This is a genomic window from Pseudomonas nitroreducens (assembly GCF_024170165.1).
Classification (GTDB): domain Bacteria; phylum Pseudomonadota; class Gammaproteobacteria; order Pseudomonadales; family Pseudomonadaceae; genus Pseudomonas; species Pseudomonas nitroreducens_C.
In genome coordinates, this window is sequence record NZ_JALJXP010000015.1 from 1 (window position 1) to 57,671 (window position 57,671).

A 57,671-nucleotide genomic window follows, 5' to 3' on the forward strand; every position below is an offset into this window, starting at 1 on the left:
ATGGGGCAATCCTCGTGAGGTGACCCCTGCAGGTTAGAAACTGTTACCCATGTGCCTGAACAAAACTGTCACCTATGTGGGTGAGTCGTACCGGGCGAGACCTTTTGGTTCCTTTTGGGTCGTTTGCCAAAAGGGACTCGCCCGAGGGGGCGAAACCCAATACATCAGCGCACGCCGTAGCGGCGCAGAACACCCAACCCCAAGCAAGCAAAGAGCATCGCGGACAAAGTCCGCTCCTACGCGAGCCTAATGAGCTGCCGTCTGATTCCTACGCCGTTCAGGAATGGTTCAGCCAGGAATCGAAGAACTTTGAGGTATGACAGTTCCGGTGAAATCCACGCCGTCTAGTCTGGGGGCATTCCCACTTTCCCAGCAGGCAGGAGCCGGGAGTCACAGCATGACTGCACCGCAAACCACCGACGGCAAACCGCACGGCACCGAACTCAAAAGCACCGACTGGTACCGCAAGAGCGTCGACCAGACCCTGGCCGACCTGCAGACCAGCGCGGAAGGCCTTTCCCCCGACGAAGCCGAGGCGCGGCTGTTGCGCGTCGGCCCCAACGCCCTGCCAGCCAAGGAGGTCGATCCTCTCTGGCTGCGCTTCGCCCGGCACTTCAACGACGTGCTGATCTACATCCTCCTCGCCGCCGCCGTGGCCACCGCGCTGATGGGCCACTGGACCGACACCCTCGTCATCCTGCTGGTGGCGGTGATCAACGCCGGCATCGGCTTCTTCCAGGAGAACAAGGCGGAGAAATCCCTCGCCGCCCTGCGCGGCATGCTCAGCAGCACCGCGCACGTGGTGCGCAACGGCAAGAAGATCGAGATGGACGCCGCCCAGCTGGTGCCCGGCGACATCGTCATCCTGCGCCCCGGCGACAAGATTCCCGCCGACGTGCGCCTGTTCGACGTGCACCACCTGCAGGTCGAGGAATCCATGCTCACCGGGGAATCCCTCACGGTGGGCAAACACGCCGAGGCGCTGGACCAGGAAGCGCTGCTGGCCGACCGCACCAACCTCGGTTTCTCCGGCACCAACGTCAGCGCCGGCAACGCGCGCGGCGTGGTGATCGGGACCGGGCCGGCCACCGAACTGGGGCGCATCAACAAGCTGATCGCCAACGTCGACGAGGGCGAGACGCCGCTGCTGCGGCAGATCGCCGAGCTGGGCAAGCGCATCTTCGGGCTGATCATCGGCATGATGGTGGTGCTGTTCATCATCGGTTTCTTCTGGCACGACTACCCCTTCGGCGAGCTGCTGCTGTCGCTGATCAGCCTGGCGGTGGCCTCGGTGCCCGAGGGCCTGCCGGCCATCGTCTCGATCATCCTGTCGCTGGGCGTGCAGCGCATGGCGCAGAACAAGGCGATCATCCGCAAGCTGCCCACCGTGGAAACCCTGGGCGCCATGAGCGTGATCTGCTCGGACAAGACCGGCACCCTGACCATGAACGAGATGACCGTGAAGAGCGTGCTGCTCGCCAACGGCATTTACGCGGTGGAGGGCCAGAGCTACGAGCCCAAGGGCCGCATCACCTTCGGCAGCACCAGCGATGAGCTGGACTGGTCGCAGCACGCCGCGCTGGCCGACTTCATCCGCGCGGTGGACATCTGCAACGACAGCAGCCTGCAACTGGGCGACGAAGGCCGCTGGGGCGTGGTCGGCGGCCCCACCGAGGGCGCGCTGAAGGTCCTGGCGCGCAAGGCGAACCTGCCGGAGGTCGAATTCCAGAAGTTCGGCAAGATTCCCTTCGACTCCGCCTACAAGTACATGGCGCGGCGCTGCGACGTCGCCGGGCAGCACCTGGTCTACCTCAAAGGCGCACCCGACGTGCTGCTGCGCATGTGCCAGCAGCAACTCGGCGCCAATGGCGTGGAGCCGCTGGACCGCGAGTACTGGGAGCGCGAGATGAGCTTCATCGCCGGGCAGGGCCTGCGCATGCTGGCCGCCGCCTACAAGCAGGTGCAGCCCGATGACGGCGTGATCGACCACGAGGACGTGCAGGACGGCATGATCTTCCTCGGCGTCGCCGGCCTGCTCGACCCGCCGCGCCCGGAGGCCATCGAGGCCATCGCGCTGTGCAAGCGCGACGGCATCCAGGTGAAGATGATCACCGGCGACCACCCGGATACCGCCGTGGCCATCGCCGGCATGCTCGGCATGGGCAACGACCTGCGCGCCATGACCGGCCAGGAGCTGGAGCAGGCCGATGACACCCAGCTGAAAGCCCTCGCCATGCAGTACTCGGTGTTTGCCCGCACCAGCCCCGAGCACAAGCTGCGCCTGGTGCGCGCGCTGCAGGCCAATGAGGAAGTGGTCGGCATGACCGGCGACGGGGTCAACGACGCCCCGGCGCTGAAACAGGCGGACGTCGGCATCGCCATGGGCATCAAGGGCACCGAGGTGACCAAGGAAGCCGCCGACATGGTGCTCACCGACGACAACTTCTCCACCATTGCCGGCGCCGTGCGCGAGGGTCGCCGGGTCTACGACAACCTGAAGAAGACCGTGCTGTTCATCCTGCCGACCAACATGGCCCAGGGCCTGCTGATCGTCATGGCGATCCTCGCCGGCGCGGTGATCCCGCTGGCACCGCTGCAGATCCTCTGGATGAACATGGCGACCTCCACCACCCTGTCCTTCGCCCTGGCCTTCGAGCCGGGCGAGCCGGGGATGATGCGCCGGCCGCCGCGCAACGCGAAGGAATCGATCCTCAACGGTTTCGCGGTCTGGCGGGTGCTCTACGTGGGCGGCCTGCTCACCGCCGCGGCCTTCCTGCTGGAAGCCTGGATGGTCAGCAACGGCCAGGACACCGACCACATCCGCACCATGATCCTGCACACCCTGGTCACGGCGCAGTGGGCCTACCTGTTCAACTGCCGCCTGCAGGAGGAGTTCTCGCTGAACACCGCCCTGCTGCGCAACGGCGCTCTGCTCACCGTGACCCTGGCGCTGATCCTGCTGCAGTGCTTCGTGATCTACGTGCCCTTCATGCAGACCGCCTTCCACACCGTCGCCCTGCCCTTCAGCGGCTGGCTGATCTCGTTAGGGATAGGCATCGCGGTGTTCTTCGCGGTGGAACTGGAGAAGCTGGTGATCCGCCGCTGGAAGGCTTCGCGCCGGTGATCCCGAACGGCGCACGACCGCTCACATCATGCGCCGGCCCCCAGGTAACGTAGGAGCGAGCTTGCTCGCGAACAGCCCAAGCCCCTTCCCTCAACCGGAGGGGCTTGTTGTTTGTGGGAAGAGCTTCGCGAGCAAGCTCGCTCCTACAGGGTGGAGCAGGTTCTCCCTGCAGGATCGAGCCATGCCCGCGAACGGCCTCAGAACAGCGGCAAGGTGTAGCTGACGATCAGCCGGTTCTCGTCCTGGTCGCGCTGGGTCGGGGTGCCGGAGCCGCTGGCGGCCAGGCCGCTGCGCAGCATGGCGTTGCGCCAGGAGAAGCCCAGGCCCTTGAGGGTGCCTTCGGGTATCACGTAGGACAGCGTCAGGTCGCGCTCCCATTCGCCCTGGTCGCCGCTGGCGGTCCTGATGTCGTCGCCCTTGAGGTAGATCGCCGCAAAGGTCAGGCCCGGCAGGCCGGCCTGGGCGAAGTCGTAGCCGTAGCGCGCCACCCAGGTGCGCTCGCCGGCATGCAGGAACTTGCCGATCTGCACGTCGGTGATCAGGTAGGCGCTGCCGCTGGCACCGTCGCCACGGTTCAGGTAGGGGAAGTCGCTGTCGCCGTTCATGACCTGGTAGCCGGCGCCGAGGCTGTGTCCGGACAGGCTGTAGGTGAACATCCCGCTGTAAGCGCGGTTGTCCACTTCGCCCTTGGTCACCCGGTTGCCGTAGTAGCCGCTGGAGAGGTAGCCGTCGGCGCGCCCGGAGGCGCTGCCGTTCTTGCCGTCGGAGTCGCTGTCGAAGGCGCGCAGGTCGGTCTTCAGCACGCCGGGGCCGAGGTTCAGGCTGTGCTGCAGGCCGAGGAAGTGCTGCTGGTAGAACTCGCTGAGCTGGCCGTAGTAGTACTGCAGCGTCAGGTCCTTGCTCAGCTTGTAGTCGCCGCCGGCATAGTAGAACTCGTTGCTGTCGCGGGCCGTGGCGCCGCTGTTGGCGCCCTGGATCGACATGCCGCGCCAGTCGCTGGAGTTGCGCCCGCGGGTGTGCTCCAGCTTGCCGGCCACCAGGCTGAGGTTGTCGATGTCGGTGCTGGTCACCTGCCCGCCTTCGAAGGTGCCCGGCAACAGGCGACCGTCGTTGTAGGTCACCACCGGCAGCTTGGGCATCAGGGTGCCGTAGCGCAGTTCGGTGCTGGAAATCTTCGCCTTGAGGGTCGGCCCGAGGCTGCCGAAGTCGTTCACCGCCTCGCCGTTGCTCTTGGACGGGAACACCGTGCCGGCCTGCTGGCTGGCCGACTCGTAGTGGGTGCCGCCGCCGCTGTCGAGGCGGACGCCGAGCAGGCCGATGGCATCGACGCCGAGGCCCACGGTGCCCTGGGTGTAGCCCGAGGTGTAGTTGAGGATGAAGCCCTGGCCCCACTCTTCCTGGCGGCTCGGGTCGGCCGTGCCGTTGCGGTTGTCGCTGTTGATGTAGAAGTTGCGCAGGGTCAGGCTGGCCTTGCTGTCCTCGAGGAAGCCGGCAGCCTGGGCGGCAGGCACGAGGAAGCCGAGGGCGGCGCAGGCGATGGCGGCGCCCAGGGTGGAGTTTTTCATTGTTGTCTCCGGGTCGTGGATTTCAGGGTGAGCGCCACCCGTCCCAGCAGAGCGGGCAGGCGCGAGGTTTTTGTAGGAGCGAGCTTGCTCGCGAACGGGCAAGCTCAGGGTTACCCGCAGCGTCTGACAGCGCTGCGGGCGTTCAGAAGCGGATCAGGTCAGGCTTGCATCAGGTGACCGGGGCCGGGTTGAACAGCACCAGGTCGTTGTGCAGGTGGTGCCGCTCGGCCCAGGTGTGGACCTTGCCGCTGGCCACGTCGAGGTAGAGCTGGAAGATTTCCCAGCCCAGTTCGTCCAGGGTCATGCGCCCGGACGTAACGCGGCCGGCATCGACGTCGATCAGGTCCGGCCAGCGCTCGGCGAGTTCGGTGCGGGTCGCCACCTTGATCACCGGCGCCATGGCCAGCCCGTAGGGCGTGCCGCGTCCGGTGGTGAAGATGTGCAGGTTCATCCCGGCGGCCAGTTGCAGGGTGCCGCAGATGAAGTCGCTGGCCGGGGTGGCGCAGTACTGCAGGCCCCTGCCCTTCACCCGTGCGCCCGGCGGGATGACCCCGGCGATGGCGCTGCTGCCGGACTTGGCGATGGAGCCCATGGCCTTCTCGACGATGTTGTTCAGTCCGCCCTTCTTGTTGCCGGGCGTGGTGTTGGCACTGCGGTCGGCCATGCCGCGGGCGAGGTAGCGGTCGTACCAGTCCATCTCGGCGACCAGTTGCTCGGCCACTTCGCGGTTGGCAGCGCGGGCGGTGAGCAGGTGGATGCCGTCGCGCACTTCGGTGTTCTCGGAGAACATCACCGTGGCGCCGGCCCGCACCAGCAGGTCGGCGGCCACACCCAGCGCGGGGTTGGCAGTGACGCCGGAAAAGGCGTCGCTGCCGCCGCACTGCATGCCCACCACCAGTTCCGAGGCCGGCACCGTCTCGCGGCGGCGCTGGTCGAGGACCACCAGACGCTCCTCGATCAGCTCCAGTATCTGCGTAACCATGCCCTGGAAGCCGTTGCCGGACTCCTGCAGGCGGTACAGCCACTGCGCCTCGTCCTGCCCGGCGGTGAGTGCGTCGCCGTCCATCAGCTGCACCGGCTGCAACTTTTCGCAGCCCAGGCCGATGACCAGCGCCTGGCCGCCGAGGTTGGGGTTGCGCGCCAGGTTGTACAGCGTGCGGATCGGGATGATCGCGTCCGGCGCATTGATCGCCACGCCGCAGCCGTAGCTGTGGGTCAGCGACACCACGTCATCGACGTGCGGGTACTTGGGCAGCAGCTCGCGGCGGGCGCGTTCCACGCAGTGGTCCAGCACCCCGGTCACGCACTGCACCGTGGTGCTGACGCCCAGCAGGTTGCGTGTGCCGACGCTGCCGTCGGCGTTGCGGTAACCCTCGAAGCTGTAGCCGGTCAGGGGCTCGGCGGCGGGCGGCACTTCGGTGGCCAGCGGCAGTGCGTCCAGCTCCGGCGGCTCCGGCAGGCTGAGCAATTGCTCGGTCACCCAGCGGCCCTTGGCGATGGGTGCCAGGGCGTAGCCGATCACCGTGCCGTAGCGCAGCACCGGCGCGCCTTCGGCGATATCCACCAGCGCCACCTTGTGGCTCTGCGGGATCGACTCGGCGGCCACCAGCTCATCCGGGAAGCGACCGCCAGCGGCGACGCCCTGGTCGTTGACGACGATGGCGACGTTATCGTCCGCGTGCAATTTCACGTAGCGCGGCGAGTCCTGGTGCGGGATCAACTGCATGACACTCATCTCCGAAATACCCCCGGAACTGCTCAGGAATTGGCCGGGGCCAGACGTTTTTCAGGTACCTGGCGACCCTTTGGGTCCTCTTCGCGCAGCTCCACACGCTCGATGCGGCCGACGATGAACAGGTAGCTCAGCACGGCCACCAGCGCGTTGGCGCCGACGAACACCAGGGCCCACTTGAACGAGCCGGTGGCGCTGATCAGGTAGCCGATGACGATCGGCGTGGTGATCGAGGCGAGGTTGCCGAAGGTGTTGAACAGGCCGCCGGAAAGACCGGCGATCTGCTTGGGCGAGGTATCCGCCACCACCGCCCAGCCCAACGCGCCCAGGCCCTTGCCGAAGAACGCCAGGGTCATGAAGCCGACCACCATCCACTCGGCATCGACGTAGTTGCAGAACACCATGGTGGTGGACAGCAGCAGGCCGCAGACGATCGGCAGCTTGCGGGCGAAGGTCAGCGAATGGCCGCGACGCAGCAGGTAGTCGGAGATGATCCCGCCCAGCACGCCACCAAGGAAGCCCATCAGCGCGGGCAGCGAGGCGATGAAGCCGGCCTTGAGGATCGACATGCCGCGCTCCTGCACCAGGTACACCGGGAACCAGGTGAGGAAGAAGTAGGTGATGGCGTTGATGCAGTACTGGCCCAGGTACACGCCCAGCAGCATGCGGCTGCGCAGCAGCTGGCTGACGTAGTGCCATTTCGGGCCGTCGCTGGCGCGCTTCTGGTCCATGTCGACCATGCCACCGCCGGCTTCGATGGCGGCGACTTCAGCGGCGTTGGTGCGCGGGTGCTCCTTGGGGTTGTAGATGGTCTTCATCCAGATGGCGGCGAAGACCATGCCCAGCACGCCCATCACCACGAACACGTGTTCCCAGCCGAAGTGGAAGACGATCCAGCCCATGATCGGCGCGAACAGCGCGGTGGCAAAGTACTGCGCGGAGTTGAAGATGGCCGAGGCCGTGCCACGCTCGGCGGTGGGGAACCAGGCGGCGACGATGCGCGCGTTGCCCGGGAAGGACGGCGCCTCGGCGAAGCCCACCATGAAGCGCAGCAGGAACAGCGCGATCACCGCGCTGGCCACCGGCAGGTAGCCGACGAAGCCCTGCAGGAAGGTGAACAGCGACCAGATGAAGATGCCCGCGGCGTAGACCTTCTTCGAACCGAAGCGGTCGAGCAGCCAGCCGCCGGGAATCTGCCCGGCCACGTAGGCCCAGCCGAAGGCGGAGAAGATGTAGCCCAGGGTGACCGCGTCGATACCCAGGTCCTTCTGCAGGCTGGAGCCGGCGATGGAAATGGTGGCGCGGTCGGCGTAGTTGATGGTGGTTACCAGAAACAGCATCAGCAGGATCAGGTAACGCACATGCGTCGGTTTGGCGGTTGCTTGGCTCATCGATTGCGTCTCGTGTCTTGTTGTTATGGGAGCGACCGGCGCAGGCCGGCCAGATTATCAGCCGGCCCGGCGCAGCGAGCCGTTACCGCCTCCTTGCCGACGTACGGCGGGCGCGGCCGGTACGTCCGTTCCGACTCGCACGCAGGGCACAGCGGCGAGCGACACAGCAGATAGCGCGCCACGGCCGGCGGGCAGCCGGATGGCATACAGCGAGAGAGCGTGGAGCGAAGAAAAGGGCCCCGCCGGACGCCTGGCGAGCAGGCGAGACGACACGGCGCGGCCAGGCAACTGGCGCGGGGAAAGCCGGCGCACGGCGGCGCGGCGATGTGAGATCGGACGGTTCAGCATGACGACCTACCTGCGAAGTTGAGCGGAGTGGGAGTGCTCGGGGCGCGTTCAGCGCCTGGGTTCGCGGGTACGTGTCGGCTGCGGGCAGTCGATGGTCATGGTGTTTCCCCTGCTTTGTTCTTGTGTCGGGGTTCGGGTCATGTCTTGTGCGGCGGGCGGCGCTGGCAGGCGCCACCCGCTGCTGGTACTGCTGTCGGTCAGGCGCCGACGTAGGCGGTCTTCACCGTGGTGTAGAACTCCTGGGCGTAGCGACCCTGCTCGCGCGGGCCGTAGGACGAGCCTTTGCGACCGCCGAACGGCACGTGGTAATCCACGCCGGCGGTGGGCAGGTTGACCATCACCATCCCGGCCTGGGCGTGGCGCTTGAAGTGCGCGGCATGCTTGAGCGAGGTGGTGGCGATGCCGGCGGACAGGCCGAACTCGGTGGCGTTGGCCTGGGCCAGCGCTTCGTCGTAGTCCTTCACCTTGAGGATGCTGGCCACGGGGCCGAAGATTTCCTCGCGGTTGATGCGCATCTCCGGGGTGGTCTCGTCGAACAGCGCCGGGGCCATGTAGTAGCCCTCGGTGGCCAGCGCCAGGCGCTCGCCGCCGAACAGCAGGCGCGCGCCTTCGTTGCGGCCGATCTCGACGTAGTCCAGGTCCTGGCGCAGCTGCGCTTCGGAAACCACCGGGCCGATGTCGATGCCGTCCTGCAGCGCATTGCCCACCTTGATCTTGCGCATGCGCTCGACCATGGCTTCGACGAAGCGCGGGTAGATGCCTTCGGTGACGATCAGCCGGCTGGACGCCGTGCAGCGCTGGCCGGTGGAGTAGTAGGCGCTCTGCACCGACAGCTCCACGGCGCTGGCGAGGTCCGCATCATCTAGGATGATCTGCGGGTTCTTGCCGCCCATCTCCAGCTGCACCTTGGCGCCACGGGCCACGCATTGCGCGGCGATGCGGCGGCCGACGCCGACCGAACCGGTGAAGCTCACGGCGTCCACCTGCGGGTGGTTGACCAGGGCCTCGCCGATCACGCTGCCACGGCCCATCACCAGGTTGAACACGCCGTTGGGGAAGCCGGCGCGGGAGATGACTTCCGCCAGCGCCCAGGCACTGCCCGGCACCAGGTCGGCGGGCTTGAGCACCACGCAGTTGCCGTAGGCCAGGGCCGGGGCGATCTTCCACGCCGGGATGGCGATGGGGAAGTTCCACGGGGTGATCAGGCCGACCACGCCCACGGCTTCGCGGGTCACCTCGACGCTGACGCCGGGGCGCACCGAGGGCAGCAGGTCGCCGGCCAGGCGCAGGCATTCACCGGCGAAGAACTTGAAGATGTTCCCCGCGCGGCCGACTTCGCCGATCGCTTCGGGAAGGGTCTTGCCCTCCTCCCGCGCCAGCAGCGCGCCCAGCTCGGCGCGGCGGGCGAGGATCTCGCTGCCGACCTTGTCCAGTGCGTCGGCGCGGGCCTGCACGTTGCTGTTGGACCAGGCCGGGAAAGCGGCGCGGGCCGCCTCCACTGCCTGGTTGACCAGCGCGGCGTCGCCCAGCGCGTAATCGCCGACCACATCGGAGAGGTCCGACGGGTTGCGGTTCGGGGTTGCGTCGCTGACGGCCAGCCACTGGCCGTCGACGTAGTGCGAATACTGTTGTGCCACGGGAACCTCCGGCTTACTGCGGGCCGAGTTTCTTGATCAGCGCGTCGAGCATCTCGACTTCTTCGCCGGTGAGGTCGGTCAGCGGTGCGCGCACCGGGCCGGCGTCATGGCCCACCAGCTTGGCGCCAGCCTTGATGATGCTCACGCCGTAGCCTTCGCAGCGGTTGCGGATGGCCAGGTAAGGCAGGAAGAAATCGTCGATCAGGCGATTGACCGTGGCGTGGTCGTCGCTGGCGATGGCGTTGTAGAAGTCGATGGCGGTCTTCGGGATGAAGTTGAACACGGCCGAGGAATACACCGGCACGCCCAGCGCCTTGTAGGCCGCTGCGTAGACTTCGGCGGTCGGCAGGCCGCCGAGGTAGGTCAGGCGCTCGCCCAGGCGGCGGCGGATGGCGACCATCGGCTCGATCTCGCCGATGCCGTCCTTGAAGCCGATCAGGTTCGGGCAGCGGTCGGCGAGCTTTTCCAGGCTGTCGGCGTTGAGGCGGCAGACGTTGCGGTTGTACACCACCACACCGAAGTCCACCGAGCGGCAGACCTGCTCGACGTGGGCCACCAGGCCTTCCTGGCTGGCTTCGGTCAGGTAGTGCGGCAGCAGCAGGATGCCGGCAGCGCCCTGCTTCTCGGCTTCCTGGGCGTAGGCGATGGCCTGACGGGTCGGGCCGCCGGCGCCGGCGAGGATCGGTACCTGGCCACGGCAGGTATCCACCGCGGTCTTGATGATCGAGGAGAACTCGTTGGGCTCCAGCGAGAAGAACTCGCCGGTACCGCCGGCCGCAAAGAGTGCACTGGCGCCGTAGGGGGCCAGCCACTCCAGGCGGCGGGCGTAGGTGTCCGCGCGGAAGTTGCCCTGGGTATCGAAGTCCGTCACGGGGAACGACAGCAGACCGGACGAAAGGGTGGACTTCAGTTCTTGTGGATTCATTGGCGATCACCCTGCAAAGCGAATTTTTATAGGAAGAGGTGCAACGACAATCGGCTTATGGCGTCATGTTGTCGGTCATCGTACAACTACAAACAAAAGCCGACAAGTCGTCAGACAACCTTTTCTTCCGTCCGCTCGTCAGCCGAGTTTTTCTTCGGCCGATTCGTGGGCGCGGCGCAGGCGTTCGCGGGAGTTGGTCAGGTGCAGGCGCATGGCGGCGCGGGCGGCGTCGGTGTCGCCGCGGGCGATGGCATCGAAGATGTCTTCGTGCTCGCGGTTGACCCGCGCCAGGTAGTGGTTCTGGTCGTCATGGGCCAGGCGTGCGGAGTTCAGGCGGGTGCGCGGGATGATGCTCGCCCCCAGGTGGCTCATGATGTCGGTGAAGTAGCGGTTGCCCGTGGCTTCGGCGATGCGCAGGTGGAACTGGAAGTCCGAGGCCACCGCGTCGCGGCCGTTGGCCTGGCTCTCCTCCAGGGCATCCAGGGCGTCGCGCAGGCCCTGCAGCTGCTCGGGGCTGCGGCGCTGGGCGGCGAGCCCGGCGGACTCCACCTCCAGGCTGATGCGCAGCTCCAGCACCGCCAGCACGTCGCGCAGGGTGACGATGGTCGCCGGGTCGATGCGGAACGGGCCGTCCTTGGGTGTGTCCAGCACGAAGGTGCCGATGCCGTGACGGGTTTCCACCAGCCCCGCGGCCTGCAGCCGGGAGATCGCCTCGCGGACCACGGTGCGGCTGACGCCCTGCTCGGTCATGATCGCCGACTCGGTGGGCAGCTTGTCCCCGGGCTTGATGCGACCATCGCGGATACGCGCGGAAAGCTCGGCGACCACCTCATGGGCGAGGCTGCGGGAACGTTTGCGGGGAAGCGGGCTGGTCGGCATGGTGGTCGCTGGAATGGATGAAGAGGCGGTCATCGTACAACATCGGGATGGCGCCCGGCCATGGTCGGCCAGTTGTGTGATGACTCTGCCCTGCCCTCGTCAATCCCTCACCGTGCGGTTCGCGAGCAAGCTCGCTCCTGCGGGTTCAGGCATGGACATTCCCTGTAGGAGCGGGCCATGCCCGCGATCGCGCGCATGGCGCGCTCCTACAGGGGAGCACGGAGTCACCCGGAAGCCGCCGATCCCGCCTCGATCTGCAGGGCTTCACTGATGCAACCGCAGTACCGCCTCCAGCTCTTCGCGCAACCAGGGCTCGTCGATCTGCGGCAGACGCCGGGTGATCTGCCGGGCCACCCAGCTCTGGCCACGGCCGATGAAGTCGAAGCGCAGCTCCAGGTCGTCGATGGCCATGGCACTGGCATGGAAGTCGCCAACGCCTGTGTCGGGCGTGGCGCCCAGGCGTTCCAGGCAGCGGCGCAGGCGCCGGCAGCTTTCCGCCTCGCCCTGGTGCAAACGCTCCAGGCGATGACGGGCCACCGCCTCATCGGCCTGCCGCAGGCTGTCGAGCATCACCCGCGCGCCGGCACGCTCGGCGCGCATCAGGGTCTGCAACCAGTCAATCAGATCGTCGGACATGAAGCCCCCAGGTCATCGCGAAGGTCCATCCTAGACCGTCTCGCAAAGCAGTTTTAAATGAATTGAATTGCACTGACGCTGCACTTTTCCGAATGCATCCCGCCGGCGCCGTACCTCTTCATTTCCGCCGCGCCGCTCGTCGGCCTTGATCCCGGACAAGGCATGGCAGAGCGGTCGCGTGTCAGCACCTCACCTTGAAATCAAAATAACTGCACTTATGCAGCATTATTATTCGTTTGTTGCATCCATCTCGGCTGTTCAGACTGATCGGGCTCCCTGCGGCGAATTGCCTCCTACCTTGCCTCTTCGCCCATTAAGCAACGCTTAGCACGCTCGGGTGGCCAGGGAGCCGTCAGTCAACCGGAGTACGACGGAATCAAGATGGACAGCGCGATACCCCTCGATCAGCACACCCCCCGCGACGCCGAATACAACTACGACATCGTCCGCCGCTTCACCCTCACCACCCTGGGCTGGGGCATCCTCGGGATGCTCATGGGCGTGTTCATCGCCGCCCAGCTGGTGTGGCCGCAATTGAGCCTGGAGATGCCCTGGACCAGCTTCGGGCGCATCCGGCCGATCCACACCAACCTGGTGATCTTCGCCTTTGGCGGCAGCGCGCTGTTCGCCACCTCCTTCTATGTGGTGCAGCGCACCTGCCGCGTGCGGGTCATCTCCGACTCCCTGGCCAACCTGCTGTTCTGGGGCTGGCAGGCGAGCCTGGTGGCCATGCTGATCAGCTACCCGCTGGGCATCACCACGTCCAAGGAATACGCCGAGATGGAATGGCCCATCGCCGTCTGGGTGACCTTCCTCTGGCTGATCTACGCCTACCTGTTCTTCGGCACCATCGCCCGGCGCAAGGTACGCCACATCTACGTGGGCAACTGGTTCTACGGCGCTTTCATCGTGGTCACCGGGATGGTCCACGTGGTCAATCACCTGGCGATTCCGGTAACCCTGCTCAAGTCCTACCCGCTCTACTCGGGCGCCACCGACGCGATGATCCAGTGGTGGTACGGCCACAGCGTGGTGGGCTTCATCCTCTCGGTGGGCTTCCTCGGCATGATGTACTACTACGTGCCCAAGCAGGCCGAGCGGCCGATCTACTCCTACCGCCTGTCCATCGTGCACTTCTGGGCGATCATCACCCTGTACATCTGGGCCGGCCCGCACCACCTGCACTACACCGCCCTGCCCGACTGGGCGCAGAGCCTGGGCATGGTGATGTCGCTGATCCTTCTGGCACCCAGCTGGGGCGGCATGATCAACGGCATGATGACCCTCTCCGGGGCCTGGCATAAGCTGCGCACCGACCCGATCCTGCGCTTCCTCGTGGTGTCGCTGGCCTTCTACGGCATGTCCACCTTCGAGGGCCCGATGATGGCGATCAAGACGGTGAACTCGCTGTCGCACTACACCGACTGGACCATCGGCCACGTGCACGCCGGCGCCCTGGGCTGGGTGGCGATGATCTCCATCGGCGCGCTCTACCACATGATCCCCAAGCTCTACGGCCGCGAGCAGATGCACAGCGTCGGGCTGATCAACGCGCACTTCTGGCTCGCCACCATCGGCACAGTCCTCTACATCGCCTCGATGTGGGTCAACGGCATCACCCAGGGCCTGATGTGGCGCGCGGTGAACGAGGACGGCACGCTGACCTACTCCTTCGTCGAGGCGCTGGCGGCCAGCCATCCGGGCTATATCGTGCGGCTGATCGGCGGCTCCACCTTTGCCAGCGGCATGCTGCTGATGGCCTGGAACACCTGGGCCACGGTGCGCTCCGGCAAGCCGGTGTCGAACCTCGCAGCGGCTGCGGCCTGAGGACTCGACGATGCTGCTGAGTCTTATCGGCCTGATCGCCTGCGCTGCTGCCTGCTGGCGAGGCTGCCGCCGCACCGACGAACAGGCGGCGCTGCTGCCCTTCGCCGACGACCCGGACGCCGCGCGGCGCATGAGCGCGGCCACCGGCCGGCACTGCGAGCGGATCGTCCGGCCGCTGCCGGAGCCGCCACCGCCTTACCGAATGCGCGCCTGATTTCCCGCTCTATCGATTTCCCGCTCCACGGACGGAGCCTCCCCGAGTGCCGATGTTGGCACCTTGCAGGGCTCTTCCCCGCGAGAGCCCGTTTTTTTCAGACTTCGCTCCCCGGATTTCCCGATGCCCGCCCTCACCGGCTGGCGGCACCGTGCCGCCGCGTACCTGCCCGACATTCCCCACACCCGCCCGCGCGAATGGCTGCGCGCCTCCCTCGGCGCCAGCCTGGGCTTCCTGCTCAGCGCCGCCACCTGCGGCCTGCTGTTCGGCTCCTCGGTGGCGCTGCACTTTGCCGGCCCCTGGGCCGCTTCGGCGGTTTTGCTGTTCGCCGTCTCTTCCGGTGCCCTCGCCCAGCCCTGGTCGGTGATCGGCAGCTACCTGTGTGCGTCACTGGTGGCGCTGCTGATCGGCCTCTGGCTGCCCGCCGGCATCGCCAGCGCCGCTCTCGCGCTGGGGCTGAGCCTGCTGCTGATGTACCCGCTGCGCTGCCTGCATCCACCGGGCGGCGCGCTGGCCTTCTGCATGGTGTTCGCCTCACCCACACCTGGCGAGCCGGTGTGGTTGGCATCGCTATCCGCTATCAGCGGCGGTCTCGGCCTGGTGCTCCTGGCCCTGCTGTTCAACAACCTGACGCGCATGCCCTACCCGCGCCGCCGCAGCCTCGCCGCGGACAACCACCAGACCCGGGACCCGGCCCCCGGCGCGCGGCTTGGCATCCAGGCCGCCGACCTCGATCAGGCGCTGGACGAGCTTGAGGGCTTTGTCGACATCACCCGCGACGACCTCGAACGCCTGGTGCGCAGCACTGAGCGCCACGCCCTGCGCCGCAGCATGGGCGATACCCGCGCGCGGGAAGTGATGTCCCGCGACCTGATCTGTGCCTCGCCGGAAACCCCGCTCAGCCACGCCCTGCGCCTGCTGGTGAAGCACCACCTGAAGGCCCTGCCGATCCTCGACGAGGAGCGCCGTCTGGTGGGCATCGTCAGCCTGATCGACCTGCTGGTGCCCCGAGGCACCTGGTGGAAGCGCCTGCTCGGCAGTATCGGCCTGCACCGCGACCGCCTGCTGGGCGAGGTGATGACCCGCCCGGTACTGCACGTGGATGCCGGCACCCATGTGGTGGAGCTGATCCCGCTGCTCTCCGACCAGGGTCTGCACTGCCTGCCGGTGCTGGAGCGTGGCGAACTGGTGGGCGTGATCACCCAGACCGACCTGATCGCCGCCCTGCAACGCGACCTGCTCAGTCACCTGGGCTGAACGCTCTTTCCACCTGGGCCTGCAGCCCTTTCCGTTACACTGGCCGCCTGATTCGCGCAGAAGCCTTTGCATGGACATCGACCTCACCCGCACCTTCCTGGAAATCGTCCGCCACGGCAGCTTCGTGGCCGCCGCCGAACGCATGCACGTCACCCAGACCGCGATCACCGCGCGGGTGCAGAAGCTGGAGGCACACCTCAACTGCACGCTGTTCGTGCGCAACCGCGCCGGCGCCAGGTTGACCCCGGACGGCGAGGCCTTCGTCACCTACGCCAACCAGATCCTGCAGACCTGGGAGGCCGCCCAGCGCGACCTGCCATTGCCCGAGGGCATCCACAACGTGCTGCACATCGGTGGCGAGGTGAGCCTGTGCAACCCGCTGATGCTGCGCTGGGTCAGCCGTATCCGCCAGACCATCGGCGACCACGCGGTGCGCGCCGAGATCGGCGACGGCCAGAGCCTGCTGCGCCAGCTGGAGCTGGGTGTGCTCGACGCCGCCCTGGTCTACCAGCCGACCTACTGGCCGGGGATGCAGGTGGAACAGTTGCTGGAGGAGAAGCTGATCCTGGTGCGCGCGCAGAACCCCGAGCCCTATGTCTACATCGACTGGGGCGAAGGCTTCCGCCAGCAGCACGACAGCGCCCTGCCGGAACTGTCCAAGGCACCGGTGTCGTTCAACCTCGGCCCGCTGGCGTTGCAGTACATCCTGGAGAACGGCGGCTCGGGTTACTTCCGTACGCGGGTGGTGCAGAGCTATCTGGACCGCAAGGTGCTGCGCCGGGTGCCCAAGGCGCCGGAGTTCAGCTACCCGACCTATCTGGTGTATTCGCGGGACCGCGATTCGCAGGCGCTGCAGCAGGCTTTCGCGCTGCTGCGCGAGGTGGTGGCGCAGGACCCGGACTGGTCGCAGCGCTGGGACCCGATGATCTGAGCCCGTTGTGCGGATGCTGCCGGCCGCCGTAAGAGCGAGCCCGCCCGCAAGCCCCGCCCGGACAACCATGGCAGGCAGGCTCGCCCCTACAGGTGCCACGCCTTGACCTCCCCAGGTTCCCGGCCCTTCCCTGTCAGGGGAAGGAGGCGTATGCCGGGTGTTTCCGTGTTCATGAAGTCCTCGCGGACAAAGTCCGCAAACCCTCGACGCTGATACGTAGGGCGCATAACGCCCCAGGCGTTATCCGCCATTTCGGCGGATAACCCGTTCCGGGTTATGCGCCCTACGCGGCTACCTTATCAGCCGCGGTTACATCAACCGCGCCTTGAGCAACGGCCGCAGCAGGTAGTTCAGCACGCTGCGCTTGCCGCTGAGGATGTCCACCTCGGCGACCATGCCGGGGATGATCGGCAGCACCTCGCCGTTGCGCATCAGCTGGCTGCCGTCGGTCTTGATCAGCACCTGGTAGTAGTACTCCTTGCCGTGCACCGTATCTTCTTCGATCGTGTCGGCGCTGATCTGTTCCAGGGTGCCCTTCAAATCACCGTAGATGCTGTAGTCGTAGGCGGTGATCTTGACCTTGGCCGGCATGCCCGGCACCAGGAAGGCCACGTCGCGCGGCTTGACCTTGGCTTCCACCAGCAGGCGATCCTCCACCGGGATCACCTCCATGATCGGCTCGCCGGGCTGCACCACGCCGCCGCGGGTGCTGATCAGCACGGTGTTCACCCGCCCGCGTACCGGCGAGAGGATTTCCGTGCGGCGCAGCTGGTCCTTGCGCTGCTGGACGATGGGCTCGATCTGCGCCAGCTGGGCCTTCTTCTCCTGCCGCTCGGTGTAGGCATCCTGGAAATAGGTGTTCTTCAGCTCGGTGAGCTTGCCGCTCAGGGTGGCGATGTCCTGGCTCAGCTTGAGCGCTTCCATCTGGCTCACTGCGCGGCGCTCCACCAGCGGCTTGACCAGCGCCAGCTGGCTCTGCGCCAGGCGAATCTGCTGCTGCAGCGAGCGGGTGTTCTCTTCCAGCTTGTCGCGACGCGACTTGAACAGCTCGCGCTCGGAGCGTGCCACCGGGCCGTCGGCGGGCATGCCTGCTGGGAATACGATGTGGTCCTGACCCATCACTTCCGCGTCCAGCCGGGCGATGGCGGCGCCCAGCACCTCGGCCTGGTTGGCCGCCTCCTGCCAGGACGTCTCGAAATGCGTGCGGTCCAGGCGCACCAGCGGCTGGCCGACCTGCACCAGCTCGCCCTCCTGCACCAGCAGGCGGTCGAGGATGCCACCCTCCAGGCTCTGGATCTTCTGCATGCGACTGAACGGCACCACCCGGCCATCGCCGCGGGTGACTTCGTCCAGTTGCGCCCAGGCCGCCCAGGCGACGGCGGCGATCAGGCTCAGCAGCAGCGCCCACAACAAGGGTCGCGATACCGGGTGGCTGGCGGCCAGCAGCGGGTCCTGCAGCTCGCGGCGCAGGCGTTCGGCGGCGCGGGTTTCACTGGCCATGGGAGGCTCCCTCCTGTCCGGGGATGTGCACCGTGCGGTCCTTGACGATCTGGTCGAGGGTGCCGTCCATCACCACCTTGCCCTGGCTGAGCACCACGGCGCGGCTGGCCACGGCGAGCATGGTCTTCTTGTGCGTGGTCATGATCAGCGTGCGGCCTTCCAGCCAGCGCTGCAGGTAGCCGATGACGTGCAGCTCGGTGCTCTGGTCGAAGGTCGCGGTGGGCTCGTCGAGCAGCACCACGGGCGGGTCCTGCAACAGGATGCGGGCAAGTCCCACGGCCTGGCGCTGGCCGCCGGAGAGGCTGCCGTTGCCCAGCAGCGGCAGGTCGAGCCCCAGCGGGTGCGAGCGAACGAAATCGCCCAGGCCGACGCCATCCAGCGCTTCGAACATTTCCTCGTCGCTGATCGCCGCGCCCTCCAGGTTGAGGTTGTCGCGCAGGGTGCCGTAGAACAGCGCCACATCCTGCGGCAGGTAGCCAATGTGGCGGCGACGATCGGAAGGGTCGATCTGCGCGATGGCCACGTCATCCAGCAGGAGCCGGCCGGATTGCGCGTCGTAGAGCCCGGCCAGCAGGCGCAGCAGGGTCGACTTGCCGGCGCCGTTGCCACCCAGCAGCGCGATGCGCTCGCCGGGGCGGATCTCCAGTGCGGCGATGTCCACCGCCGGCGGATTCTCGCCGTGGGCCAGCTTCAGGGCCTCCAGGCGGTAGTGCCCGGCGAGGCGTTCCTTGCGCACGAAGCGCTTGTCCTGCGGGCGCTCCATGGGCGCCTTCATCAACTGGTCCAGCCCTTCCATGGCGACCCTGGTGTGCTGCCAGCGACCGAGGATACCGGCGGCCTGGGACAGCGGCGCCACGGCGCGGGCGGCGAGGATGGAACAGGCCACCAGCGCGCCGACGCTCAGTTCGCCCTCGCTGATGCGGTAAACGCCGAACACCACCACGCCGACATAGCACAGTTGCTGGACGATGCTCGCGCCGTAGGACAGCGCAGTGGTCAGCGTATGGGTACGCATGGCGTTGCCAGCCAGTTGCGCGGTGAGGTTTTCCCAGAGGTGCAGGCAGCGGCCCTCGGCGCGGGTAGCCTTGACCGATTCGAGGTTCTCGATGGACTCCAGCAGGATGCCGTTCTTCACCGCGCCCTCACGCAGGTTCTCCCGCGACAGCCGCGCCAGCAGGCCCTGGCAGAACAGCCCGGGCAGCAACATCAGCAGCGCCGCCACCGCCGGCACCCAGACCAGGTGCCCGCCGATCAGCGCAATGATCAGCAGGAACAGCAGCACGAACGGCAGGTCGCTGATCAGCGCCGCGCTGGAAGCGGTGAAGAATTCGCGCACGCCCTCGAACTCGCGCACCTGGGTGCTGAACGCGCCCACCGAGCCGGGCTTGGCCGCCAGCCGGGTGTTGAGCACGCGTTCGAACAGCAGCGTGGAAAGCTGCAGGTCGATGCGCTTGCCCATGGTGGTCAGCAGGTGCCCGCGCAACCCCCGGATCACGCCTTCCAGCACGATGGCCAGACCCACGCCGGAGGCGAGTATCCACAAGGTGTCCATGGCCGCGTTGGGTACCACGCGGTCATACACCTGCATGGCGAACAATGCCGAAGCAATCGCCAGCAGGTTGGCCATCATCGCCGCCATGGCGACTTCGAAATAGGAGCGCCAGAGTCGCTTCAGCGGGCCGAAGAACCAGTGGTCCGGCTCACGCCTGGCAAAGTCGCCGACGCGCCCGTCCGCGCGGTAGCGGCACTTGGCGAAGATCGCCACGCCGCTGTAGCGCTGCTCCAGCTCCGCCAGCGCAATCCGCTCGACACCGCCATCGCTGTGCGGCACCAGCACGCTGGCCGTCTGTGCATCCTGCTCGCAGAGCACCAAAGTACCGCCGTCTTCGAGCAGCAAAAGCGCCGGCAGCAGATAGTTGTCCATTTTTGCCAGTGCCAGACGTTCGACCCGCGCGACGATGTCCGCGCGACGCAGGGCTCGGGGCACGAATCGCAGCGGCAGGCGGCCCTGCTGCAGCGGCATGCCCTCCCCCAGTTCGGCGATGCCCAGCGGCCGGCCCAGCTGGCGGCAGAGCAGGGAAAGTCCCTGGCGCAGCGGATCGGCCTCGGCCTCGTGGTCCGCCAGCAATACGACATTCTCGGCGTTCATCAGGAGGCTCCCGGGGCCAGGTGGTTTTCCAGCAGCGGCCCGAGCAGGCCGACCTGCGCGGCGGCGCGGTACTCCACGCGCTTGCGTTCGAAGCGCAGGTTGGCCAGCTGGCGTTCGGCCTCGAAGCGCTCGCGCTGCACGTTGAGCAGGTCGATCACATCGCGCCGGCCGACTTCGAACTGGTCGCGGTAGACGCCGCTGACATCGCTCGATTCACGCACCTGAGCCACCAGCGATTCCTGGCGCCAGCGCAAGGTGTCGTCGGTGTCGAAGAGGGTCTGCAGCTTGCGCCTGATGTCGCGCTGCATGGCATCGCGGGTCCAGCGGGTGGATTCGAGGTGCTGCTGGGCGGCGGTGGGCCGGCGGAAGTTGGAGATCCCCTCGAAGGTATCCATGCGCAGGCGCAGCGACACCACCGAGTCGTTCTCCAGCTGTCCGCCGATCTCACGACGCAGGGTCGAGGCTTCCAGGTTCACCTGCGGCAGCAGCGAGGCCTTGCTCTCGCGCAGCTTGGCCTCGGCCACTTCGGCGTCTTCGGCGGCCTTGCGGTACAACGGGCTGTCGAGGATCAGGCGATTCATGTCGTTGCCCGCCAGGTAGCGTTGCATGGACAGGGGCTCCGGTTCGGCGAGGTCGGCCGGCGGCTTGCCGACCAGCACCTCGTACTGGTTGCGGGCGTCCTGCAGGCTGCCCTTCTCCAGGGCCAGCTGTTCCTGGGCGCGGGACAGCTCCAGGTTGGCGCGGTCCAGTTCGCTGCGGTCGGAATAACCGTCGCCGCCGCGCGCGCGCGTCATCTCGCGGATGTCACCCAGGCGCTGGATGTGCTCGCGCACCGTCTCGATCCGCGCCTGGGCGGCGAGCACGTCGAGGTAGGTCTCGGTGATGTCCAGCGCCGCATCCTCGCGGCTCACCAGCGCGGTCTCGTCGAGCTGGCGGTGGCTGGCCTTGGCGCTGTCCACCTTGCTCTTCATCTTGCCCCAGTCATAGAGCATCTGGGACGCGGTAAGGTCGTAGACCACCTCACCGAAGTCGAACTCGTTGGGCCCGCCAGACATACTCACCTGCGGGTAGTAGCCGCCCTTGCTGATTTCCACATCGGTCCTGCCGCGCTCCGCTTCCGCCACCGCGGCGCGGACTTCGGGATGGATGGCAAGGCCGGCGCGCACGGCTTCCTCCAGTGTCTGCCCCTGGCCTGCCGCGCTCACCAGCAGCAGGCCGTACAGCCAGGCGTTGCGTAATGTCATCCAATTGTTTTCCTTGTTCAGGACACGACGACGTGGACGGTGTTCTCCTCCACCAGCAGCGTGGTGTTGCCGAAGGTGTAGACGTCATAGCTGATGCCGCTATGGACCTGGTTGACCCCGGTGTCGACCGCCCCTCTCACGGTCAGGGTGTCGTTGCTGTCGCCGGTCACCTGCAGGACGTTGTTGGCATCGGTCACCGCATCCACCTGGGCGGCGGTGAGGGTCAGGCTGCCGCCGGTGTCGCCCTTGCCCATGTCGACGCGCTCGATGTTGGTCCAGGTGCCGGTGCCGAGCGCGCCGTAGTTCAGGCTGATGCCGTGGTCGAGCATGATCGTGTCGAAACCGGTGCCCCCGTCGATGCTCTTGAAGTTGGTCGCCTGCAGCTGGATGGTGTCGTTGCCGTCGCCGGCCTGGACTATGTCGTTGGTACCGACATGCAGGAACAGGTCCGCCCCGGCGTTGCCGTAGAAGTGCTCGGCGCCGCTCTGGCCGACGAACACGTCGGCGCCCGCCGTGCCGGTGACGCTGACCTCGCCGATCGCCAGGCTCAGACCGGAGCCGGTAAGCGACAGGCCATAGGTCGAGCTCTGGTGCCCGGCAGCGTCATAGGCAACCAGTTGCAGACTCAGCTGGCTGCCGAGGTTGAGCAGCCCCGTGACCGACAGCCCAAGCTGGGCGAGCAGGTCCGGCGCCAGCAGGTTGATGGTGAAGTGCCCGGTGGAGTCGACTATCGGATGCAGAGTCACATTGACCAGCGGCGTGATTACCTGCACCGCCAGGCTGCCGCCCGCGATCGCCGTGCCGCTGACTCCCAGTACGGGAGGCAGCAGGCCCACGGCCAGGCCGAGCCCGCCGATGGTCACGGTGTTCTGCGCGAGCACGTTCTCCAGGTTCAGCCCCAGCGCTGCTCCGCTGACGTTGCCGGCGGCATCGCGGGACGCCACCGAGATGCTGGCGTCGAGCAGTTGATCCCAGGTCAGGGCCATGCCGCTCAGCCCGGTGAGCAGGTCCAGCGAGCCCAGGCCAGTGCTGCCGGCAGACAGTTCGGTATGCGAGCTCAGCCCGGCGACATTGACGTCCACGGTCAGCGTGCTGTTCGCCTCGCCGCTGATACCCAGCAGGTTGCCGGCCAGCGACAGTACCGGCGCGGTCGGCGCGATGGTGTCGAGGGTGAAGCTGGCCGGGGTCGCCGTCAGCCCGCCGTTGACGTCGGCGGTGACGGTTGCCGCGCCCTGCGGGATCGCCGCCACGCCGGCCGCCGGGAGCATGGTCACCAGCACAACGCCAGCGGTGATTTCCGCCGCCGTGAGCACATGGGCCTGGCTGAAGGTATAGCCGCCGGGGCCGTTGTAGCGCAGGGTCAGGGTCTGCCCGGCGCGGGCGCCGGCAGTCAGGCCGACGCGCACCTGGATACCGTCGGCCAGCTCGGCCTTGTTGATGTAGCCGTCGGCGGCTTCGGCGATGGTCAGCAGCGGGCGCGTGAGGTCCGGCGCCTGGATCTGGATGGCAGCCCCGGCGTTGCCGGCGGCATCCACCGCGTTGACCGTCAGCAATTGCCCCGCCGTCAGCGCCGGGCTGAGGTTGACGGTGAAGTTGCCGCTGCCGTTGGCCTGCACGGTAATCGGATTGGCCGCGTCGCCGTTGATGATCACCTTCACCGTGCTGTTGGCCTCGGCGATGCCGGAGAGCACCGTGCCGTTGGCGGTCACGCTCAGGCCGCTGGGTGCGACCGGCGCCACGCTATCGACACCGATGGTCGTCGCTACGCTGGTGTTGCCGGCGGCGTCCTTGGCCGTGACGCTGACCTGGGTGTTGTTCGCCAGCGGGCTGCCGGGGGTGAAGCTCCAGTTGCCGGTGGCATCGGCGGTGACCTGGGCGATGATCGCGCCGCCGACCTTGAGGATCACCGTCGAACCGATCTCCGCCGTGCCGCTGAGCACGCTGCCGTTGCTGGGCGCAACCACCGGCGCGGTCGGCGCCACGGCATCCACCGTGACGCTGGCGGCGATGCTGGTGTTGCCCACGGCATCCTTGGCCACCACGCTGACCTGCACGCCATTGGCCAGCGCCACGCCGGGGGCGAAGCTCCACTGGCCCTGGGCATTGGCGGTGACCTGGCCGATGATGTTGCCGGCCACGCTGAGTACCACCGTGGCACCCGCCTCGGCAGTACCGGCCAGCAGCGCGCCGTTGCTCGGATTGACCACCGGCAACGCGGGTGGCTGGGCATCCACCGTGGTGGTGGCGGCAATCAGGCTGACGTTGCCGGCGGCATCCTTGGCCACCGCGCTGACTACCACGCCATTGCCCACCGGTGTGCTCGGGTTGAAGGTCCAGATACCGCTGGCATTGGCCGTGACCTGACCGAGCAGCGCGCCATTGGCGCCGCTGATGATCACTGTCGAATTGGCTTCGGCGGTGCCGGTGAAGGTGATGCCGTTGCTGGCGGCGATGGTCGGCGTATTGGGCGCGACGCTGTCCACCGTGACGACCGCCGCGATGCTGGTGTTGCCCGTCGCATCCTTGGCCACCACGCTGACCTGCACGCCGTTGGCCAGGGGCACACCGGGGCTGTAGGTCCAGTGCCCGGTGCCGTCGGCAACGACCTGGGCGATGGACACGCCACCCACACTGAGCACCACCGTGCTGCCGGCCTCCGCCGTGCCGAGGATCTGGCTGCCATTGCTCGGCGAGACCACCGGCACGTTCGGGGCCACCGCGTCCACCACCAGCGTCGCGACGCCACTGAGGTTGTTGCTGGCATCGCGGGCGACAGCGTTGATCACGGTGCCATCGGCCAGCGGCGTGCCGGGAGTGAAGCTCCAGTTGCCATTGACATCGGCGTTGACCTGGCCAATGGGCAGGCCGCCAGTCGTAGTCAGGATGATCGTTGCGTTGGCTTCGGCGGTGCCGCTGATGACCGTGCCGTTGCTCGGTGCGATGACCGGCACCGCCGGCAGGCTGGCATCGATGACGACGCTGGTCGTCAGGCTGACGTTGCCGACCGCGTCGCGAGCGCTGATCACCACTTCCAGGCCGTCGCCCAGCGGTGAGTCCGGCACAAAGTGCCAGTTGCCGTTGGCATCGGCCTGGACCGAACCGATCAGGTTGCCCAGGCCGTCGCGCAGGAAGACCGTCGCGTTGGCTTCGGCAGTACCCGCCAGCACCGCGCCATCGCTGGGCGTTACGGTGGGCGCCAGCGGCGCCAGGGCATCGATGGTGACGCTGACGCTCGCGCTCAGGTTGCCCGTGGCGTCCACCGTCACGGCGTCCACGACTGTGCCGTTGGCCAGCGCCGAGGGCACCGGGAACGACCAGGTGCCATCGCCCTGCACCGCCACCCGCGCCAGCTCCACGCCATCGACGCTGAGCACCACGGTGACGCCCAGTTCGGCAGTGCCGCTGAGCAGCGTGCCGTTGCTGGGGTCGATCACCGGTGGCTGCGGCGGCTGGCTATCGACCACGGTGGACGCGGAGCCGCTGGTGTTGCCGGCGGCATCCTGGGCCACGGCGGTGACCGTGGTGCCGTTGGCCAGCGTCGGGCTCGGGGTGAACTCCCAGTCGCCGCTGCCGTTGGCGACGGTGGTGCCGATGAGGTTGCCGTTGCCGTCGGTGAGGACAACGGTGGCATTGGCCTCGGCCGTGCCGGCCAGTTCGGTGCCGTTGCTGGGTTCGATGGTCGGTGGCGGCGGTGCGACGTTGTCGACCGTGGTGCTGACCGAGCCGCTGGTGTTGCCCACGGCATCGCGGCTGGCCGCCTGGATCACCACGCCATTGCCCAGCGGCGTGGACGGGTCGAAGGACCAGTTGCCGGCGCCGTCGGCGACGGTGGTGCCGATGGGGTTGCCGCCACCATCGGTGAGCACCACGGTGACGCCGGCCGTGGCAGTGCCGGTGATGTGCACACCATTGCTCGGATCGATGGTCGGGCTGGCCGGCGCCACGGCGTCCACCGTGGTGCTGGCAGAACCACTGGTGTTGCCGGCGGCGTCCTGCGCCACGACGTTGACCACGGTGCCATCGGGCAGCGCTACGCCGGGCGCGAAGGACCACTCCCCGGAGCCATTGGCCGTCACCTGGGCGATGGGGTTGCCGTTGCCATCGGTGAGGATGACCGTGGCGTCGGCCTCGGCAGTACCCGTGAGCAGCGTGCCGTTGCTGGCATTGATGGTCGGGGTGGGCGGCGCCACGCTATCCACTGTGGTGGTGGCTGCGACGCTGGTGTTGCCGGTGGCATCCCTGGCCACGGCGTTGACCACCGTGCCGTTGGCCAGCGCGGTGCCGGGAGTGAAGGTCCAGTTGCCGCTGCCGTTGGTAGTGGTCTGGCCGATCAGATTGCCGTTGCCGTCGGTGAGCAGCACGGTGGCGTTGTTCTCCGCCGTACCGTGCAGTTCGGCGCCGTTGCTCACCGCGATGGTCGGTGCGACGGGTGCCACCGAGTCCACCGTGGTGCTGACGCTGTTGCTGGTGTTGCCGGCGGCGTCCTTGGCCTGGGCGCTGACCACGGTGCCGTTGGCCAGAGCCGGGCTGACCGCCAGGCTCCAGGCGCCGTTGGCGTCGGCGCGCACCTGCCCGATGGGATTGCCGCTGCCGTCGCTCAGCAGCACCAGCGCATTGGCTTCGGCGGTGCCGGTGAGCAGTGTGCCGTTGCTGAGGTTGATGGTCGGGTCGGCCGGCGCCGTGGTGTCCACCACGGTGTTGACCGACGAGCTCTGGTTGCCGGCCGCATCCACCGAGACAGCGTTGACCGTGGTGCCGTTGGGCAGAGCTGACGCTGGCGTGTAGGTCCACTTGCCGTTGCCATCGACGCTGACCTGGGCGATGGGATTGCCGTTGCCGTCGGTGAGCACGATGCTCGATCCGGCCTCGCCGGTGCCGCTGAGCACGCTGCCGTTGCTGGGCAGGATGGTCGGTGTGGTCGGCGCAGTGGTGTCGACCACGGTGTTGGCCAGGGTACTGGTATTGCCGGCCGCGTCCTGGGCCACGGCATTCACCGTAGTGCCACCCACCAGCGGCGGGTTGGGCGTGAAGCTCCACTGCCCGGTAGTGGCATCGGCGACCACCTGGCCGAGGGGGCTGCCGTTGCCATCGGTGAGGAGGACCGTGGCGCCTGGCTCGGCGCTGCCGGTCACCACGTTGCCATTGCTGGCGTTGAGGGTCGGGGCGATGGGCGCCACCGAATCCACCGTGGTGCTGGCGCGCGCACTGACGTTGCCGGCGGCATCCTGCGCGACGACGTTGACCACCGTGCCGTTGGCCAGCGGCGCGACGGGGGAGAAGCTCCAGTGCCCGCTGCCATCGGCGACGGTCTGCCCCACGGGGTCGCCGTTGCCATCGGCGAGGATCACCGTGCTGCCGGCCTCGGCGGTGCCGCTCAGCTCGGTGCCGTTGCTCGGGACTATGGTCGGCGCGTCGGGCGCCACGGCGTCGATGGTGATGGCACTGACGCCGCTGGTGCGGCCCTCGACTACCGCCACGGCCACCACTTCGGTGCCATTGGCCAGGGGCAAGCCGGGTACATAGCTCCATTGGCCGCTGATGGGGTCCGCAATGACGCGGGTGATCTCGTTGCCGCTGCCATCGCTCAGCACGACTTCCGCGCCGGGCACGGCGGTGCCGGAGATCACACTGCCGTTGCTGGCATTGATGATCGGCGCATCCGGCAAGGTGTTGTCGACCACCACGCTCTGCGACGGGCCCTGGTTGCCGGCGGCATCCTGGGCCAGGGCGTTCACCGTGGTGCCGTCGGGCAAGGGGCTGGTTGGCGTCAGGCTCCAGTGGCCGTTGGCATCGGCGACAGCCGTTCCCAGCGGATTGCCGCTGCCGTCGCTGAGCAGCACGGTGCTGCCGGCCTCGGCGGTTCCTGACAGCAGGGCGCCGTTGGTGGCGTTGATGACGGGCTGCCCCGGCGGCACAGCGTCGATGGTAACTGCGGTCGGCTGGCTGATGTTGCCCGCTGCATCGCGCGCGGCGACCTGCAGGACATCCCCGTTGCCGACGGCGCTCGTCGGAGTGATGCTCCACTGCCCCGTCACCGGGTCGGCGGTCGCGCTGCCCAGCTCGACGCCGCCACGGCTGATGGTCACGCTGCTGCCGGGCTCGGCGGTGCCCGTGAGCACACTGCCGTTGCTCGCCGCGACCACAGGCGCCGCCGGCGGCGTGGCATCGATGATGATGCTCGCCACCGAGCTGGCGTTACCGGCGGCGTCCTGGGCGATCACGTCGATCTTCGTGCCATCGGCCAGCGGCGGATTCGGGGTGAAGGTCCAGTTGCCGTCCGGATCGGTCGTGGCCTGGCCGATCAGGACATTGTTGGCGTAGACGAGGGTGATGGTGCTGGCGATCTCGGAAGTGCCGGTGATCAGCGTGCCGTTGCTCGGGTCGATGCTCGGGGCCGCTGGCGCGGAAGAGTCCACCACCACGCTGTCGCTGCCGCTGGTGTTGCCGGCGGCGTCCTGTGCCACCGCGCTGACGGTCACGCCATTGCCTACCGGCGTGGTGGCGGTGAAGGTCCAGTGGCCTTCGCCATCGGCCAGTGCACGACCAATCTCGCCGTTCGGCCCGCTGAGTATCACCGTGCTGCCCGCCTCGGCGGTGCCGGTGAAGGTGGTGCCGTTGCTCGGGTTGATGTCCGGGGCACCGGGAGCGACGCCGTCCACGCTACCGCTGACAATCGGCGTGGTGTTGCCGGCCGCGTCGGTGCCCTGCACCGAGATGGCCGTGCCATCGGCGATCGGGCTCCCCGGCGTGTAGCTCCAGCGCCCGTCCGGGCCGACCTGCACGCGGGCCACTTCACTGCCGGCGACGCTGACGATGACCGTGCTGCCGATCTCGCCGGTGCCGCCCAGTGCCAGGCCGTTGCTCGGGTCGAGGGTTGGAGTGCCGGGGGCGCTGGAATCCACCGTCACCTGCACCGGCCCGCTCTCGTTACCGGCAGCATCGCGGGCGACGATGGTCACCACGGTGCCGTCGGCCAGGGGCTGGTCCGGGGTGAAGGTCCAGTTGCCACCCGCGCCCACCGTGACCTGCCCCAGCGCATTGCCGGCGCCATCAGTGAACACCAGCGTGCTGCCGTCTTCCCCCGTGCCGCTGAGCACGGTGCCGTTGCTCGGCGCAGCGGCGGGAGTCGTCGGCGCACTGGTGTCGATGATCACCGTGGTGCCGTTGCTGGCATTGCCGGCGGGGTCGGTGGCGACCACGGTCACGCTGCTGCCATCGGGCAACGGCGACGCCGGGGTGATGCTCCAGTTGCCCTGGCCATCGGCGGTGGTCTGGCCCACCGGGTTGTTGTTGCTGTCGGTTACCGTGACGGTGCTGCCCGGTTCGGCAGTGCCGCTGACCTGCGTGCCGTTGCCGGGGTTTACCACCGGGTCGGCCGGTGGCGTGCTGTCGATGGTCACCGTGGTGGTGCCGCTGCGGTTGCCGGAGGAGTCCACCGCGACGACGCTCAGGGTCGCGCCATCGGGCAACGGCGTGCTCGGGGTGTAACTCCAGGTGCCGCCGGGGCCGACCGGCACCTCGGCGATGACCTGGCCGTTGGCAGAGATCACCACCACCTGCGCGTTGGGCTCGGCGGTACCGCTCAGCTCGGCGCCGGTGCTGGGGGTGACCACCGGCGCGGCTGGCGGCTGTGCGTCCACGGTCACGCCAACGGTGCCGCTTTCGTTGCCCGCCGCGTCGCGGGCCATCACCGTCACCTGGGTGCCGTCGGCCAGCGCCGGCTGCGGAGCGAAGCTCCAGACACCGCCGCCATCGGCGACGGCCTCGCCGATCACGTTGCCGCCGGCGTCGCGGATGATCACCGTGGCGTTCGCCTCGGCGGTGCCGGTCAGCAACTGGCCATTGCTCGGATCCACCTGCGGCGCAGGCGGTGCGACGGAATCCACCGTAGTGTTTGCCGGCTGGCTGACATTGCCGGCCGCGTCGGTCGCAGTGACATTGACCAGCGTGCCATTAGGCAAGGCCGTACCGGGCGTGAAAGTCCACTGGCCGTTGCCGTCTGCCGTGACCACGGCGATGGGGTTGCCGTTACCGTCGCTCAGCGTGACCGTAGAGCCCGGCTCCGCCGTGCCCGTCAGGGTAGTACCCGTGCTGCCGTTGATGGTGGGCGCAGCCGGCGCCACGGAATCCACCGTGCCGACGATGGGCACGCTTTCATGGCCGCTGACCGGGTCGACGGCGACCACCTGGTAGTCGGTACCGTTGGCCAGCGGCGAAGCCGGCGTGACGCTCCAGTTGCCGTCGCCATCGGCGGTGGTGCGGCCGATCTCGTTGCCATTGGCATCGCGCACTATCACCTGCTGGCCGGCCTCGGCGGTGCCGCTGATGACACTGCCGTTGCTCGCATCCGGTGTCGGCGGCGTGGTCAGGTTACTGTCCACCGTCGTGGTGGTTTCCGCACCGACGTTACCCGCCGCATCGCGCACCGCCAGGCGCAGCACGAAGCCGGTGGGCAATGCCTGACTGAAGCGGAACAACCAGAAGCCATTGAGGCCCACCGCCGCCTCACCCAGGGGCTGGCCGGAGGCGTCCATGATCACCACGGTGCTGCCCGGCTCGGCGGTCCCGCTGATCTGCGTGCCGTTGCTCGGCCCGGCCGAGGGCGCATTGGGCGGCAGGTTGTCGACGGTGATCTGCCCGACCTGGCTGACGTTGCCCGCCGCGTCCGTCGCGGTGGCGTTCACCTGCGTACCGTTGCCCAGCGGTGTGCCCGGGGTGAACGACCAGTCCCCGGTGACCGGGTCGGCCACCACCTGGGCGATGGGATTGCCGTTGCCATCGGTGAGCGTCACCGTGCTTCCCGGCTCGGCGCTGCCATGCAGTACGTCGCCATTGCTCGCGTCGATCTGCGGTGCATCGGGCGCCTGGCGATCGACGATCAGCGGAGTCGGCTGGCCAACGTTACCGGCAGCGTCGCGGGCAACCACGGAAATCTGCGTGCCGTTGGGCAAGGCCGACGGCGGCGTGAAGCTCCACTGCCCGGTGCCGGCGTCGGCCGTAACCTGGCCGATGGGATTGCCATTGGCATCGAGGATGATCACGGTGGCGCCCTGCTCTGCGCTGCCACTGAAGCTCAGACCATTGCTGGCATTGACCTGCGGCGGTGGCGGCGCGACAGCGTCCACCACGACACTGGTGGGCGGGCTGGGGTTACCGGCGGCGTCGATGGCCCGGACCACCACCACCGCTCCGTCGGGCAGCGAGGCTCCGGGAGTGAAAGACCACGCGCCACTGACGCCGTCGGCGCGGACCTGGCCAATGGGGTTGCCCAGGTTGTCGGTGAGGGTCACCAGGCTGCCGGGCTCGGCGATACCACTGAGAACGATGCCGTTGCTGACGTCCACCTGGGGCGCATCGGGCGCCACCCCATCGACGACCAGGTTGACCACCTGGCTCTGCTGACCGCTCTGCGGGTCCACCGCGACAACCTGCAACTGGGTGCCATCGGGGAACTGCACGCCGGGGGTGAAGCTCCAGTGCCCGTCGCCATCGGCAGTGATGGCGGCGATCAGATTGCCGTTGGCGTCGCGAATCTCCACCCGGTCCCCGGCATCCGCCGACCCGCTGATGCTCAGGCCGTTGCTCGGGTCGACGGTGGGCACCGAGGGAATGCTCGAATCCACCGTGACGCTGGCGGCTGGCCCGGTGTTGCCGGCGGCATCCGTAGCGGTGACCGACACCGACGTGCCATTGCCCAGCGGCGGGTTGAAGGTGAATTGCCAGTTGCCGCTGCCATCGGCCTGGGCCTGAGCAATAACCTGACCATTCGCGTCGAGCAGCAGGACCGTGCTGCCGGCTTCCGCAACGCCGCTGAACAGCCCGCCATTGCTCGCATTGACGGTGGGCACGGCCGGCGGCTGGGTGTCCAGGGTGATCTGCGCCGGGCCGCTGAGATTGCCCGCAGCGTCCTTCGCGACGACGGTGACCTGGGTGCCGTTGGGCAGCGGCGACCCGGTCGGGAAGCTCCAGTGGCCGTTGCCATCGGCGACGACGGTCGCCAGCGGAGTACCGTTGCCAGTGGTCAACACGACGGTTGCGCCCGCCTCCGCCGTGCCTTCCAGCCCGCCGGCATTGCCCGAGGTGATGCTGGGCGTGCCGGGCGCGATGCCATCCACCGTCACACTGACGGAACTGCTTTCCCCCTGCGGCCCGCGTGCCACAGCGTTGACCACGGTGCCGTCGGCCAGCGGGGTGAGCGGAGTGAAGCTCCAGTGCCCGTCGCCACCCACCACGGCAACCCCGATCAGCGTGCCCTGGGCATTGCTCAGGTACACCGTGGTGCCCAGGCTGCCGGTGCCTTGCAGAATGTGGCCGTTGCTCGGATCGATGACCGGCGCCGGGACGCTGCCGCCGCCCGGCGCAGTGATGCTGACAACCGGGCTGGCGTTGCCGGCGGCGTCGCGGACGATGATCGAGACGATCTGCCCCACTGGCAGTGGCGAATCCAGGTTGAGACTGAAGCGGCCATCGGGCCCGACCTGCACGATCAGGTCGGGGACACCGTCATTGTTCAGGTCGATGGACAACGAACTGCCTGGCTCGGCGATACCGCTCAGGCCGCTGCGATCTGCACTGATCGACAGGTCATGGGCCGGTTCCGGTGGCGTGGTGTCCGGCCCGTTCACCAGGGTTGGCGGGCTGGTATTGCCGGCGGGGTCGGTCACCGTCACCGATACACCCTGGCCGTTGTTCACCGGAGCCGGCAGGGTGATCTCGAAATGCCCGTCGGAGCCGGCAACCCCGGTGGCGTCGGGGATACCGTCGCCGTTGGTGTCGACCTTCACGGTGGAGCCCGGCTCGGCGCTGCCGCTGACCTTGCTGCCGTCGTCCGACACCGTCACGCCCGTCGCGGCGCCCGGCGCCGTGGTATCCGGCGCAGTGACGGTAGTGCCACTACTCGCGCCGCCGCCATTGGGCCCGCGCACCACCACGGTGACATTCTCGCCATTGCTCAACGGCGGGCTGACCGGCACCTGGAAGTTGCCGTTGCCGTCCACCGGTGCGGTGTAGTCGGGCTGGCCGTCACCGTTGACGTCCACCTCGACGGTCGAACCCGCTGTGGCACGGCCGGAGATCATGCTGCCGTCAGGGCTGACCGTGACATCGGTCGCCGGTGCGGGAGGTGCAGGCGGGTTGCTGCCGCCACCACCACCACCACCACCACCACCACCACTGCTGGCGATGGCGGCACCGCCGGCTATCACCGCGGCACCGGCGAGGATGGTGCCGGCGGTTCCCAGCCCGGCGACACCGCCTGCTGCGGCAGCACCCGCTTCGGCACCTGTCAGCGATTCGAAGCCGGCATCGATGGGCTCGGCCGCGTAGGTGGGCATCAGGGTGCCGTCTGCAGCGACCTGATCCAGCTCGGTCACTACCAGGTCGCCCTTCTCGTCCACCAGATAGAGCTGGCTGGGCGGCTGGCCTTCGGCGAAGAAGTTGGCGATGCGGATGGTCTCGCCGTCCTTGAGCTGCACCACGAGGTCGGCGCCGACCTGCTGGTAGCTGGCGACTGCGTCGGCAGTGACGTCCAGGGCCACGTTGCTGGCCTGCTGGAGAACGATGCTCCCTTCGACCGTCTGCTGCGTGGCGGTGGCCACCTGCACCTGAGACGCCACGACCTTCGCCTGGATCGCCATGCTGATTCCCTCTGCCCGGAATAATGTTTTTGTTTATGGGCAGAAAGAGATAGCAGCTTCTGTGCAGGGCGCCGAAAGTGCGGAGGAAGGCTCTTGGACGAAGGGTTTAATCGAAAGGTAGTAGCCTATGCACCGGGCCGGAAGTTCAGAATTTACTGATCAACGGCAGATAGCGGCAGTAACCACTGCCGCTGCGCTTTTTGACAACTATTTGACATTTACTGCAAGCACCGCCCTTTCAGCCTCAGCGCCAGAATCGGATTCCGCGACAACTTGATCCGCGCTGCCGACTGGCCTCCTGCCAATATTCAGTCGCTTGTTTCACTATCGCCAATAACTTACACGGTCGTAATCCCTGGATTACAGAATCACCGTTCGTCGGATAGCTTGATCAGGCAGATTCCTGTCCGCACGGACAGGCCAAACCCAGGCTGCGACGCGACCAAGAGGCCCGATGCAGAGCGAAGCGGCAGAATAGACGCGCGGACATGCAAAATCGTATGTAAAAAGCCTGTCCCCCGGCGGATATCCTCCGCCAGGCAGCACGGATGCAATGCACCGGAGCAACTTCAGGCAACCCCTGATGAACTTCGGGCATTCGACTGCACAGACATGGCTTGATAGGCAGGAGCGGAGAAATTAATCAGCGGGATAATCCGCTTCGAAGGATATGAACGCGGAATAACCCGGTCGGTTCGCACGGAAACTCTGCATGACAGCCGCCCGACTAAAGTACGGCAAAGCGGAAGGATGAATATATTGCCGGGAATATCCGGAGACCGAACGGATAATCCGGTCTCCGGAGTTCACTTAATCAGCGTGGCTACTTAAAGCGCCATATCGCTGGAAGCCTTTTCCGCCGCCGGGGCGGCGTCGGTCGGCTGGGCGGCCGGGGCCTGGTCGATCGCTGGCGGCGGGTCCAGTTGCAGGACCTTGGCGGTGTAGCTCCACTCTTCGAAGGTCTTCTCCGGGCTGTCATTGAGCCTGGTGCCATAGCTCGGGACGATCTGGTGGACCTTGGCCTGCCATTCGGGGGTGGCGAGTTTGTCCTTGAACACCTTCTCCAGCACGCTGAGCATGATCGGCGCGGCGGTGGAAGCGCCCGGCGAGGCACCCAGCAGGCCGGCGATGCTGCCGTCGGCGGAAGAGACGATCTCGGTGCCGAGCTTCAGTACGCCACCCTTGTCGGCGTCACGCTTGATGATCTGCACACGCTGGCCGGCCTGCCACAGGCGCCAGTCCTCGGCCTTGGCTTCCGGGAAGTACTCGCGCAGGGCCGCCAGGCGATCGTCGTCGGAGAGCATCAGCTGGCCGGCGAGGTACTCCACCAGCGGGTACTCGTCGATGCCCACGCGGGTCATCGGCCAGACGTTGTGGACGTTGGTGCTGCCCAGCAGGTCGAGGTACGAGCCTTCCTTGAGGAACTTGGTGGAGAAGGTAGCGAATGGCCCGAAGAGGATCACGCGCTTGCCATCGAGCACGCGGGTGTCCAGGTGCGGCACGGACATCGGCGGAGCGCCGACCGACGCCTTGCCATAGGCCTTGGCCAGGTGCTGCTGAGCGATGGTCGGGTTCTCGGTGACCAGGAACGAACCACCCACCGGGAAGCCGGCGTAGTCCCTGGCTTCCTCGATGCCGGACTTCTGCAGCAGGCGCAGGGCGCCGCCGCCGGCGCCGATGAAGACGAACTTCGCATCGGTCTGGGTGACGCTGCCGTCCTTGAGGTTCTTGTAGCCGACGCGCCAGGTGCCATCACTGTTGCGGGTGATGTCCTCGACTTCGCTGGAGAGCTTCAGGCTGAAATTGGGCCTGGTCTGCAGGTAGCCGGCGAACTGGCGGGTGATCTCGCCGAAGTTGACGTCGGTGCCGATCGGCGTCCAGGTGGCAGCGATCTTCTGCGCGGGGTCGCGGCCCTGCATCATCAGCGGCACCCACTTGGCGATCTGCGCCGGGTCCTCGGAGTACTGCATGCCGCGGAACAGCGGGCTGGCCTGCAGCGCCTCGTAGCGCTTCTTGAGGAAGGCGATGTTGTCGTCGCCCCAGACGAAGCTCATGTGCGGGGTGGTGTTGATGAACGAACGCGGGTTCTTCAGCACGCCGTTCTGCACCTGCCAGGCCCAGAACTGACGGGAGATCTGGAACGACTCGTTGATCTCCACGGCCTTGGCGATGGTGACGTTGCCGTCCTTGTCTTCGGGGGTGTAGTTCAGCTCGGCCAGGGCGGAGTGGCCGGTGCCGGCGTTGTTCCAGCCGTTGGAGCTTTCCTGCGCGACGCCGTCCAGGCGCTCGACCATCTCCATGCTCCAGCCCGGTTCCAGCTCGTTGAGCCAGACGCCCAGGGTGGTGCTCATGATGCCGCCGCCGATCAGCAGCACATCGACCTTCTTGGTTTCCGCGAACGCGGGCGCGCAATTCACTGCCAGAGCGAGGCCCAGCAGCGCCCCGCTAACTTGCTTGATCATCGAAAGGTTTTCTCGTCGTTAGGGCTTGGCCTTTCCCACCGGCGTCATACAGCGTGAAGGCCAAGCCCCACGCGCAGGATGCGTGCGATGGGCAAGGCGACAGATGACGAGGATGAGTCGGGACTCAGTTCCCTCCTCCGCCGGCTCTGGGGCCTGCTTGATGGAATGAGGGACGTCCTGCGCAGAGAGACACGCAAAGCCTTCGGCTTTGGCTCTTGTTGTGGGAGGGATGCATGGTCTGCTGAAACGTTTGCGCATTCTATAGAAAGCGAACTGCATCACCAACCGTTTCGGTCAACCATCGGGCGTCCGACTGAGCTGTAAGCCTCTTCGTATTGTTACAAGCCATTGTAGGAGCGGGCCATGCCCGCGATTCCGCCGGCAAGGCCGGCATCTGCCTCACGCCAGCCTGACCGGCATGGCGCGGGATCGGTGGCGGGCATGGCCCGCTCCTACACAGCCACGCACCACAACGTTACCGAAGCGCACCGCAAGCGTGCACGAATTGTCCTGTGCGTTACCGTTCCGCCCCGTTTCTGCCCGCGCATTCCTACGTCGTTTTCCTACATCCGCCGCTCTACCCCGCCCCATTCCCATCACATCGCCAGCATTGGCACGGCAACTGCTTGATTGCATGCATGGATAATTGGATCCAAAAATCCACGAGGAACCACCCCATGCGCCTGGTACCCGCTGCCCGCCCGCCGATGAGCGCCGAAGACGAGGCCTACGACTATCTCCTCCAGGCCATCTGCACCGGCCGCTACAAGACCGGCGACCGCCTGGTGGCCGAAGACATCGCCAGCGACATCGGCATGAGCCGGATGCCCGTGCGCGGTGCCTTCAAGCGCCTGGACGCCGAGGGCCTGGTGACCCTACGGCCCAATCGCGGGGCCATCGTCAGCGGCCTGAACATCGAGGAGATGCGCGAAGTCTTCGAGATGCGCAGCGCCCTGGAGGGCCTGGCCATCCGCATTGCCGTACCGCAACTGACCGACCGCGACCTGTCCCGCCTCGAACGCATGCTCGACGAGATGGACGACTACCGCGACGACAGCGCCGAGTGGGTCAGCCGCCACCGTGCCTTCCACGAATACCTCTGCAGCCTCGCCGGACGTCCGCGCCTGCTGCGCCAGATCACCGCGCTGTATTCGGTGATCGAGCCGCACATGCGCCTGTGGCTGCAGCACGTCGACAAGCCCATGAGCGCCCGCGAGGAACACACCGTGATCCTCGACGCCCTGCGCTCGGGCGATGCCCGCGAAGCCGAGCGGGTGATCTGCGACCACATCGAGGGAACCATTCCCTCCCTGGCCAAGTTTCTGGAGGCGCAAGCCACCTGAAAGCGCGTGCCACCCACGCGCCATCCACCCCAACGCAATCCACCCAAGAAGCGCAATCCACGAAGCAGCGAATCGAAGCAACGGGCGCCTAGACCCGTACTTCTGTGTCCCTGAACTGCCCCTGGCAACCCCACCCCGGAGCTCAACATGTTCGAACGCAGGATCCCGCAGTGCCTTCTCGCCCTTTGCCTGGCCGCCCCGCTGGCGCACGCCGATGTGAAGATTCCCGACCGCTTGCAGAACGCCAGCAAGGTGACCTTCTGCGGCGGCATGGACTCCCCGCCCATGGGCTTCTATGACGCCAACCAGAAGCTCACCGGGGTCACCATCGACCTCGGCGAGGCCATCGCCAAGCGCCTGGGCGACAAGAAGATCGACTGGCGCATCACGCCCTTCTCCGGGCTGATCCCGGCGCTGCTGGCCGGCCAGTGCGACATGCTGGTGGACCAGCTGTTCGACAAGCCCGAGCGGCGCGAAGTGATCGACATGGTCAACTACATGTACTCCAGCCAGGCCGTGGTGGTCGCCAAGGGCAACCCCGAGGGCATCCGCACCCTGGACGATCTCTCCGGCAAGAAGGTCGCGGTGCTCAACGGCTCGACCATCCGCACCCTGCTCGACGCCCACAACGAGAAGCTGGCCAAGGCCGGCAAGCCGCCGATGAAGGTGGTGGTCTACAACACCGACACCGACGCCTTCCAGTCGCTGCGCATCCGCCAGACCGACGCCTACGGCACCACCGTGGAAACCGCCGGCTACTACCAGAGCATGGCGCCGGACCTGTTCGAAATCGGCGTGCCGGCTTTCGCGCGCATCCTCACCGGCCTGGGCATCCGCAAGGACGACAAGCAGCTGAGCGAGGCCGTCACGCAGATCATCAAGGACATGCAGGCCGACGGCAGCTACGCCGCGCTGCTGGCCAAGTGGCACATCGAAGGCGACAAACTGGACTGAGGTAACGAGCCATGAACTTCAGTTGGGACGTTTTCTGGCAGTACCTGCTGCGGCCGAGCGACATCTACCTCTACGGCCTCTGGCTGACCTGCGTGATCGCCGTCAGCGCCATGCTGCTGGGTTGCGTGCTCGGGCTGCTGGCGGCGCTGATGCGCCTGTCGAGCAACCCGCTGCTGCAATACCCGGTGCGCTTCTACGTGTGGCTGATGCGCGGCACGCCGCTGCTGGTGCAGATCGTCTTTCTCTACACCGCACTGGCCGCCGGCGGGATCTTCCGTTTCGAGGACCTCGACCTGGGGCTGTTCATCCTGCCCGGCAACATCCAGGCGGCGATCATCGCCCTGGGCCTCAACGAAGGCGCCTACATGGCCGAGATCATCCGCGCCGGCATCGGCGCGGTGGACAAGGGCCAGTACGAGGCCGGCAAATCCCTGGGGATGACCTTCCCCAAGCTGATGCGCCGCATCGTCCTGCCGCAGGCCTTCCGGGTGATCGTTCCGCCGCTGGGCAACGAGTTCAACGTGATGCTGAAGAACACCACGCTGGTCAGCGTGATCGGCGTGCAGGAACTGCTGCTGAGCACCCAGATGGTCACCTCGGCGACCTTCCGCGTGTTCGAGCTGTACCTCGTCGTGGCGATCTACTTCCTCGCCCTGACCACCCTGTGGGGCTTCTTCCAGCGCTGGCTGGAAGTGCGCTTCGGCAAATCCGACGGCCAGCCCGCCGCACCGAACCGCATGTTCGGCCGGCAGGCGATGAAACTGCTGAGAGGGCGTTGAGATGATCCCGGACATGAAAGACCTGGTGATCCAGGCCCGCGACGTGCACAAGGCCTTCGGCGAACTGGAAATCCTCAAGGGTGTGTCCCTGGAGGTACGCCGAGGCGAAGTGGTGGTGCTGATCGGCGCCTCCGGCTCGGGCAAGACCACCTTCATCCGCTGCATGAACCACCTGGAAGACATCCAGGGCGGCAGCATCCGCGTCAACGGCGAACTGATGGGCTACCGCGAGCGCCCCGACGGCAAGCTGGTGCGCGACTCGGAGAGCAACATCGCCCGCCGTCGCCGCGACATCGGCATGGTGTTCCAGCGCTTCAACCTGTTCCCGCACATGACCGTGCTGGAGAACATCATCGAAGCGCCGACCCAGGTGCTCGGCGTGCCCAGGGCCGAGGCGCTGGACCAGGCCCGCCGGCTGCTCGCCCGCGTGCGCCTGACGGACAAGGCCGAGCACTACCCCGGCCAGCTCTCCGGCGGCCAGCAGCAGCGTGTGGCCATCGCCCGCGCCCTGGCGATGAAGCCCCAGGCGATGCTCTTCGACGAACCCACCAGCGCCCTCGACCCGGAAACCGTCGGCGAGGTACTGCAGGTCATGAAGGAGCTGGCCGACGAAGGCATGACCATGGTGGTCGTCACCCACGAGATGGGCTTCGCCCGCGAAGTGGCCGACCGCGTGGTGGTGCTGCACCAGGGCGAGCTCATCGAGGAAGGCCCGCCCGCGCAGGTCTTCGGCAATCCGCACCACCCGCGTACGCGGGAATTCTTAAGCCGCGTTCTCTAACGATAAGGACAAGTCATGCGTAAACGCGTTCTGTTCGCCAGCACCCTGACCCTCCTCGCCTGCGCCACCGCCGCGCAGGCCGACGACAAGCTGGTGCGCTTCTACAACTGGTCCGACTACATGGGCCCGGACACCCTGAAGAACTTCGAGAAGGACACCGGCATCAAGGTCCAGTACGACGTCTTCGACACCAACGAAATGCTCGAGGCCAAGCTGCTCTCCGGCCACTCGGGCTACGACCTGGTGGTGCCGTCCAGCCAGTTCCTCACCAAGCAGATCAACGCCGGCGTCTACCAGAAACTCGACCGCGCACAGCTGAGCAACTGGAAACACCTCGATCCGCGCCTGATGAAGCGCCTGGAAGCCGCCGACCCGGGTAACCAGTACGCTGTGCCCTACATGTGGGGCACCGTGGGCATCGGCTACAACGCCGACAAGGTCAAGGCCGCCCTGGGCGACAGCGCCCCGGTGGATTCCTGGGACCTGATCTTCAAGCCGGAGAACCTCGCCAAGCTGCACGGCTGCGGCGTCGCCTTCCTCGACGCGCCGGTGAAGATCATTCCGCAGGCACTGCACTACCTCGGCCTGAACCCGAACAGCACCAACCCGGACGACTACACCAAGGCCTCCGCCCTGCTGCAGAAGCTCGCCCCGTCGATCACCTACTTCAACTCCTCCAAGTACACCACCGACCTGGCCAACGGCGACATCTGCGTGGCGGTGGGCTACTCGGGCGACGTGATGCAGGCGCAGACCCGCGCCCAGGAAGCCGGCAAGAAGATCGACGTGCGCTACGTGATCCCCAAGGAAGGCGCCAACCTCTGGTTCGACATGCTCGCCATCCCGCGCGACTCGAAGAATCCCAAGGGCGCCCACGCACTGGTGAACTACCTGCTGCGCCCGGAAGTGATCGCCCCGGTCAGCGACTACGTCGGCTACGCCAACCCCAACCCGGACGCCACCGCCCTGCTCGACCCCAAGGTGCGTGACAACCCCGGCATTTACCCCAGCGACGCGGTGATCGAGAAGCTCTACGTCTCCGCCGACCTGCCGCCGAAGATCCAGCGCGTGATCACCCGCGAATGGACCCGAATCAAGACTGGCCAATGACCTTCGAAGAGCCCTGCCATGCTTAAGTTTTCCGCTCACGAGTACCCCTACGCCTCCCAGCGCCAGAGCGTGTTCGCCCGCAACGGCATGGTCGCCGCCTCGCAGCCCCTGGCTGCCGAGGCCGGCATCGCCATGCTGCGTGCCGGTGGCAACGCCATCGACGCCGCCATCGCCACCGCCGCCGCGCTGACCGTGGTCGAACCCACCGGCTGCGCCATCGGTGGCGACGCCTTCGCTCTGGTCTGGATCAAGGACCAGCTGCACGGCCTGGACGCCAGCGGCCACGCACCCGCCTCCATTTCCATCGACAAGGTGAAGGCTGCCGGCCATGACAAGATGCCGGTGCACGGCTGGCTGCCGGTCACCGTGCCGGGCATTCCGTCGGCCTGGGCGGAACTGTCCGCGCGCTTCGGCAAGCTGCCGTTCGCCGACCTGCTGCAGCCCGCCATCGCGTTGGCCCGCGACGGCTTCCCGGTATCCCCGGTGGTCGCCCACCAGTGGGAAACCGCCCGCCGCGAATACCAGCAAAGCCGCGCAGCCGTGCCGGCGTTGGAAACCTGGTTCGACACCTTCACCGTCAACGGCGAAGCACCGCGCGCCGGCCAGCTGTTCCGCAACCCGGCCCAGGCGAAAACCCTCGCCGAGCTGGCCGAGACGAAGTGCGAAAGCTTCTACCGTGGCGCCATCGCCGAGCGCCTGGCCGCGCACTCCGCGGCCACCGGCGGTGAACTGAGCGCGGCCGATCTGGCCGGCTACCAGCCCAAGTGGGTCGAGCCGATCAAGACCAACTACCGCGGCTACGACGTCTGGGAAATCCCGCCGGCCGGCCAGGGCCTGATCGCCCTGATGACCCTGAACATCCTCCAGGGCTACGACTTCGACCAGCGCGACAGTCAGCTCACCTGGCACCGCCAGCTCGAAGCGATGAAGAAGGCCTACGCCGACGGCCTGCACTACATCACCGACGCCGAGCACATGCGCGTCAGCACCGCCGCGCTGCTCTCCGACGACTACGCCGCGCGCCGCCGCGCCGAGATCGGCGAACAGGCCGCCGAGCCCAGGCATGGCGACCCGCACTCCAGCGGAACCGTCTACATCGCCACCGCCGACGGCGAAGGCAACATGGTCTCGTTCATCCAGAGCGCCTACCACGGCTTCGGCTCCGGCGTGGTACTGCCCGACAGCGGCATCGGCCTGCAGAACCGTGGTTCGGAGTTCAGTCTCGATGCGGCGCACTCCAACGCCCTGGCGCCGGGCAAGAAGACCTTCCACACCATCATCCCCGGCTTCCTCAGCAAGGATGGCGTGGCGGTCGGGCCGTTCGGCGTCATGGGCGGCTACATGCAGCCCCAGGGCCACGTGCAGATGGTGATGAACCTGGTGGACTTCGGCCTCAACCCCCAGGCCGCGCTGGACGCCCCGCGCTGGCAATGGCTGGGCGGCATGAAGGTCGGCATCGAGCAGCACGCCAACCGCGACCTGGCCTTCGGCCTGGCGCGACGCGGCCACGAAGTCGAAATCGCCTGCGACCTGACCGACTACGGACGCGGGCAGATCATCGTCCGCGACCCGCAGACCGGCGTGCTCTGCGGCGGCACCGAGCCGCGTGCGGACTCGCATATCGCGGTCTGCTGACGGCGCACTTCTCCTCGCCGGCGCTCGCCGGTGAGGAGCATTACGGCTTCTCGCAGGTTCCGTCCCCCGGCATCAGGGTGATCTCGACCCGCCGGTTGACGTTCCGGCCCTCCTCCGAGTCATCACTTGCAATCGGCTCGCTGGAGCCGGCTCCACGCACCACAAAGCAGTCCTCGGGGATATCCCCCATGCGCTGCATCCAGTCGCGTACTGCCTCGGCACGGTTGCGCGACAACTCCAGGTTTCGCCGTGGATCGCCGGTGGAATCGCTGTGACCGCTGATGACGATCCGCCAGCCGGGCTGCGCCTTGATGCCGAGCAGGCTGCTGACCAGCATCCTGGTGGACTCGGGCTTCAACGTCGACTCGCCCGGTGGAAACAGCAACTGACTGTCCAGGCGGACCGGGCCGGCAGGCGCCTGCGCCGCGGAAACCGAGCCCGCCACCACTGCTGGCAACGGCTCACTCGCCCCCGTCATTGCCGGCCACCAGCGGCTGTGCGCCCAGGCGAGCAGTCCGGTCAACACCAGCAGAATGCCCAGCAGCAGCAACCAGGCCCTGAGTGGGCGTCGCTTGCTTGCTGCCTGCTGCTCGACCGGCGGCTCTCCGCCATCCAACTTCAGTACGACCACCGCAGGCGCCTGACTGCGTGCATTGCGCAGGGTTCGGTTGCGGGCGGGAGAGACCCGCCGCTGGGCCGCTGGGGCCGCCGCCGTGGTCATCGTTTCGGCGGTTGCAGTGGTTGACGCCACCTCGACGTCGGCAGTGACAGTCTCCGGTGCCAGGCGTTTGAGCAAGCCCTGCAGCTGACCGCACAAGGCCTGCAATGGAAGCACCGGCGCCGGTTCGTGGCGCGCCAGCAGTTCCGCCAGCCGCTTGAGCTGAGCGTCCAGGCAGAGCAGCTCGGGCAGGTCATCGTCCGACCAATGCTGGCCACGCAGCCAGGGGCGCAACTCGGCGAACAGCCACGCCAGAATCTCCAGGCGAACCGGCAAGGCCGGCGGCCAGAGTTGCTGCCAGTTCCGCTGGAACAGTCGCTCGATCAGGTCCAGGCCTTCGCGCAGCCCGGACAACCCGCGCTGTTGCGCACGTGCAAGGGCAAATGCAGCGGCGGATTGCAGCTCCATCCCGTGCTCGCGGAACTGAGCCAGACACAGTCGCTCCACACGCGCCCAGTCGATGTCGGGCCGCGCCGGGTGGCTGATTTTCTCCAACTCCGCCGTCAGCGCAGAAGACTGCTCGCTCCCCTGCGGATCACCGCCCAGGTTCAGCTTTTCCTCGACCACGCTCATCTCTTCGTCGCGCCTCCCAACCATCAGCGCACCAGATAGTCACGTTGCTTCAGGTGGCGCACCAGAGCCTTGCCCTGCGGATCCAGCGTCGTGCCAAAGGTCGCGCGGGAACCGTCGCGCAACTCCACCTCAAGACCGTATTCCAGGTGCCCCGGCAGCACCTGCGGCAGCAGCACGACCTGCACCGCGGCCAGGCGCGGTTCGTACTTGAGCAGCATGGCGGTCATGGTCGCCATCAGTCCATGGGCGCTGCCGGGCATGCCATGCAGGATCTGGCTCATGTCCGGCAGGCCGTAGTCGGGCAGATGACTGAGGGCACCCGCGCGGCAGTTGAGGATGCGCTGCAGGTTGTCCAGCACGGACAGCATCGGCTGGTCCTCCTCGCGCACCTGGTGCAGGTCGAGCTCGCCGCTGAAGTTCTGCAGCAGCAGCTCGTAGAGCGACGGATTCTGCTCGCTCACCATCAGGAGCCCTTCTTCGGCAACGGCAACAAGGCCATTGCGTTGTCGCCCAGCTCGATCACCCGGGCCGCGTCCGGGTCCAGGTCGTCGCGGGTCAGTACCAGGCGCCAGTTGCCCTGCTGCGCATCGGGGGAACGGAACAAGGCCACCACGGCAACGAACTGCGCATCGGCGGACAGCGGCACATTCAGCTGCGCGCCCTCTTCCGGTTTCACCACCACCCGGCGCTCGTCCAGCAGGTCGGCCGCCAGCGCCTGGCTGCCTTCGCCCAACAAGTCCTGGTAACTGGCATGGTCCAACGTCTTGCGATCACGCAATTGATAGACCCGCACCAGGGTCGACACCGACAGCCCGTTCATATCCCTCCTGTCCGTGTTCAGCGCGGGGCGCCCGGTGAAGTCCAGGTGCAATACCTTGACCTGCTTGTAGAAGACCGCATGCACCAGCGACTTGCTGGCGTCCGTGGTCCGTTGCACCAGGCCGCAGCCACTCAGCAGCGGGCCCAGCAGCGCCGCCAGCAGCAGCGACCTAGAAGCGATAAGCGACATCTTGTATCTCCCTGTTCATCGAGTTTCCGCTCAGCCCCTGATAGCGCCCCAGGTTGACCGTGACGCAGGTGTGGCCTGCGCTGCTGCGCATGCGCTCGTCCAGCCCCGGCACCGCCGTCATGCCCAGCAGGACGCCGGAGTCACCGAGGCTGGGCGTCGGCAGGCAGCCCAGCGGCAGCGACAATTGCAGGCGCGCCGTGCAGCGCCAGCCGAGATAGACCCGCAACAGCACCAGCAGGTCGCTGTGCAACTGGCCACCCGGCAGCCAGCCACGGGCTTCGTCGAGGTCCTCGGTGGAGAGCACCAGCAGCAGCTGGCTGTTGGCATCCGCGCCGCTGGCACCCAGTGGCGTGCCCTGCCCCAGGCGCACCGGCTGGCGACGCGAAAGGCTGGCCGGGCTGGCCAGCGGCACCTTGCGCGGCCAGTGCGGCGTCACCCGCGCCTGGGTCGCGGGCGCCAGCAACTTCACCAGTGCCACGACGCCTTCGGCGTTGCGCGTTGGCAGGCGCATCACCCCCAGCAAGGCGAGGAAGCGCGACACCGGCGTGGCGATGTGTTCGGCCGTGCCGGGAATGCCCAGCCCGATCAGGCCGAGCAGGCACTGCGATGTGTCGTCCGCACCGCCTGCCTCGAACGAGGTGGGATAGGAGTACTTGCGCCAGATGCGGTAGAACTGGGTGAACACCCGATGGTTGAAGATATCGAGGAATGCCTCCAGCGCCTCGTGCCCCTCGCGACGCTGGGCGATGTCGTCCAGGTAGGCGGTGGGCATGGGCGAGTCGACGCCATAGAGACCGAGCAGGCGGGTGCGCACCGTGACCGGTCGCAGCGGGTGCTCTTCATCCACCTCGAAAGCCTTCAGCTCGCTGGCCGGGAAACCCATGCCCGGGTGCGGGCGGAAGCGCACGGCATCGTCCGCCGGATTGGACGTGCTGCCCAGCGGGGGATTACCCGGCAACGCGGCCTCGATCAGTTGGCAGAAGCGATACAGGCTGGCCTGGGGCAGCCGATCGCCGAGCGCCTCCAACAGCCCGCTGGCCTTCAGCCGGGAATACGCTGACTGTGGTTCTCGTTCCATCGCAGGCATTTCCCAGTAGGTTGCAGGACCAGCGTGAGTTGGTTGAACAGATGAATATCGGCGTACAGCGCGAAGAAGCGATTGAGCATCTCACCGAACAGGTGGATATCGCCCTCGCCCGAGAAGCCGTTGGTATCGAGCGTCACTTCGATGTCCACGCCGCGCAGCAGGAAGCCTTTCTCGAAGCGCTGAATCAGGTGATGGCGCACCTCGGCGATGGCTTCCAGGCGCCGGCGGTTCAGCTCACTGTGGGTCCAGTCGTACAAAGCCAGGGTGCCGCGCAGGACCTCGGCGTTATCCAGCATCGGCAGGAAGTTCGAGCCCAGGTGGCTGAGCACCCGCCAGTGGAAACGGTCACGATTGGGCGGATAACAGGGCAAGGTCGGCGCGCACAGATTGCGCACCCGCAACTCGACCTGCGCCGCCTTCACCACGGTATCCAGCAGCGTGCTCTGCAACGCCTTGCGCGGCAGCAGGCCGTTGGTGCCGGTCAGGCGCAGCGACAGGCTCTCGCCCTCGCGCAGGCGGTCTCGGTCGAAGCCTTCGCCACCGAGGATCAGCCAGGTGTCGTGCATACCGTTGACGCCGCGCTTGAGGCGTGTGTGGAAGTAGCGTTCGGGCGCCTCGTCGCGGAGCATCCCGCCCTTGTGGCGGAAGCTGGTGAAGGGCACATAGTCCTGGCGCTCGGTGCTCTTGGACGAGGTGACGCCGTCCACCGAGTAGATTTCCGTGTGGCCATCCTGCAGGCGCATGGGGCGCAGCAGGTAATCGGTCTGCAGGGGAGCCAGGCGCATGGGGTCGGCTTCCAGCGGGAACAGGTTGATCACCGGTACCGCATGCAGGCGCAGATGCTCGGCGCTGAGCAGGAACTCGTGGGGCCACTGCTCGCCCAGCACCACGTCCAGCTCGAACCACGGCAGCCCCTCCTGCACCGGCATCTGCTCCAGCCCGTGAAGGGTGACGAACATGAACTTCTCGCGGAAGGTGAAGTACTCCAGCAGCAGCTGGTACCCGCTGAAGGCGCTGTCGGCCTTGGGCCAGAGGCGGTCCTGGGCGGCGAAGCCCTTGGGCGAGAAATGCCCCTGCAGCGGTCGGCGCTCCACGTCGCCGGGTAGCCGCAGGTACAGCGCCCGGGTCTGCAGCGTCAACGCCTGATGCAGAGCGCTGGCCAGTGGAGCGTCGGCATTCAGGTAGAACGGCAGGCGACTCAGGTCGATCTGCTTCCAGTCCGCCAGGGTGCTGCAGGTGAAGCGCAGGCGCAGGAGCGAGCGGCCGTCGGGCTCGCTGGCCACGTGCAGCGAATCCAGCGCCAGCGGGTGCAGCTTCACGGCCTCGGTGGTGGTGTAGCAGCAGCGGGTACGCTGTCGGCCTATGGGGCGCGAAAGCACCTCGAAACCCGCCTCGATCTGCTCGTCACGCTTCATCTGCAGATGGTCCGGCGTCAGCTCCACCACCGACAGCGACGGGATGGTGCGCAAGTAGTGCGGCCACAGCAGGCTCACCAACCCCTCGGTCAGTTCCGGCAGGTCATCGTCGAGCTTCTCGCGCAGGCGCCCCATGAGGAAGGCGAAGCCCTCGAACAGGCGCTCCACGTAGGGATCGCGCGCGCCGGCCTTGTCCAGGTTGAGCTGTGCCGCACGGTCGGGAAACGCCTCGGCGAACTCCTTGCCCGCCTCGCGCAGGTAGCGCATTGATGCGGCTGTTCGCGGTGGCGTCGGACGTCTCGTAGAGTGCCGGCTTCTGCGCGCTGTTGGCGGAGAAGAAGCAGGCATAGTCACGGTTCTTGTAGTACGACAGCGGGATGAAGCCGAGGTTGGCGAACTCGAACTCGCGGGTTTCCGGAATCATCACTTCCGAGGGGATCTTCACCTGGTTGCCGGTGCCCAGGTCATAGAGGTGAATCGGCAGGTCGGTGACCGCCCCGCCCGCCTGCGGACCACGTATCTGCACGCACCAGCCGTTGTTGATGAAGCTTTTCACCATGTTGGCGGCGAAAGCAAAGGTCGCATTGGTCCAGAGATACTTGTCATGGTCCGGCCCCTTCACGCTTTCGATGTAGTTGAAGCTGCGCACCGGCACGGTGTCCGGACCGTAAGGCAGACGGCCGAGCACGCGGGGCATGGTCAGCCCGATGTAGCGGGCGTCGTCGGAGTCGCGGAAGGACTTCCACTTGAGGTACTCGGCGCGGTCGAAGTAGTTGCCGATATCCTTGATCGCGGCCACCTCCTCCATCGTCTCCTTGCCGAAGAACGCCGGTCCCACCGAGCCAATGAAGGGCATGTGCGCCGCGGCGGCGACCTTGGAGATGCTGCGCAGCAGGGCGATATCCCGGGGACCGCGATCGAACTCATAGTTGGAAATGGCTGCGGCGATGGGTTCACCACCGGGCGTGTCGTATTCCTGGGTGTAGGTGTGGACGTATAGGCCGCTCTGGGCGATTTCCGGCGCATCCTCGAAGTCCTGCACCAGATGGTCCTTGCTGATATCCAGCAATTCGATGCGCACGTTCTGGCGGAAATCGGTCTGGTCGATCAGTGACTTGACCCCGCGCCAGGTGGATTCGACGCGCTGGAAGTCCGGGTGGTGCATGATCGCATCCAGCTGCCGGCTGATCTGCTCGTCCAACTGTGCGATGTGTTCGTCCAGCAGGGTCTTGTCGAGACGCTCGACCTTCTGCGAGGAGCGCTTGAGCAGGTCGAGAAAGACGCTGACGGCGGCGGTGACACGTTCGTCGGCGGAGACTTCGGACAGCGCGTCGGTGTCCTGATAGACCTCGATATCGGTCAGCGCGGACACCGGGCTGAGATTGATCTTGTCGAACAGCGCTGCGTAGACGCCCTGCCCGTCTTCAGTGAGCAGAGTCTTGGCTGTGGCAGGTGCGGAGTTGGCTTCTACGGACATGTCGTCGCTCCTCATTGCTTCTTGTCGTCGTGCGGGGCCAGTGCGGCCAGCTCGGCGCGCAGTTCGCCGCTCAGGGCGTCGTCCTTGAGGATGCGCTCCAGCTCACGGCGGAAAGTGACGTTGTCCAGCAGGTTCGACTTCAGGTCGCGCAGCAGATTGCGCATTGCCAGCAATACACGCAGCTCGGGCAACTGGCGCGCGACCTGCTCGGGCTCGAAGTCCCTCATTGCGTGGAACGCGAGTTCGATTCCGGTATCGGAGCCATCGCCTGCCAGGGTATTGGGCACGGCCAGTTTCAGGCTGGGATGAAACTCCGCCAGCACACTATTGAAGTTGTTCTTGTTGATATCGACCTTGCTTCGCTCGGACAGCGGGCGCTGCTCCTTGCCGTTACTGTAGTCACCCATGACCAGCAACTTCAGCGGCAACTCTACTTTCTTCTGCGCACCACCGGTATGCAGATCGAGTTTAATATTGACGCGAGCTTTTGGAACTTCATTCTGGAAACTATCGGATGCCATGGTAACCCTGCCTCACAATCCATTGATTAATGCAAGCGCGCCTGCACAGGCGCTTGAACGCAATTGATACGCGCATTTATCTGTAAGGACTGTCCCTCCGCGATCAGGACATTTCTCCTGCCATTTGAAATCGCCTGTAGGACATTCCGTACTTCTTACAACTTCAACAATGCTCCAATCAATTCCCTTACGCCGAATAAAGGCCACTCAACAAGGCTGCCATTAATTCATATTTATTCAACCCACCCGCTAGGACCTGAAAGTATTCAGGAATCGTCTTACACACTCTAAAAATAATTCGTTATCTATTAGCGCAATTTCTAACTGATTCCCTAATCCCGTCATTCACGGGAGCCTTTAGCGCGAGTTTGATTGTTCTGATCGGCTATCCGGTTCCTTCACGATCCGCTCCCTCAGACTTCCGGCCGGGCCGCAAACTTGTAAGCACGCCAGGGCAAACGCGATAATGCGAACAATTCTCGTAACCAAGTAATGTGCCTGCCCGGCAGGTACCTCGCAGCAGTGCCAGTCGCGCAGGGTGCGGCCTTTTTTCGACATCCCGTCGCGGGTTTTTCCTGGTGATCCGCTGCTGCCGCTCGTCTTTGTAGGCATGACAATGCCCGTCGCCCCAAGGAGCCCCGCTGAAATGACCGCCATGCCGCCCCAGGCACCCACCCTCAACCTGCGCCCGCTGATGTTCGAGACCTTCGTCTGCACGGTGGCGGTGATGTCCTTCGTTGCGCTGATCGGCCCGGTAGCCCGCACCCTGGGTCTGGCGCCCTGGCAGGCAGGGATGACGGTGACCGTCGGCGGCCTCGCCTGGATGCTCATGGCGCGGGTCTGGGGTGTCGCCAGTGACCGCCTCGGCCGCCGCCGCGTGCTGCTCAGCGGCCTGGCTGGCTTCGCAGTGACCTACGCGCTGCTTTGCGCCTTCATGGCGCTGGCACTGAATACCTCGATGTCACCGCTGCCGGCCTTCATCGGCATCGTCGCGCTGCGCGGGTTGGCGGGTGGCTTCTACGCCGCCGTGCCGGCCTGCTCGGCGGCGCTGGTCGCGGACCATGTGAGTGCGGACAAGCGCGCCTCGGCCATGGCCGGGCTGGGTGCCGCGAGCGCCGTGGGCATGGTGGTCGGCCCGAGCTTCGCCGGCCTGCTGGCCATGCTCGGCCTGGCGCTGCCGCTGCTGCTCACCTGCCTGCTGCCGCTGCTGGCACTGGGCGTGTTGTGGAAGTGGCTGCCGCACCACGAGCGCGCCCACCAACGCAAAGGTCCGGCGCTGGCGATCAGCGACAAGCGCCTGCGCCGCTCGCTGACCCTCGGTTTCATTGCCATGGTCTGCGTGACCGTGGCGCAGATGACCGTCGGCTTCTTCGCCCTCGACCGCCTGCAGTTGCCACCGGCAGACGCGGCCCGCGTCGCCGGCATCGCACTCACGTCAGTGGGCGTGGCATTGATCTGCGCGCAGATGCTGGTGCGCAAGCTGAACTGGGCGCCGCTGCGCCTGATCGCCGTGGGCGGCAGCGTCTCGGCGCTGGGCTTCGCCACGGTGTGCTTCGCCGGGGCGCCGTGGATGCTCTACGCCTCCTGCTTCGTCGCTGCCGCCGGCATGGGCTGGGTCTTCCCTGCCGTCTCTGCGCTCAACGCCAACGCCGTGGAAGCCGACGAGCAAGGCGCCGCTGCGGGCAGCCTGGTGGCCGTGCATGGGCTGGGCATGATCAGCGGCCCGCTACTGGGCACCCTGCTGCACCAGCTGGATAGCCGCGCGCCGTATGTACTGGTCGCCGCGCTGCTGCTGTTTGGCGTCGCCTGGACGGTGTTGCCGCGCAAAGGCACGACAGCATGACCTCGCAGCCCGCTTCGCGGATTCCCTGATGGGCTGGTACGCGACAATCACCAACGGGGGACAGGGTTCCCCGAACCTGGCGCCGGCCCTGCCGGCGGGTCGCGGACGTGGCCCACTCCTACAGGGGTGGGCCGTGCTAATTAGTCAGGCATGCCAGCAGCGGTACCAGCCATCCTGCTCGGTGACCTTCAACGGCGCCTGGTACAGCGCGGACAGATGCTCGCTGGTGAGGATCCCGGCCTTGGGACCGTCGGCCACTACCTTGCCGTTGGCGATCAGCACCACGCGCTCGATCTCCGGGATGATCTCGTCCAGGTGGTGGGTGGTGATGATCATCGCGTGCTCCGGGCCGCAGAAGCGCCGCAGCAGGGTCAGCATCTGCAGGCTGGCCCCCATGTCCAGACCGTTGGCCGGCTCGTCGAGGATCAGTGCGCGGGGCTCGTGGATCAGCGCGCGGGCCAGCAGCAGGCGGCGCTTCTGGCCGGTGGACAGGCGCTGGAACATACGCTCGGCGTAATCGCCCATTTCCACGGCGGCGAGCATCTCGCGGGCCTTTTCGATCTGTTCCGGCGTCGGTTGCAGGTGGCCGTGGCTGCCGATGGCGCCGAAGAACCCGGAAATCACCACTTCCAGTGCCTGGGTGAAGGGTGTGTAGTCTTCCTGCAGATCCTGGGAGACGAAGCCGATACGGCTGCGCAGGTCCCACAGGGTGACGTTCTGCAGACCGAACAGGTTCAGCGAACTGTCCGGACGGTCCACCGGATAGAGTTCGCGGCTGATCAGCTTGAGCAGCGTGCTCTTGCCGGCGCCGTTGGGGCCGAGGATGGCGACCTTCTCGCCTTCGCCGATATGCAGGGAGAAGCCGTCCAGCACGCGGGTCTGCTGCTGGTAGGCGGTGATGTTGTTGAAGTCGATCATGGAATGCTTCGCGTCTGGCCGTGGGCAGCCGCAGACAGTAGGCCCGTTCGGCGCTCCACTCAAGCCTTCGTTGAGCGCAGCTAAGCTTTCCCTTCCACCGGCCGCCATGAGCGAGCGCCATGAACGAAACCGATCCGCCCTCCCTCGACGACGATATCTGCGTCCATATCTTTTCCGTCTCGGCCACCATGGTTGGCGTCTGCCTGACGGTGATCGGCATCATCCGGGTGATCCTTACCCTGCGCCACGAGGACCTGATCATCGATGACCTGGTCGCGGTGAACATGATGCTCTACGTCGTCTCCGCCTTCTGTGCCTACTGGAGCCTGCGGGCTCACCGCACTCGCCGCGGCCAGCTCATGACCCGTATCGCCGACAGTGTGTTTCTTGGTGCTCTGCTGTTCACTGCGGGCAACGCCAGCGTCATTACCTGGGCAATGACCTCCACACTCACCCCCTGATCCACTCGCCCGCAATGGCCGCACAGAGGCCCAGCCAGGTGCGCCAAGGGACCTGACAATGGACACGCGTTCGGCTGGCAGATCCTGTGCTCTCCCCGGGGTCAGTCCTTAAAACTTCCACGGCCGGAGACAGGTCCACTGTCTGATCCTGCTCGATCGGCACCCACTCGAAGGGAGGGGCGAAGCACCGCGCGTGCCCCTTTCTAATGGGGCCTTCGTACAACCACAACCCGTACGCGCCGCTGGCCACACAGGAGTTCCGACATGAGTGAATACAACGTCCCGCTGCGCGACATGCAGTTCATCCTGCGTGAACTGAAGCTGCTCGATACGCTGAACCAGCTTCCAGGACAGGAAGAGATGGGCACCGAACTGGTGGACGCCATCCTCAACGAAGCGGCCCGCTTCGCCCAGGGCGTGCTGGCGCCGCTGAACAGCATCGGCGATCGCCAGGGTGCGCAGTGGAGCGATGGTGATGTGCGCACCGCCGAGGGCTGGCGCGACGCCTACTCGAGGTTCGCCGAGAACGGCTGGAACGCCCTCTCCTGCCCGCCGGAGTTCGACGGCCAGGGCGCGCCGCGACTGGTGTCGGCACTGGTGGAGGAAATGTGGAACGCCGCCAACGTCGCCTTCGGCCTGTGCCCCATGCTCACCCGCGGCGCCATCGAGGCCATCGAGCTGCGCGGTTCGGACGAACTCAAGGCCACCTGGCTGCCGAAACTGGTGAGCGGCGAATGGACCGGCACCATGAACCTCACCGAACCCCAGGCCGGCTCCGACCTCGCTGCCGTGCGCACCCGCGCCGAGCCTCAGGCGGACGGCAGCTACCGGGTATTCGGGCAGAAGATCTTCATCACCTACGGCGAACACGACCTCACCGACAACATCGTCCACCTGGTGCTGGCCCGCTTGCCGGGCGCGCCGGATGGCGTGAAAGGCATCTCGCTGTTCGTGGTGCCCAAGGTGCTGCTGAACCCCGACGGCAGCCTGGGCGAGCGCAACGACCTGCGTTGCGTCTCCATCGAGCACAAGCTCGGCATCCATGGCAGCCCCACCGCCGTGCTGGCCTTTGGTGACCAGGGCGGTGCCAAGGGCTGGCTGGTGGGCGAAGAGAATCGCGGCCTGGAGTACATGTTCATCATGATGAACGCGGCGCGCTTCTCCGTCGGCATCGAGGGCATCGGCCTGGCCGAACGGGCCTACCAGCGCGCGGTGAACTACGCCCGCCAGCGCATCCAGGGCACGGAGATCGGCGTGCCGGGTCGGGAAAAGGCCGCGATCATCCGCCACCCCGATGTGCGTCGCCTGCTCATGTCCATGCGCTCACGGGTGGAAGCCATGCGCGCGCTGGCCTGCGAAGTGGCGCTGGCGACCGACCTGGCCCACGGCCACCCAGAAGAATCGGTGCGGCGCGAACGACAGGCCTTCGTCGAGCTGATGATCCCGGTGATCAAGGGCTGGTGCACCGAGAACGCGGTGGACATCGCCTCCCTCGGCGTACAGGTCCATGGCGGCATGGGTTTCATCGAGGAAACCGGCGCCGCCCAGCACCTGCGCGATGCACGGATCACGCCGATCTACGAAGGCACCACCGGCATCCAGGCGCTCGACCTGATCGGCCGCAAGATCGCCCGCGACAAGGGCGCCGCCGCCTTCGCCCTGATTGCCCGCCTGCGTGAAGCGCAACTGGCGCTGCCGGACGACGACCCGCAACTGGCCGCGATCCGCCATCGCCTGTTCTCGGCGATCAACGCCCTGGACGACGCGGTGAACTACGTGGTGAACCACTACGACGATCAGGTGCGCCAGGTGGTGCTGGGCTCGGTGCCGCTGCTGGAACTGTTCGGCATCGTCAGCGGTGGCTGGCAGTTGGCGCGCTCCGCCCAGGTGGCCCGCGAGCGCCTGGCCGGCAGCAGCGGCAATGCCGCGTTCTACCGGGCCAAACTGCGCACCGCGCAGTTCTATGCCGGGCATTTTCTCGCCCGGGCACCGGGGCTGGCGCAGTCGATCATCGAAGGCGGCGACGCCGCCCTGGCGATGGAGGACTTCAGCTTCTGAGCCATCCCCTCGCCGCACTGGCGGCGTAGCCAGTGCGGGCACCTCAAGTCGAAATAGGACAAGACACCGACGCCCAGCGGAAATATCCGACTGCAACACCCGCTCTCCACTCCGAGAATGCCGCCACTCAGGGCGCCTGGCGCCCCGAGCCGGCCTGTACCTGCGCAGCAATCACCCTGTCAGGCAGCGGCATCCCTTTTCAGCGGAGACATTGATGTTAGAAACGATCATCCAGCAGGCCGCCCATCGCGGCATGGGCAGCCACGCCCGCCGCTTCGTCGGCCTGCTCGCCGAGTCCATCGTCAACCAGCGGACCGGTGGGTTCGAAGGTTTTCGCAAGCGCTTCGAGGACGCCGGTCTGGGCGACCTGCTCCGGTCCTGGATCGGTGGCAATCCTGCCGACAACGTACTGCAACCCGACCAGTTCAGTGCTGGCGTAGGGCAACGCGAGTCCGAGCGCCTGGCCAGCCTGCTGGGGGTTTCCAGCGGCGCGGTGAACATGGCCGGAGCAGAAGCCCTGCCCAAGCTGGTCGCCCTGCTCACCCGCGACGGCAAGGAAGCTTCCCGTCTCCCCGCACCGCTGGCCGCCCTGCTCCAGGACGAACCCGCCAAGCCGCGCAAGAAAGGCCTGGGCTGGCTGTTCTGGCTGCTGCTGGCAGGCCTGCTGGCGCTGTTCGCCCTTGCCGTAAGCCAATGCCAGCCGGAGTCCAAACCGCATTCACAACCCCAGCCTCTACCGAGCGAACCGGCAGCACCGCCCCAGGCACAAGGCCAGAAGCCAGCCACCCCGGAAGTCCTCGTCCAGGAACCGGTGGAGCAACAGCCGGCGCATTTCCAGCTGAGCAATCAGGACGGCCAGATCACCGTCAATGGCCAGTTGCCTGACGACGCCGACAAGCAGCGGCTGATGGATGCCCTGCACGCGCAGTTCGGCGCGGACAAGGTTTCCGGCGACATCCTCGTCGATCCACAGACCCTGCCGGCCGGCTGGCTGGACAAGCTGATCGCCGCCCTGCCGCAGCTGAGCGCCAGCGGCGTCAAGCTGGGCCTGGATGGCGACAAGCTGTCCATCGACACCTCGGCCCTGCCCGAAGACCAGCGCTTCGAGCTCAGCCAGGCACTGCGCGAGCTGTTCAGCGGCTACTCCATCAGCGGCCTGTGGGAGCGCGCCAGCGCCGCCCTGGCCGGCCTGAAGAGCGGTTTCAGCGCAGAGGACCTGGTGCACGCACTGAACCTGATGAACGTCTACTTCGACAGCAACTCCAATGCCATCACCAGCGACAGTGTCGAGATCCTCGGCCGTGCAGCGCAGGCCATCCGCTCCGCGCCGCAAGGCACGAAGATCGAGGTCGCTGGCCACAGCGACTCCGTCGGCAGCGACGAAGCCAACCTGGCCATGAGCCAGAAGCGCGCCGATGCCGTGCAGGCGAAGCTGGTCGCGCTGGGTGTCGCCCCTTCCATGCTGATCGCCAAGGGCTATGGCGCCAGCAAGCCGATCGCCGACAACGCGACCGAGGATGGCCGGGCGAAGAATCGCCGCATCGAGTTCACCGTCCTGAGCGAATGAAGATGAAGGCGGAGCCATAGCACTGCGGCAAGCCACCGCCCATCCGACCAGCGGAAGGGCGGTGGCCTTGTGTCAACTCTGCGTTACACCCCGCGCCACCCCTGCCACCGGCCGGTTTTTCCGCGCTCGCACACGCCTGGCTATTTGCGGCTGCGCCTGTTATGCCCGAATGTTCATTGACAGCCGCCCACGCCATCCAGTGAGATGGCCTTTCGTTCAGGCAAATGGCATTGCTGGCCGACTGTGTGCGTTGTGTCCTGCAATGCCGCGATGACGAAACTTTGGCGATCCCGACTCGCCTACGAAAGTTTTCTCGTTTCATCGACACAGGAGATGCCGGCGATGTTGAACCAGGCACCCCGGAACACCCAGGACGTCGAATTCGACGAGCAATTCCTCCTCGCCTTCGAGATCCAGGTCCTGCAGAAGGCCCTGCCGGCCTTCGAAGAGGCCTCGCGCTTCGCCCGCGACCGAGGCCTGCGCTGTAGCGTGGAACTGATCACCAACGCTGACGGCCACCCCGAACTCAGCCTCAGCGCCACCCAGCGCGATGACCTGCCGGACAGTTGCTATCGCCTGATCGCCGACCCGGCCGCCCAGGGCATAGTCCACGAGGAATTCACCGCGGTGAACCGCCGCACGCGCCGCCAGGGCGCGCGCCTGGCGACGCTGACCTCGCGCTCGCTGGAACTGCAGCTGGAGGCCTTCTTCATGCACGCCTTCGGCATGCGCCTGGACTACAACGTCCTGCGCCTGGACTACTCTTACGAGCATGCTTCTGGACTTTAGGCCTTTTCCGACGCCGCCGGTCGTCGGTTCGGCTGGCGGCGGAATGAGCGTTCCGTCGGACAGTTCCTGCAAAGGATGATTTATGGCAACGATGAACGCGTCGAAGTCGCTATTATTCGCGCCCTGTGCGCCACCTCGTGCGTGTTTCCTCGTTGTCGCTTCGCCATGAATGAATTCCTCGTGCATTTTCAGGACGGTCACTGCCTGGGCAAGACCGTGCTGCGCTCGTTTTCCCGTCAGATGACCCTCTCCGAGGCGCGCGTGCGCCTGCAGGCCTGCTACCCGCTGCGCGTTCCGCACCTGCTGAACATCCTGCACCTGACGCCGATGCTGCCCGGCCGCTGATCCGCTCCCACCCGTACAGTTTTCCTGCGCCACTGTGCCTGCAACCGGGCATCGACCGTGGCTAGAGTCGTTCGTCCCGACTTCAAGGAAAGCGCCATGGCTGACCTGCAGATTCGCCCCGCCACCGCCGATGACGTCCCGGTCATGCTGGACCTGATCTTCGAGCACGGCCCCAATGACTGGAACTTCCTGCCCAAAGGTCCGGTTCGCGAGCACTTCCAGAGCATTGCCGAGGGGACGGTCTGGGCGCTGGTCGCAGTGGATGGCGATGAGCTGCGCGGCCTGGTGACCTTCCATGAAAGCGCTGCGTTCGGTCGCTTCCAGCACGAAGGGCGCAAGCGTCACGCCTATATCGCCGAGGCCACGGTGCATCGCGGCGAAGCCGGGCGCGGCCTGGGTACGCGCCTGCTGCGCGCGGCCATCGCCGATCTGCTCGCCCGTGGCCTGCCCGACATCTACATCGAGCGCCACGAGGAGAACCCCGGCTCCGCCGGGATGATGCGCAAGGCCGGCTTCGAAGAGCTGGAAACCTTCGCCGACCCGCAGCGTCGCCCCAATGGCTCGCGGCGCACGACGATCTGTTACCTGGATGCCCGTACCGGCGAGGCCTGAGCCTCGCCCAGCCCGGCGAGGGCCTGTCGTGCCGCTTCGCCGGCCTGCTCCAGCACCCGGCGCTTCCAGCCGTCCTCGTCCACGTAGAAGGCATCACGCAGCTGGCGATGGATGCGCAGGGCCTTCTCCGCCGGCACGCCGGGGTTGTTGGCCAGCCACTGGTCCGCGCGCAGCGCCTTGAGCACCTTGAGCCCTGGCAACGTGCCATATTCCAGGGCG

The 57,671-nt window shown here is 66.6% G+C and carries 38 protein-coding genes and 1 pseudogene (1 of these 39 running past the window's edge); 18 read left to right on the top strand and 21 right to left on the bottom strand.

Going from position 1 to position 57,671, the window contains the following annotated elements; genetic code table 11:
* Positions 1-397: 397 nt before the first annotated feature.
* Positions 398-3,124, top strand: coding sequence for a cation-transporting P-type ATPase (locus tag J2T47_RS24715; protein ID WP_253452745.1), 2,727 nt, complete (start codon positions 398-400; stop codon positions 3,122-3,124).
* Positions 3,125-3,321: 197 nt separating this feature from the next.
* On the opposite strand, the gene J2T47_RS24720 is transcribed toward J2T47_RS24715, so the two are convergent.
* The 7 genes from J2T47_RS24720 to J2T47_RS24750 all read right to left on the bottom strand — a co-directional run bounded on the left by J2T47_RS24720 (position 3,322) and on the right by J2T47_RS24750 (position 12,237).
* Complete coding sequence (locus tag J2T47_RS24720) at positions 3,322-4,689, bottom strand: OprD family porin (protein WP_253452747.1); 1,368 nt, start codon at positions 4,687-4,689, stop codon at positions 3,322-3,324.
* A gap of 169 nt (positions 4,690-4,858) precedes the next feature.
* Positions 4,859-6,415 (bottom strand): galactarate dehydratase, encoded by a 1,557-nt coding sequence (gene garD / locus J2T47_RS24725; RefSeq protein WP_253452749.1) that lies wholly within the window; start codon positions 6,413-6,415, stop codon positions 4,859-4,861.
* 32 nt (positions 6,416-6,447) lie between these two features.
* Complete coding sequence (locus J2T47_RS24730; protein ID WP_253452751.1) at positions 6,448-7,812, bottom strand: MFS transporter; 1,365 nt, start codon at positions 7,810-7,812, stop codon at positions 6,448-6,450.
* A 545-nt stretch (positions 7,813-8,357) separates the two neighbouring features.
* The gene (locus J2T47_RS24735) at positions 8,358-9,797 is read right to left on the bottom strand and encodes an aldehyde dehydrogenase family protein (RefSeq protein WP_253452752.1); all 1,440 of its coding nucleotides are present in this window, start codon (positions 9,795-9,797) and stop codon (positions 8,358-8,360) included.
* A 13-nt stretch (positions 9,798-9,810) separates the two neighbouring features.
* Positions 9,811-10,722, bottom strand: coding sequence for a 5-dehydro-4-deoxyglucarate dehydratase (gene kdgD, locus J2T47_RS24740; RefSeq protein WP_081519705.1), 912 nt, complete (start codon positions 10,720-10,722; stop codon positions 9,811-9,813).
* A gap of 138 nt (positions 10,723-10,860) precedes the next feature.
* Positions 10,861-11,601: a FadR/GntR family transcriptional regulator gene (locus J2T47_RS24745; RefSeq protein WP_253453000.1), complete on the bottom strand. Its 741-nt coding sequence runs from the start codon at positions 11,599-11,601 to the stop codon at positions 10,861-10,863.
* A 264-nt stretch (positions 11,602-11,865) separates the two neighbouring features.
* Positions 11,866-12,237, bottom strand: a complete 372-nt coding sequence (locus J2T47_RS24750; protein WP_253452754.1) for a DUF6306 domain-containing protein — start codon at positions 12,235-12,237, stop codon at positions 11,866-11,868.
* 381 nt (positions 12,238-12,618) lie between these two features.
* Between J2T47_RS24750 and ccoN the strand changes: the two genes are divergently transcribed.
* The 4 genes from ccoN (at position 12,619) to J2T47_RS24770 (ending at position 16,466) form a co-directional block, all read left to right on the top strand.
* Complete coding sequence (ccoN, locus tag J2T47_RS24755) at positions 12,619-14,064, top strand: cytochrome-c oxidase, cbb3-type subunit I (RefSeq protein ID WP_253452756.1); 1,446 nt, start codon at positions 12,619-12,621, stop codon at positions 14,062-14,064.
* Between the two features lie 10 nt (positions 14,065-14,074).
* A complete protein-coding gene (locus J2T47_RS24760; protein WP_253452758.1) occupies positions 14,075-14,278 on the top strand; it encodes a hypothetical protein in 204 nt (67 codons plus the stop codon).
* Between the two features lie 123 nt (positions 14,279-14,401).
* Complete coding sequence (locus J2T47_RS24765; protein ID WP_253452759.1) at positions 14,402-15,535, top strand: HPP family protein; 1,134 nt, start codon at positions 14,402-14,404, stop codon at positions 15,533-15,535.
* Positions 15,536-15,605: 70 nt separating this feature from the next.
* Complete coding sequence (locus tag J2T47_RS24770; RefSeq protein WP_253452761.1) at positions 15,606-16,466, top strand: LysR family transcriptional regulator; 861 nt, start codon at positions 15,606-15,608, stop codon at positions 16,464-16,466.
* Positions 16,467-16,775: 309 nt separating this feature from the next.
* Here J2T47_RS24770 and J2T47_RS24775 read toward each other — a convergent pair whose 3' ends face one another.
* From J2T47_RS24775 to mqo, 5 genes are all read right to left on the bottom strand, one after another.
* Positions 16,776-17,966 (bottom strand): HlyD family efflux transporter periplasmic adaptor subunit, encoded by a 1,191-nt coding sequence (locus J2T47_RS24775; protein ID WP_253452763.1) that lies wholly within the window; start codon positions 17,964-17,966, stop codon positions 16,776-16,778.
* Positions 17,956-20,115, bottom strand: coding sequence for a type I secretion system permease/ATPase (locus J2T47_RS24780; protein WP_253452765.1), 2,160 nt, complete (start codon positions 20,113-20,115; stop codon positions 17,956-17,958). Before J2T47_RS24780 ends, J2T47_RS24775 begins: the two co-directional genes overlap by 11 nt.
* Positions 20,115-21,359 (bottom strand): TolC family protein, encoded by a 1,245-nt coding sequence (locus tag J2T47_RS24785; RefSeq protein WP_437181014.1) that lies wholly within the window; start codon positions 21,357-21,359, stop codon positions 20,115-20,117. Before J2T47_RS24785 ends, J2T47_RS24780 begins: the two co-directional genes overlap by 1 nt.
* Positions 21,360-21,376: 17 nt before the next feature.
* A complete protein-coding gene (locus tag J2T47_RS24790) occupies positions 21,377-32,995 on the bottom strand; it encodes an Ig-like domain-containing protein (protein ID WP_253452767.1) in 11,619 nt (3,872 codons plus the stop codon).
* A gap of 827 nt (positions 32,996-33,822) precedes the next feature.
* The gene (mqo, locus tag J2T47_RS24795) at positions 33,823-35,457 is read right to left on the bottom strand and encodes a malate dehydrogenase (quinone) (protein WP_253452769.1); all 1,635 of its coding nucleotides are present in this window, start codon (positions 35,455-35,457) and stop codon (positions 33,823-33,825) included.
* Between the two features lie 677 nt (positions 35,458-36,134).
* Here mqo and J2T47_RS24800 point away from each other — a divergent pair.
* The 6 genes from J2T47_RS24800 (at position 36,135) to J2T47_RS24825 (ending at position 42,059) form a co-directional block, all read left to right on the top strand.
* Positions 36,135-36,800: a GntR family transcriptional regulator gene (locus J2T47_RS24800; protein WP_253452771.1), complete on the top strand. Its 666-nt coding sequence runs from the start codon at positions 36,135-36,137 to the stop codon at positions 36,798-36,800.
* A gap of 147 nt (positions 36,801-36,947) precedes the next feature.
* Positions 36,948-37,754: an ABC transporter substrate-binding protein gene (locus tag J2T47_RS24805; RefSeq protein ID WP_253452773.1), complete on the top strand. Its 807-nt coding sequence runs from the start codon at positions 36,948-36,950 to the stop codon at positions 37,752-37,754.
* A gap of 11 nt (positions 37,755-37,765) precedes the next feature.
* Positions 37,766-38,533 carry an amino acid ABC transporter permease gene (locus tag J2T47_RS24810; protein WP_253452775.1) on the top strand — a complete coding sequence of 256 codons (768 nt, stop codon included), beginning with the start codon at positions 37,766-37,768 and terminating at the stop codon, positions 38,531-38,533.
* Position 38,534: 1 nt separating this feature from the next.
* Positions 38,535-39,314: an amino acid ABC transporter ATP-binding protein gene (locus J2T47_RS24815; RefSeq protein WP_301295685.1), complete on the top strand. Its 780-nt coding sequence runs from the start codon at positions 38,535-38,537 to the stop codon at positions 39,312-39,314.
* A gap of 15 nt (positions 39,315-39,329) precedes the next feature.
* A complete protein-coding gene (locus J2T47_RS24820) occupies positions 39,330-40,424 on the top strand; it encodes a polyamine ABC transporter substrate-binding protein (protein ID WP_253452779.1) in 1,095 nt (364 codons plus the stop codon).
* An 18-nt stretch (positions 40,425-40,442) separates the two neighbouring features.
* On the top strand, positions 40,443-42,059 hold the full coding sequence (locus tag J2T47_RS24825; protein WP_253452781.1) for a gamma-glutamyltransferase family protein: 1,617 nt from the start codon (positions 40,443-40,445) through the stop codon (positions 42,057-42,059).
* A 40-nt stretch (positions 42,060-42,099) separates the two neighbouring features.
* Here the strand turns inward: J2T47_RS24825 and J2T47_RS24830 are convergent, their stop codons facing one another.
* The 7 genes and pseudogenes from J2T47_RS24830 to tssB all read right to left on the bottom strand — a co-directional run bounded on the left by J2T47_RS24830 (position 42,100) and on the right by tssB (position 48,859).
* Positions 42,100-43,350 carry an OmpA family protein gene (locus J2T47_RS24830; protein WP_253452783.1) on the bottom strand — a complete coding sequence of 417 codons (1,251 nt, stop codon included), beginning with the start codon at positions 43,348-43,350 and terminating at the stop codon, positions 42,100-42,102.
* A 23-nt stretch (positions 43,351-43,373) separates the two neighbouring features.
* Positions 43,374-43,811, bottom strand: a complete 438-nt coding sequence (tssE, locus tag J2T47_RS24835; RefSeq protein WP_253453002.1) for a type VI secretion system baseplate subunit TssE — start codon at positions 43,809-43,811, stop codon at positions 43,374-43,376.
* A gap of 2 nt (positions 43,812-43,813) precedes the next feature.
* Positions 43,814-44,359 carry a type VI secretion system lipoprotein TssJ gene (tssJ, locus tag J2T47_RS24840; RefSeq protein WP_253452785.1) on the bottom strand — a complete coding sequence of 182 codons (546 nt, stop codon included), beginning with the start codon at positions 44,357-44,359 and terminating at the stop codon, positions 43,814-43,816.
* Positions 44,340-45,437: a type VI secretion system baseplate subunit TssG gene (tssG, locus tag J2T47_RS24845; RefSeq protein WP_253452787.1), complete on the bottom strand. Its 1,098-nt coding sequence runs from the start codon at positions 45,435-45,437 to the stop codon at positions 44,340-44,342. The genes tssJ and tssG overlap by 20 nt, the downstream gene beginning before the upstream one ends.
* Complete coding sequence (gene tssF, locus J2T47_RS24850) at positions 45,401-47,128, bottom strand: type VI secretion system baseplate subunit TssF (protein ID WP_253452789.1); 1,728 nt, start codon at positions 47,126-47,128, stop codon at positions 45,401-45,403. Before tssF ends, tssG begins: the two co-directional genes overlap by 37 nt.
* Positions 47,124-48,338, bottom strand: a pseudogene (tssC, locus tag J2T47_RS24855) (type VI secretion system contractile sheath large subunit); the annotation flags it as partial. The pseudogene tssC and the gene tssF, both read right to left, overlap by 5 nt.
* 11 nt (positions 48,339-48,349) lie before the next feature.
* On the bottom strand, positions 48,350-48,859 hold the full coding sequence (tssB, locus tag J2T47_RS24860; RefSeq protein WP_253452791.1) for a type VI secretion system contractile sheath small subunit: 510 nt from the start codon (positions 48,857-48,859) through the stop codon (positions 48,350-48,352).
* A 646-nt stretch (positions 48,860-49,505) separates the two neighbouring features.
* On the opposite strand from tssB, the gene J2T47_RS24865 reads away from it, so the two are divergent.
* Positions 49,506-50,702, top strand: a complete 1,197-nt coding sequence (locus J2T47_RS24865; protein ID WP_253452793.1) for an MFS transporter — start codon at positions 49,506-49,508, stop codon at positions 50,700-50,702.
* A gap of 144 nt (positions 50,703-50,846) precedes the next feature.
* Here the strand turns inward: J2T47_RS24865 and J2T47_RS24870 are convergent, their stop codons facing one another.
* Positions 50,847-51,620, bottom strand: a complete 774-nt coding sequence (locus J2T47_RS24870; protein WP_253452795.1) for an ABC transporter ATP-binding protein — start codon at positions 51,618-51,620, stop codon at positions 50,847-50,849.
* 119 nt (positions 51,621-51,739) lie between these two features.
* Here J2T47_RS24870 and J2T47_RS24875 point away from each other — a divergent pair, with 119 nt between their 5' ends.
* The 6 genes from J2T47_RS24875 (at position 51,740) to J2T47_RS24900 (ending at position 57,452) form a co-directional block, all read left to right on the top strand.
* On the top strand, positions 51,740-52,081 hold the full coding sequence (locus J2T47_RS24875; protein WP_253452797.1) for a hypothetical protein: 342 nt from the start codon (positions 51,740-51,742) through the stop codon (positions 52,079-52,081).
* 264 nt (positions 52,082-52,345) lie between these two features.
* Positions 52,346-54,139 (top strand): acyl-CoA dehydrogenase, encoded by a 1,794-nt coding sequence (locus J2T47_RS24880; protein WP_253452799.1) that lies wholly within the window; start codon positions 52,346-52,348, stop codon positions 54,137-54,139.
* Positions 54,140-54,353: 214 nt separating this feature from the next.
* Positions 54,354-55,706: an OmpA family protein gene (locus tag J2T47_RS24885; RefSeq protein WP_253452801.1), complete on the top strand. Its 1,353-nt coding sequence runs from the start codon at positions 54,354-54,356 to the stop codon at positions 55,704-55,706.
* Between the two features lie 342 nt (positions 55,707-56,048).
* Positions 56,049-56,495, top strand: a complete 447-nt coding sequence (locus J2T47_RS24890; RefSeq protein WP_192432666.1) for a hypothetical protein — start codon at positions 56,049-56,051, stop codon at positions 56,493-56,495.
* 165 nt (positions 56,496-56,660) lie between these two features.
* Positions 56,661-56,840, top strand: coding sequence for a hypothetical protein (locus J2T47_RS24895; RefSeq protein ID WP_024762799.1), 180 nt, complete (start codon positions 56,661-56,663; stop codon positions 56,838-56,840).
* Positions 56,841-56,936: 96 nt separating this feature from the next.
* Positions 56,937-57,452, top strand: a complete 516-nt coding sequence (locus J2T47_RS24900) for a GNAT family N-acetyltransferase (protein ID WP_253452812.1) — start codon at positions 56,937-56,939, stop codon at positions 57,450-57,452.
* Here J2T47_RS24900 and J2T47_RS24905 read toward each other — a convergent pair.
* A protein-coding gene (locus tag J2T47_RS24905) for a M14 family metallopeptidase (protein ID WP_253452813.1) crosses the window boundary here: on the bottom strand, positions 57,422-57,671 show its final stretch. The gene runs 860 nt beyond the window's last position; the window shows 250 of its 1,110 coding nt (coding positions 861-1,110); its start codon lies beyond the right edge, outside the window; it ends in the stop codon at positions 57,422-57,424. The two genes, J2T47_RS24900 and J2T47_RS24905, sit on opposite strands and share 31 nt — an antisense overlap.

Coding starts and splice junctions, on each gene's coding strand:
- J2T47_RS24875 (WP_253452797.1), top strand. CDS start 51,740: ATGAACGAAACCGATCCGCCCTCCCTCGACGACGATATCTGCGTCCAT.
- tssF (WP_253452789.1), bottom strand. CDS start 47,128: ATGCGCTACCTGCGCGAGGCGGGCAAGGAGTTCGCCGAGGCGTTTCCC.
- J2T47_RS24820 (WP_253452779.1), top strand. CDS start 39,330: ATGCGTAAACGCGTTCTGTTCGCCAGCACCCTGACCCTCCTCGCCTGC.
- tssG (WP_253452787.1), bottom strand. CDS start 45,437: ATGGAACGAGAACCACAGTCAGCGTATTCCCGGCTGAAGGCCAGCGGG.
- garD (WP_253452749.1), bottom strand. CDS start 6,415: ATGCAGTTGATCCCGCACCAGGACTCGCCGCGCTACGTGAAATTGCAC.
- J2T47_RS24895 (WP_024762799.1), top strand. CDS start 56,661: ATGAATGAATTCCTCGTGCATTTTCAGGACGGTCACTGCCTGGGCAAG.
- J2T47_RS24815 (WP_301295685.1), top strand. CDS start 38,535: ATGATCCCGGACATGAAAGACCTGGTGATCCAGGCCCGCGACGTGCAC.
- ccoN (WP_253452756.1), top strand. CDS start 12,619: ATGGACAGCGCGATACCCCTCGATCAGCACACCCCCCGCGACGCCGAA.
- J2T47_RS24770 (WP_253452761.1), top strand. CDS start 15,606: ATGGACATCGACCTCACCCGCACCTTCCTGGAAATCGTCCGCCACGGC.
- J2T47_RS24900 (WP_253452812.1), top strand. CDS start 56,937: ATGGCTGACCTGCAGATTCGCCCCGCCACCGCCGATGACGTCCCGGTC.
- J2T47_RS24720 (WP_253452747.1), bottom strand. CDS start 4,689: ATGAAAAACTCCACCCTGGGCGCCGCCATCGCCTGCGCCGCCCTCGGC.
- J2T47_RS24730 (WP_253452751.1), bottom strand. CDS start 7,812: ATGAGCCAAGCAACCGCCAAACCGACGCATGTGCGTTACCTGATCCTG.
- mqo (WP_253452769.1), bottom strand. CDS start 35,457: ATGATCAAGCAAGTTAGCGGGGCGCTGCTGGGCCTCGCTCTGGCAGTG.
- J2T47_RS24870 (WP_253452795.1), bottom strand. CDS start 51,620: ATGATCGACTTCAACAACATCACCGCCTACCAGCAGCAGACCCGCGTG.
- J2T47_RS24790 (WP_253452767.1), bottom strand. CDS start 32,995: ATGGCGATCCAGGCGAAGGTCGTGGCGTCTCAGGTGCAGGTGGCCACC.
- J2T47_RS24765 (WP_253452759.1), top strand. CDS start 14,402: ATGCCCGCCCTCACCGGCTGGCGGCACCGTGCCGCCGCGTACCTGCCC.
- J2T47_RS24745 (WP_253453000.1), bottom strand. CDS start 11,601: ATGCCGACCAGCCCGCTTCCCCGCAAACGTTCCCGCAGCCTCGCCCAT.
- J2T47_RS24885 (WP_253452801.1), top strand. CDS start 54,354: ATGTTAGAAACGATCATCCAGCAGGCCGCCCATCGCGGCATGGGCAGC.
- J2T47_RS24775 (WP_253452763.1), bottom strand. CDS start 17,966: ATGGCCAGTGAAACCCGCGCCGCCGAACGCCTGCGCCGCGAGCTGCAG.
- J2T47_RS24830 (WP_253452783.1), bottom strand. CDS start 43,350: ATGAGCGTGGTCGAGGAAAAGCTGAACCTGGGCGGTGATCCGCAGGGG.
- J2T47_RS24810 (WP_253452775.1), top strand. CDS start 37,766: ATGAACTTCAGTTGGGACGTTTTCTGGCAGTACCTGCTGCGGCCGAGC.
- tssB (WP_253452791.1), bottom strand. CDS start 48,859: ATGGCATCCGATAGTTTCCAGAATGAAGTTCCAAAAGCTCGCGTCAAT.
- J2T47_RS24880 (WP_253452799.1), top strand. CDS start 52,346: ATGAGTGAATACAACGTCCCGCTGCGCGACATGCAGTTCATCCTGCGT.
- tssJ (WP_253452785.1), bottom strand. CDS start 44,359: ATGTCGCTTATCGCTTCTAGGTCGCTGCTGCTGGCGGCGCTGCTGGGC.
- J2T47_RS24890 (WP_192432666.1), top strand. CDS start 56,049: ATGTTGAACCAGGCACCCCGGAACACCCAGGACGTCGAATTCGACGAG.
- J2T47_RS24760 (WP_253452758.1), top strand. CDS start 14,075: ATGCTGCTGAGTCTTATCGGCCTGATCGCCTGCGCTGCTGCCTGCTGG.
- J2T47_RS24865 (WP_253452793.1), top strand. CDS start 49,506: ATGACCGCCATGCCGCCCCAGGCACCCACCCTCAACCTGCGCCCGCTG.
- J2T47_RS24750 (WP_253452754.1), bottom strand. CDS start 12,237: ATGTCCGACGATCTGATTGACTGGTTGCAGACCCTGATGCGCGCCGAG.
- J2T47_RS24805 (WP_253452773.1), top strand. CDS start 36,948: ATGTTCGAACGCAGGATCCCGCAGTGCCTTCTCGCCCTTTGCCTGGCC.
- J2T47_RS24715 (WP_253452745.1), top strand. CDS start 398: ATGACTGCACCGCAAACCACCGACGGCAAACCGCACGGCACCGAACTC.
- kdgD (WP_081519705.1), bottom strand. CDS start 10,722: ATGAATCCACAAGAACTGAAGTCCACCCTTTCGTCCGGTCTGCTGTCG.
- J2T47_RS24800 (WP_253452771.1), top strand. CDS start 36,135: ATGCGCCTGGTACCCGCTGCCCGCCCGCCGATGAGCGCCGAAGACGAG.
- J2T47_RS24825 (WP_253452781.1), top strand. CDS start 40,443: ATGCTTAAGTTTTCCGCTCACGAGTACCCCTACGCCTCCCAGCGCCAG.
- J2T47_RS24785 (WP_437181014.1), bottom strand. CDS start 21,359: ATGACATTACGCAACGCCTGGCTGTACGGCCTGCTGCTGGTGAGCGCG.
- J2T47_RS24780 (WP_253452765.1), bottom strand. CDS start 20,115: ATGAACGCCGAGAATGTCGTATTGCTGGCGGACCACGAGGCCGAGGCC.